Here is a 57,671-nt window from a genome sequence, read left to right on the forward strand (position 1 = left end):
TCGACATACAATCACCTCGTCATGTTTATACCTCCATCATAAAACATGACGATGAGTTAATCAAGTGCAAAATGGTGGTTTTATCAATAAAATTCAGGGAATTCGGCTAAGTGTGGCGAAAATTCATCGTCACGTTTTCGAGAATCCGGGTTGACTCTTACCGAATGGGATTTCCGCCCATTAAACACTATACCCTTTGCTGGGCGCACGCTAACCATCAGACATTGCCAATTTATTGGTAAAATACCTCTCAGTCCTGCATCCACTGCCGTCACCCCATCCATAAGGAACCAAACAGGGCAATAATCTTTCCTTGGGCTATGCTCTCCACTTCCGTTACAAAAAGCTTCATCTTTGACTCCCAAGCACCTCTGCCCCATTGCGGGACATCCTAGTCCAAACGCCTTTGCATCTATTAACAGATCTGCAGACGATCTTCCTACCTGAAGCACTTCTGCCTACCTGCCTGTTTCCATAATACCCTGTCCGATGGCTTCTTCCCTGTCATCGCTCCTTAACAATATTTAATGTATCTTTTTCCCCAGCTCGTAGGCTTCTTTGAGCTCCGGTTTCCCTTCAATATCGCCCACTGCCATATTCCCTCCGGCCAGGACATGACCAAGATTTTCCCATTGTAAATGCTCCATCAGATGGTCATAGTATAGCACTACATCCTCAAAACCACTGCCTTCCGCAGCCATCAACAGGGCAGAAGTTCTTCCATTCCCACGTAGAAGATTGCCGTCTCCTTCCTCTAATGCAAAGAGCCGGTCTACAGCCGTCCGGAGCTGCCCGCTCATATTCCAGTAATACAGCGGCGTGGCAAGCACCACAACATCACATTCCTTTATCGCCGGGTAAATCCGGCTCATATCATCCTTCTGTACACAGGGGCATTCCCTGCTGCTTTTGCCCCCAAAGCATCCCAGACATCCATGGATATCCATACTGTTAAGGAAAAACTCCGTAACTGTGTTGCCCGCGCTTTCCGCACCTTTTGTAAACTCCCTGACTAAGGCAGATGTATTTCCTGCCTTGCGTGGACTTCCGTTTAACACCACTATTTTTTTACCCATATTTCCACTCTCCCTCCTGTTAAAATTTTTCTGCCAATGCAGCCGCCTGACTGCACCCATCAGTTTTTTCGATATCTCCGGTACTCAAAACACCCGGGACAAGTACCTCCCCCACCATTTTCCATTTCAGCAGTGCAGCCGAACGCTCCACAGGAATGCGGACACCATCCATAACAGACATATCATCTTCTTCACAACAGGTTATCAGTGCACACTCTTTCCCTGCCACCTCCTTGCCGGCAACGCAGAAAGAAAACAGCCTGTCAATGACACCCTTGATCTGTGCCGGAATGGAATACCAGTAAACAGGCATTGTAAATACAACTGCATCCGCCTCCATGATTGCCGGTGCAACAGCATTAAAGTCATCATCAAAAGAACATGCCTTTCCTGTCTTAAAGCAGGTTTCACATGCATGACACCCACCCACGTTTTTCATTGCGGCATCAAACCGGGTAACCGTATGCCCTTTCTCCTCGGCTGCTTTGATAAATGCGTCTGTCATAGCAAAGCTGTTCCCATTTTTACGCGGACTTCCTGTAATAACAACAATTTTTTTACTCATAATTAACATCCTCCTCTTTTTTCCGCAGGATTGGCTTTTCCTGCTTTTGATATTATAACTATAGCAAGAATATAATATAAAACAAGTACGCACCTTTAGGTGTGTTACTTGTATTTAAGTTATATACTTACTTAAAAGAAAGTGTAAAAATGGATGAACGCTGTATATCAGAGGCGTGTTTGGGAACAATTGGATTCAGCTATACATTTTACCCAAACTGAACTTTTGGGCAGAAGTCGGAGGTTTGCCAAATTGTGTCCATCCATCCCATCGTCCCTCTATCATCAGTATCAAAGAGCTCAAAAAAAAGGGCTCACCACCCACTATGATGAAACCCCATCAAGCCCAAAATCCCTGGCTGAAAGCCCTGCTTTCAGCCTTTTCAGGCCATTTTCTTATCCTTTCGACAACTTCCGATTTTCGCTAAAACCTCTTGCCCTTTGTGCGGAATCCGCTGTAGAATGAAGTCCGACTGTTAACCGGCCGTGCAAATAAAGACAATCAGTAGTTATGAATCAAATTTTCCAAAAGGAAATTCCGCAAGGCTTTTTGCCGTGTGTATGATTTACCCGGCCTCATGCTTAACATAAGAGTAAACCGTTAAAAATAGAAACAGTGGAATTTCAATTATATATGCGCCAAGCATGACATGAGGGAGCCATATTGAAATAGTTCCGATATTCCAAAAGTCAAAATCAATGGCGGCGTACAAAACACTGGTTTGCAATCCATTGCCGCCTGCCGGAAGAATGCTGTAAATCCAACTGCCGATTTCGGCAGGCAGAAGCATATAAATGATGGTGGGCAAAATGCAAAACAAAAGGGCTGCGGAGAGAGATGCAGTTAAATTTTTAAACCTTGAAGAAAGGAACAATGTAAAACTTACGTTTGATAATATGCAAACCAATCCGAAAATAGCGATAAAACACTGTAATTGTCCGATATTCATGTTTGGCAGATTTACAATAGAATACAGCATTTGAATAGAAGTTTTGGTACATTCCCAGCCCCATAAGTTATTGGATACAGTGATATAAATGACAGCACAGAGGGTGAAGGTGATTCCGGTGATGAAAAGCATGGATATCATTTTAGTAACAGCGAATTTTATTTTTCCGCATTTGGTACAGCGCAATATATCATCGGCCCCGGTTTGATAGTCGGAAGTAAAAACAGGCGCAGCGATTATGGCGCAGAAAAGAAGAACTAAAAACGCAAGGATAATCTGATAATCCATCGCATCCGTGCTATAGCCCGGGAAAAACAAATATGGCTTTTCAACCTTCTCATACATAGTTACCGCCGCTTTTTGTGCCGCGGGATGTTTCTCCTGCTCCATTTGCATCAAAGAAACCAGGCGCTCCCTGCAGACCTCATAGTAACGATCCACTTCTTGCGGCGCGATTTCCATAATGGAAGGGGCAATTCCGGTGCTGCGGTCAGCAAAAGCTTCTCTGATTCCATGTAAAAGAGGGGCGTATGGAAATATTTCCGATTGATAGACGCCCTCCGGCAAATCATAGGAATTTTCCACGCCGTATTTTGTCAGGCAGGCCTGGTAACTTTCAACCGCCTGCCGTACTTTTTGCGGGGTAACGCTGCCGGCTATATCTGCCTGCAGCTTTTTTTCGTATGCAATGGACGCAAGTCCGGTGAGCTTAACGGTATCTCCGTTTGCATCGGTGTAACTGTTATATGAAAAAGTGATAGGCAGATAGGCCATAACAAAAGAAAGTCCCAAAGCTAAAAACAGAAGGACAAGAGTTGCCCTGGTCTTTAAGATTCGTTTTATTTCCAACTTGAATAAACGCATATAATACCTCCGATCATCATCTTTGCTTTTCTTTGGTTAATCATTTTTTCCCGAAAAAGTTTTCTTTGAAACTGTATCCGTGGGAAACAGCCACAAATACAAATCTTCTAAATGCGGTGATACAGGCAGAGAATCCTCTGTAAAAGGCCGCCCAGCCAGATAACGGATGGCTATTTGTCCGTTATCTTCATTACGGATATTTACAATTTGAAGTTTCTGTTCATATTCCGGCAGGCGGTTCATGGGGATACGGGCGGACCATACTTTGCCCTCAACCAGTTTTACCAACTCCTCCGTGGTTCCCTTTGCAAGCAGTTTTCCTTCTTTCATGACAGCATTTTGTGTTGCGATATATTCAACATCGGAAACAATATGGGTTGAAATCAAAACAATACGGTCATGGGCAAATTCGGAAAGCAGATTGCGGAAACGCACCCTTTCCCCAGGGTCAAGCCCGCTGGTAGGCTCGTCTAAAATTAAAACCTCCGGTTCATTTAGTAATGCCTGTGCAATTCCCACCCTGCGCTTCATTCCACCGGATAATTTTGTAATTTTTTTGTTTTTAACATGGGATAAGGTCATTTGCTCAAGAAGCTCGTTTATTTTCCGCTTACTGTCCTTTGGGGTAAGGCCTTTTAAAACCGCTATATATTCCAGATAATCTTTTACCGTAAATTCAGGATAAAAACCAAATTCCTGCGGAAGATACCCGAATACATCCCGAAAACTTTCTTTCAGTTCATGAATTGGAATGCCATCATATAAGATTTGTCCTGAGGTAGGTTTCATAATACCTGCAATCATTCGCATAAGGGTGGTCTTCCCGGCGCCATTGGCCCCTAAAAGCCCCCATACGCCAGGTGTGATTTGCAAAGTAATATCATTTACCGCCGTTAAATCTTTGAACTGTTTCGAAATATGCTTAATGTATAATTCCATAATGATTGTCCTTTCTTATCTGATTAAGAGATCTGCATTTCCGTATAGTGTGAGTAATAGATAATATAGTGGAACTGCTGTATGCAGAAAGCAAGCAAAAGCGCGCATAACAGAAGCCAGCCCGGGGAAAAAGACTGCCGAAACAAAAGCGCATGCTGTTTGGGAATGGCAGAAAACAGTAAAAGGGTGCATATCCCCATGCTACCAGCCAGAAAATGTTTTGGGGTAAAATGCCCAAGCATAAACAGGCAGACGCCGCATACGAAAAGAAACGGAAAGCCCAAATATAAAACTGTGCTGCCAATCCCTAAGGATGTTTTGAAGATGGCAGCTAAGAAAATACCGCTTAACATGAAAATATTTCCGAATCCGATTACAAGGAGTCTTGCAATCAACAGTTTTACAGATGAAAAACGGGATGCGGCTTCAATTTCCTGCATGTGATAACGGGCCGAACGATAAAGAAACGGTATGGCCGTCATCAAAAGCAAAACCGAAAAACAAAACAGCAGTTTTGCCATATACTGCGGATGAACCGCATTATGGAAAAAATGGGAGAATGCGTAAAGGACAGCTAATAAAATGCCCCCTTGTATGCTCCAGATTTTCCAGCCGGTAAATTTGATTTGCAGGAACAAAAAGTGTGTAAATGAAATGCGGACCCTGGATTGCTTTTGGCAGGCCTGGTTTCTGGCGAGCAAAAGCGTTTTTCCGAAATGGTTTTCGTCTGGCCGAAAGGGGGACTGGTGCAGCGCCTTTGTTAAGCGCTTTTTGAAATTTTGCTTTTTCACAGTGAAGCTCCTTGCATAATGTATTTAGGTTGTTTAAGGGATACCTATAAACCCTGATATCTGTTTCTTTACATCTTCTTCTCTATATATAATCTTTTTTGAGTTTCCTTAACGCGGAACGTAATCTTGACTGAACGGTTCGCAGCGGCATACTTGTCGCTTTTGCGATTTCGCGCAAGGTAAGATCCTGACCAAATCTTAAAAGAACAATTTCCTGTAAATCTGACGGCAAACTGCTAACAAGCTGTTTTAGCGCCATATCTGATTGAACACTCTCAAACCCCGGTTCGGAATAGGCAAAATCAATTTGCAATTCTTCTAAAGACACATCCTCATGTCCCTTTTTTCGCCACATATCCCTACAGGTATTTGCAGCCACCTGATATAAAAACGGTTTGAATTTGCCTTTGTGGGTATAGCGGTCAAAATAGCGTATGACTTTCAAAAATGTTTCCTGTGCCGCATCCTCTGCAAGAGAACGGTTTGGAGCGTGCCAAAAGCAATAACGCAGAATTTCAGGGTAGAATATTCCTATCAATTCATCAACTGCCCTTGTATCTCCCTGTCCGATTCTTTGCAACAATTCATCTTCACGTGTCAAGATTATTCCTCCTAAGGGTGTCCCCCTCATAAGTATATAACGAAGCACAGGCCTTCCAATGATTTCATATTTTGATATTTTTGGTGTTTTTAGTAGAAAATTTTTTTAGATTTTAGATGCTGCGAAGCAGCACATAGAAGTTGTGGAGAAAATTTGCAGCAGTGAAGCTGAAGGCCTCACTGCTGCCGGTTCAATTACTTTTGTGAATATACATTCTTGACAGTGTAGGTTCCCCATCGCCTTGTACCATGCAAAAAAATTCCCATCCATAGCGTTCATAAAAAGAAGTATGATCTGTTAAAAGATACAGCGTATCAATTCCTTTTTCCTTCATATCAGCGCATGCATAATACAATAAGGTACCGGCTACCCCATTGCACCGTTTATCTTTCTCCGTATAAACTGCGCATACATTAGGTGTCAGGTCTTTTCTGTCATGAAAATCATTTTCTATAACGCCTAACCCGCCAATGATTCTTTCCTGATCCATAGCCAGATACCATTGCGGAACAGGATTTCGTTTCCACAGACATTCTTCCATGCTTTCCTTATAGGCATCCAAAGGAATACCCCATTTTTCATGAAACCATTGTGCTGCTTGCTCTTTGAGCCCAGGTTTATCTGTTAACCGTATGATACTATAATCCATAAAAAATTTACCTTCCATATTATTAAAACGAACCGGGGCGCGAAAGATAACATCCTCATACCCTCTAAAGTGACTGGTCAACATTTAATTTAGCATATACATACGTATCTTTCCAAATCTTTTCAAACACCAAATCTTTTGCTTTTGATACCCAAAAAGGACAAATCATTTTAGTCTTTGAACTTCATTTGCCCCGAATCTGAACTTTTTAATAGACAGGCTCGCCGTACAGCAATACAAATGCTGCATAGCACTCCATTCACAATCATGAATAATATTGCCGCGATCTGTGTTTTCTCTTGTTGTTCTTCCGTTGGTATCATCTCAAAAGAACCCCTCTGATACCAAAACACTGCGAAGACAAAACCAAGTAAAAAAATCACAATTAATATACTGCAGATAAACCGAATTATTTTAGCTTTTCGAATCATTTAATATTTCCTTCTGCTCTTTAGTTCTTCATACAGCATCTTATAATTCTCATAGCGCACTCTGCTCACCGCTCCTTCTGCAAGGGCTCTTTTTACACCGCACATCGGTTCACTGATATGAGAGCATCCCCCAAACCTGCATTCTTCCTCATAAGCTACAAATTCCGGATAGCACTCTTTTAATTCTTCCTTTTCCATATCCATAAGATTTAATGAGGTAAAACCGGGCGTATCCATGATAAAGGTATCATCCGAAAGGGCAAACAGCTGTGCATGTCTGGTCGTGTGCTTTCCCCGCCCTATCTTTCGGCTGATTTCCCCGGTCTCCATATTGGCCTCCGGGCAAAGACTGTTGATAATGGTTGACTTTCCCACTCCACTTGGCCCTGCCACCACTGTAGTCCTGCCCTGCAGGCATTCCCTGATTTCTTCCATCCCCTCTTTTGCAGCTCCGCTTACGAACAAAACCTGGTACCCACATTCTCCGTAAGCATCCTTAAGCTCCGCAAGTTCCTTATCCCCAGCTATATCCCTTTTATTAAAGCAGATAATAGAAGGCAGTCCTTGTTTCTCCATTGTAATCAAAAAGCGGTCTAATAAATTGTAGTTGGGGTCCGGTCTTGTCATGGCAAAAATCACCAGCGCCTGATCTATATTAGCAGAAGCCGGGCGTATCAGCGCATTGTTCCTTGGTATAATACCAATGATATTCCCAACCAGCTCATTCTCATCTACCAGCTCTATTTTCACATTATCGCCAACCAAAGGCTTTATTTTTTCTTTTCTGAATATTCCCTTTGCTTTACACTCCACCAGCCCAAGAACAGTGTGCACATAATAAAAGCCTGCAATTCCCTTTACGATCTTCCCCTGTATCATTTCCAATCTACTCCTGGATAAACTGTATCGGGCGTCTCACCTCTTTATTTTCAGTACTTCCCTCCACTGTCGCTACTGACCCGTCCTCATTGGTAACGCTGGTTGCTTCAATGGTATTTACATACTGGAACAGTATATACCCCGTTTCGCATTTGATCCCCGTTATATTTTGCTGCTGAACAGGGAATGATGCTGTCTGGGTGCTAAAAAGCTGGGTTCCGTCATCAGCCATCAGCGTCACTGTAACGGTAGTACCTGCCTGATAATGAGGGTCTTCCTCCGGCGTGGGAGCTGAAATACTCTCCAAAAACATAAACATAGCCTGTGCCGGCCCTATGCTAATACTGATGTCCACCGTAGTTCCGGCATCTACATAGGTACCTACCGAATAGCTCTGGTAGCATACCAGCCCTGACAAATTCGGATCCTCGTGGTTGACCTCAGATACAACCCCAAGTGTAAGTCCATTTTCTACCAGGATAGCCATAGCCTCCTCTTCGCTTTTTGCCATCAAATCCGGCACTTGGATTTTGGCTGTTTCTTCCCCCTGGCTAATGCGGATGGTCACTGCCGTACCGCTTGGCGCCTTGGAGCCTGCTGCCGGTGACTGGGTGATGATATTTCCTGCCTTTATATACGCATCATATCCTTCCGTCTTGTTGACCACAAATCCCTTATTACTCAAAGTAGCAACGCCTTCTGCCTCTGTCATTCCTACAACATCAGGTATCTCCACACCCTCTGAGCCGGCGCTGACTGTTAAGACTACGTTGGTACCTTCTAAAACCTTGGTTCCCGGTTTCACACTTGTACGCATAACAATTCCCTGCTCGTACTCAGTGCTCTCCTCATATTCTATTTCCGGGGTCAGCCTAAGCTCTAGCAATGCCACCTTCACATCATCTACGTTCTGACCCACCACTTCTATCATTTCAACTTCTTCCTTGGGTTCCTCCTCCTGCTGCTCCGTCTTTTCTTCCCCAAGACCAAAAAGCTCAAAATCAAACAATCCCACGGCTCTCCCTACCAGGAAAAGTACAATACATCCTACAAGGATAGCCGCTATGACAGCTAGAACTGTGGTAAGTCGCTCCATTTTCGGATCGTAATCATCCTCCTCTACTTCCTCGTCCTCATCTTCTTCCTCATCTTCTTCCTCATAATACTCATATTCTGTTTCGTCTATGTCATCTTCTTCCTCGTCTTCCTCATCTTCTTCCTCAATCACGTACTTTTTCTTCAAGGATCTTTTTACATCCGCTTCTGTTCTAAGATGCATCGCTTCCTCTAAGCTGTCTCTGTGCCTGACCTGTCTTTTGATATTTTCCATTTCCCTGCCGCTGAAATGTTTGGTGGCGCCCTCCTCGTCAGGGTTTACCACCTTCACAAAATCCTCATCCGGCGTCATCAGGGAACGCTTTAAATCTGCAATCAGCTCGCCCATGGACTGGTATCTTCTATCCGGGCTTTTTTGACAGCATTTAAACACAATCTGCTCCACACTGACCGGAATTTCAGAAATATATTCACGAGGGGAAGGCATCTCCTCCTGAATATGCTTAATTGCAATGGCAACAGTTGTATCTCCATTAAAAGGCACTCTGCCGGTAAGCATCTCGAACATAGTGATACCAAGAGAATAAATATCACTTTTTTCGTCAGAATAACCGCCTCTTGCCTGCTCTGGAGATGTATAATGGACTGAGCCCATCACATTAGAGGTTATGGTATTGCTGGTGGCTGCCTTGGCAATGCCAAAGTCAGTGACCTTTACCTTTCCCTCCTTGGAAATAATAATATTCTGAGGTTTGATATCTCTGTGAATAATATGATTGTTATGGGCCGCCTCAATTCCCATACACACCTGAATGGCAATGCTGACAGCCTCCTTTACAGACAGCCTTGCCTTTTTCTCAATATATTTTTTCAGGGTAATTCCCTCTACCAGTTCCATAACAATAAAGTAGATTCCATTTTCTTCCCCTACATCATATACATTTACAATATTGGGATGCGCAAGCCCTGCTGCTGCCTGGGCCTCAACTCTGAATTTAGATACAAAATTTGCATTTTCACTGAACTCCTGCTTTAATACCTTTACGGCTACAAGCCTGTTCAGTTTATGATCCTTTGCCTTGTACACATCTGACATACCGCCTGTGCCGATTTTTTCCAGTATTTCGTATCTATCTCCGATTATCATTCCTATTTTTATCATAATTACCTCTTAAATATATTTACCTCTAATCTTATCATTCTTTAGCGAATATACGGTCTTTTAAGCTTTTCGCAGCAATTCAAGTATGTCAAACCGTTATGTTTTTACGCAAATGCATTGATTAATATCACTGCAATATTATCTTTTCCGCCATTGTTATTGGCCGCCTCTACCAGCTTCTTTGCCTTCTCCTCAAGGGAAAGCCTCTCTTTCATAATACTTTCAATTTCTTTATCCTCAAGCATATTGGTTAAACCATCAGAACACATAAGCACTATGTCCCCTGGCTTAAGCTCCTCATGAAAAAAGTCAATCTCCACCGTATCAAGCGCACCAATAGCCCTGGTGATAATGTTCTTATCCGGATGATTCCGGGCCGCTTCCCGGTCAATGGTTCCTATCCGTATCATTTCCTCTACCAGAGAATGGTCACGGGTAATCTGTCTGATTTCATCGTTTACAATATAAAGCCTGCTGTCACCCACATTCGCCACCTGCAGATAATGTCCTAAACAGGTTGCCGCAACCACTGTGGTTCCCATACCATAAAGACTTAAATCCTCCTTCGCCTTACGCCTGATCTGATCATTGGCAATACGGATAGCCTTTCCAATTATCCGTACCGGATTTTTTTCAAAGCATCCCCTGATTTCCCTTATCATGGTTTCCGCTGCGCATTTGGAGGCATAGTCTCCCGCATTGTGCCCACCCATACCATCGGCCACAATAAAAACATTAGGAAGGTTCCCTACCGGCGCCTCCGATACATACACAAAATCCTGGTTCAGTTTTCTCTTTTTTCCTATATCCGTCACAGAAAAGGATCGTAACACGGTTTTTCCTCCTACTGTAATGCCATTTGCCTTTTCCTTAATTGTCCGCAGGCACCGTCAATATCTCTTCCCATTTCCCTTCTAATAGTAACATTAATTCCATTTTTTTCAAGTTTATTTTTAAACGCAGCAATGTAAAGTGCTTCCGGCTGCGTGAAATTCCGCTCTTTTACGGGGTTTACCGGTATTAAATTCACATGACAATTTAAGTCCTTTAAAAGCCTTGCAAGAGCCTCCGCATCCTCGTCCCCGTCATTGACACCCCCTACCAGCGCATACTCAAAGGTAATCCGCCGGCCTGTTTTTTCAAAATAATAAGCGCAGACTTCTATCAATTCTGCTATCGTATATTGATTGGCAATAGGCATCAGCTGCCTTCTCTTTTCATCTGTTGCACCGTGAAGGGACAGAGCAAGCGTTATCTGAAGCCCTTCCTTAGCCAACTGCCGCATCTGCGGCACCAGCCCGCAGGTGGATACAGTCACACTCCGCTGGCTGATATGTAAACCATTTTCATCCTTTAATAGTTCCAAAAATCGCAATAGATTATCATAATTATCAAGAGGCTCCCCACATCCCATAACCACTACATGAGAGACCCTCTCCTTCGTAAGTAAAGTGATAGCATAAATCTGGTCAAGCATCTCCGATGGGGTAAGGCACCGCTCTAACCCGCCTATGGTAGAAGCGCAGAAAGCGCAGCCCATACGGCATCCCACCTGAGAAGATATGCATACGCTGTTGCCGTGTTTATACCGCATCAAAACACTTTCCACCAACTTCCCATCTCCCAGCTCAAAAAGATACTTCCTGGTGCCGTCTATGGCTGACTTTTGCACACGCACCTGCTTTAAGGCAGTAAACTCATATTTTTCCGCACATTTTGTTCTTAAGGAAATCGGGAGATTACTCATTTCTTCAAAGCCCCTTACCAGCTTCTGATGCATCCACTGGTACATTTGTTTCGCCCGGAAGGGTTTTTCCCCCATCTGCTGCATTTCTTTTTTTAATTCTTCTAAAGTCAGTGACTTAATATCCTGCACCATTCAATCCGCCTTTCCATCTTCCTTTCGGCGCAGCCTTGCCAAAAAGAATCCATCTGTCTTGTGTATGCCCGGAAAGAGCTGCAGCATGCTGCTCCTCCCCTCCTCCTTAAGCGCATCTGGAAGAAATGGAGACAAATCCTCCGGTGTAAAAGGATAATGTTCCAAAAACCATTCCACCATATGTTCATTTTCATCAGGATTCATGGTACAGGTGCTGTAAAGCAGCACTCCGCCAGGCTTCACATACTGCCAGATGGTATCAAGTATTCTTCGCTGCAGGAGGATAAGCTCCTCTAAAGCCTCCTCCCTGGCCCTGTATTTGATATCCCTCTTTTTCCCCATACTTCCAAACCCGGAGCAGGGCAAGTCGGCTAAAACCAAATCAGCCCAGCCTCTCATCTCCTGATCGAACTGCCGGGCATCTGCCACCTGGGCTTCTATATTGGCATATCCCATTCTTCCTATATTATCTCTAATCAAAGATACCTTATACTCTGACAGGTCTCTGGCAATCACTTTTCCCGTGCCATTTAGCTTCTCCGCAATATGCATGGATTTTCCCCCAGGGGCCGCACACACATCCAGCACCATTTTTTCTTCAGGCGCTCCCCCATCTTCTTCCATAGTGCCCACTGCTGCCTCCGTCACCAGCATACTGCTCACATCCTGCACTGTAAAATACCCTTCCGCGAAGCCAGGCAAATTTCTGATTCCTTCCGCGCCCGAAATTTCATAAGCGTAAGACAGGTAAGGATGCTTTTTCAAATGAACTTTGGTCTTTTGCATTGCCGAAATCCAGCCCTCTTTTTCCTTCTCCCCAAGGGATTCCTTAAGCCGGACGCTCACCGGACGCTCCTGCAAAAGCCCTTCCAAGACACGCTGCGTTTTCTCTTGTCCATAAGCGTCAATCCACTTATAGACCAACCACTCCGGCATGGAATACTGAACAGAAAGATATTTTACTGCATCCTTATCCCTCTCCGGATAAGGAATCCGTTCTTTTTCCCTTTCAATATTCCGAAGCACACCGTTTACAAAACCAGATAAGCCCTTTAGCCCCCTTTTACCGGAAAGCTTTACCGCCTCGTTAATGACCGCGCTTGCAGGTATGCTTTCCATAAAAAGGAGCTGGTATACGCTCATGCGAAGCAGATTTCTTATCAGAGGCTTCATTTTTGACACAGGCACTTTTGAAAAAGTATCTAAAATATAATCTATTTGAATCAGCCGCTCTAAGGTGCCCTCCGTTACCCTTTTTACCAAGGACTTATCCCTTGGATCGCTATAATTATATTTATCAAGCACATCCCTGATTACCAGGTGGCTGTAAGAACCCTTTTCCAGAATTTCCATCAGCATATCAAGAATCAGTTCTCTTGTATTTCCCACTATCAATATCCTTTCCTGTCTAATCCCGTCTTCGGCTGTTGCTCAGGTAGAGCAGCCGCAAAAGTTGTAACAGGGATGAAGCCGCTGCCGCCACATAGGTAAGCGCGGCGGCACTCAACACGCGCCTGCAGCTATTTACTTCATCGCTGCCTAACATACCATAGTTTCCAAGCATCTTAAGAGCCCTTCCTGAGGCATTGAATTCTACCGGCAAGGTAACGATCTGAAACAGCACTGCAAAAGCAAATACCCATACACCAATTTGTGCCAGAGAAAAGTAACCTCCTCCCGGCAGCCTGAATCCAATCCCTAAAATCATTCCCAAAATCACTAACGGGAGGCCAAGCTTAGAACCGATATTCGCTGCCGGAACAAGCATAGAACGGATTTTAAGCGGAGCATACCCTTCCTTATGCTGAAGCGCATGACCGCATTCGTGGGCTGCCACTCCAATAGCCGCCACCGACTGGGAACCGTATACTGAATCTGACAGGCGCAGCACCTTATGGGCAGGGTCATAATGGTCCGTCAAGTTCCCTGCTATGTGCTGAATCTGTACATCATGAATACCGGATAACTGCAAAATTCTCTGTGCTGCCTCCGCTCCTGTCATGCCGCTGCGGGATCGCACTTTAGAATATTTCCTGTAAGTGCTGTTTACCCGGGAGCTTGCCGCAATGCACAAAACCGCACCAATGATAACTAAAATATAAGTCGGATCATAAAACATATTTACCTCATTTCCGCGCTGCTTTCTTGCGCATAACAGAGTTTGTGGATGCAGCGCAGACGCAAACTCTTTGGTGTGAAAGGTTTCTCTTTCACTCTGCTTCCTGCTTTAGCCAAATTTTAAGCAAGCTTTAACCCAGGATCCACTTCATATCCCAAAAGAAATTCCTTCACGGTCATACGTCTTTTTCCCTCAAGCTGCAAAGCATAAATCCGCAAAAAGCCATCGCCTGTAACCACATCAAAAAAATCCTTCCCCACAAGGGCTACCTGCCCTGGCTCAGAAAATTCTTTCTGTAAAGGCGTGCCTTCCTCCTGTCCACTTACACGCTCATTTTCCTTTATCACATCTGCCTCCCAGATTTTTAAGGTTTTCCCTTTATAATGGGTGTAAGCGCTGGGCCATGGATTAAGCCCCCGTACCAACCGTTCTAGAGCTGCCGCATCCTTTTCCCAATTTATCAGTCCCATAGACTTATCCAGCTTGCTTGCATAGGAAGATAAAGCATCATCCTGTTTTTCCGGCGTAAGCTCTCCTCTCTCAATTTTAGGAAGGGCCTCTACAATCAACCTTGCTCCTGCTTCCATCAGCTTATCATGCAGAGTTTCTTCGGTCTCCTTTTCTTCTATCAAAACCTTTTCCTTCAAAAGCATGTCCCCGGTGTCTAGCCCTTTGGCCATCTGCATAATCGTAACCCCAGTGTGAGTCTCTCCATTGATAATCACCCAGGAAATAGGCGCTGCCCCACGGTAGGCGGGAAGCAGCGAAGCATGAATATTGATACATCCAAATCGGGGCATATGCAATATCTTCTCCGGCAGCAGCTGACCAAAAGCCGCAACCACAAAAATATCCGCCGGATAAAGAGAAAGCTGCCTTATGGAATCCTCCTCCCTTATTTTAACCGGCTGAAAAACCGATATACCATATTTCAAAGCACATTCTTTCACCGGACTCATCTTAACTTCCCTGCCCCTGCCCCTTTGCTTATCCGGCTGTGTAACCACCGCGCTTACCTGGTGTCCCGCCTTTATCATTGCCTCAAGAGGCCCCACCGCAAAATCCGGTGTTCCCATATATACAATCCTCATCTCAACCTCCATGATTCCGCTTTGCGGAATCTCAAATCGGTGCGGAGAATGCCCGTATTTTAGGCATTCTCCTGTGTGAGACTTAGTACTTCTCCACGAAACAGCCCCTGCTGTGAGTGGCTAGAAGTACTTCTCACACTAATCCCCATGCATATCGCAAGCCTGCTTGCGATACTGCTTAAATAGAAGATTGATAAAATCAGCCGCCAGGATGATTTTTCAATCTATTCTTCTTCTAAATCTTCCACATCCATCAAAGGGCCTTCCACCTTTTCCACATACAAGTGCCCTTCCAGATGCTCCAGCTCATGACAAATCGCTCTGGCAAGCAGCTCTGTTCCCTCTAGCTCAAAGGGCTGCAAATCTATATCATAAGCTTTTATCTTCACATAGTTGGGCCTGGTCACAATGCCAGTTTTTCCCGGAACGCTAAGGCATCCTTCATTTCCGCTCTGCTCTCCGCTGGATTCCAGAATCACAGGGTTAATCAGCATAATCGGATCTTCTCCTGTTACATCAATTGCCACAATCCGTTTTAAAACTCCTACCTGAGGCGCTGCCAGTCCCACACCCTCAGCTTCATACATAGTGTCAAACATATCGGCAATTAATTCCCTTGTCCGATCCGTTATTTCCTTTACCTCTTTACAGATTTTATTCAGAACCGGATCACCCATTTCTCTTATGTTTCTGATTGCCATTTTCCCTTCATTCCTTTCCTATGTTTTTAATCTGTCTAAACAATATATTTTACGGCTTCTAACAAACGCGCCGGCAGCACAGCTTAGCATATCTGTCTTGCAGGCACTCTCCAACGCATAAAAAGTTCGCTCAAAATCGATGTTTGCATTCTTCCCTCTTTAGCAGCTGTCTATTGGATTAAAATCAAACTGCACACTCTCCTGTTTTAGTGCCAGCGGCTGTACATACGCTTCTATTCTATCCTTTACGAATGTAAGTTGTCTATAGTCAAATGCCTTGCAATAAACCACATACCGGTAAATGTCGTTGATTTTTCCGATGGAAGCCTTGGCCGGGCCTATCGTTGGCACGTCCTCTTTGGCAAGCCTTGCAAGTTTTCCGGCCAGCGCTTCGCCTCGTTTTTCATCCAAGGCTAAGATGAGCACCGCCATCATATGAGCTGCCGGCGGATATCCCCCAAGTTTCCTGTAAAGAATCTCTTCCTCATAAAAAGCTTCATAATCCTGACTGGCAGCCCGGAGAATGCTGTAATGGTCGGGACGGTAGGTTTGTATCACCACTTCCCCCGGCTTTGTGCCCCGTCCTGCCCGCCCAGCTGCCTGGGCAAGAAGCTGGAAGGTCCTCTCACCAGAACGGTAGTTGCTGTCATTTAAAGACAAATCAGCCGCCAGCACCCCCACCAGCGTCACATTATGAAAATCATGTCCCTTAACAATCATCTGCGTACCCACCAGCACATCCGCCTCTCCACTGGAAAATGCAGTGAGAATCTTCTCATAGCTGTCTTTCGTGCGGGTTGTATCCCCATCCATCCGCAATACTCTGATACCGGGAAAGCTTTTGTAGAGCTGCTGCTCAATCTGCTGCGTTCCTGCCTTAAATCCCAGCAAATAAGGAGAACTGCAGGAAGGGCACTTATCCGGCTTTGCCATTTCATAACCGCAGTAATGGCAAACCACCTTGTTTCCCAAATGCTGGGATAAAGAAACATCGCAATGGGGACATTTCATCACATATCCGCAGGAGCGGCAGGATACAAACCCTGCATAGCCTCTCCTGTTTAAGAAAAGCATGGTCTGTTCGCCCCTGCTTTTCCTATCCTCAATCAACTCCTGTAACTTTCTGCTGAAAATAGAGCGGTTGCCGCTTCTTAATTCTTCCCGCAAATCTATAATCGAAACATGCGCCAGCTCCCCCCCTGTCAGTCTGCGGGTTAAGGTAAACAATTCATATTTTCCCTGCTTTGCCCTGTAATAGGCCTCCAAAGAAGGAGTTGCCGAGCCAAGTACCAGACTGGCATTTTTAAGACCGGCAAGATATTCGGCCGTCTCTCTTGCATGATAGCGGGGCATGGTCTCGCTTTTATAGCTACTCTCATGCTCCTCGTCCATGACAATCATTCCCAAATTAGGAAAAGGAACAAACAGTGCGGAGCGGGGGCCTATAATCACATCAATTTCTCCCTTTTTTGCCCTCTCACACTGGTCGAATTTTTCTCCTGGGGACAGACTGGAATTCATAACCGATACCCTGTCTCCAAACCGCTTATAAAACCGAAGCAGCGTTTGATACGTAAGGGCAATCTCCGGTATCAAAACAATACACTGCTTTCCCCGCCTTATCATACCATCAATTAAAGATAAATAAACCTCTGTTTTTCCACTTCCGGTAATTCCGTGAACCAAATAGGTTTTGCGTTTTCCTCCGTCAAAATCTGTAAGAACCTTATCACAAATGGCCGTCTGCTCCTTGCTTAGCCTTCTGCTGTGTTCTCTGTCTGTTTCGATTTTTACCGGATTTCTATAAAAGCTCTCGCTTTCTATTGCAAGCACCCCCTGCTCCTGCAGGCTCCTTAAGGTTGCAGGGGACACATTCAGCTTTCCGGTCACCAGCTCATAGGGCAGCACCTGTTCTTTGCATAGCTCCTCAAGTACCCTTGCTTTGGCGTTTTGGTGTTTTCTGATACACTCTCCCAGAACAGAGCGTGTTTCCTCCACCGTCAAAAGGCGGCGCAGCTTTCTTTTTTCCTTAAGCCTCATCGCCTTTTTTACAGGCAGCACCGTTTTCAGCGCTGCAATCATAGTAGAGCCATAGGTTTCCTTCATCCATGCCGCAAGCCGGATGGCATCTGTCTCCACCGATATACCCTGCATTACAATTTCCACAATCTCTTTTTGTTTTTCATCCGGAAATTCCGCCTGATCTGTTACCTCAATAACATATCCGCTTCTCAAATGGTTTCCCTTGCCAAATGGAATCTGCACGCACATTCCTGCCGCAATCTTTCCCCGCAGCTTTTCCGGTATTTTATATTGAAAGGGTCTGTCAACTTTTTCATGGGAAATATCCACAATAATATTTGCGTATCTGCCCTCTGTCATATCCGCCTTTCTTTTATCCGCGTTCTCCACGTTTCTCCTTCAGTATTTCTGCAATCAGAACTCTTTCATCCATGGGGTATTTGACCCCCTCGATTTCCTGATAATCTTCATGGCCCTTGCCTGCCAGCACAATAATATCTCCCGGCTGCCCGTGTGAAATGGCATAAGCAATGGCTTCCTTTCTGTCACAAATCTCTATATATTCACCGGTTGTCTTTTGAATCCCGATCTTAATATCTTCTATGATATCCTGCGGCTTTTCAAACCTGGGATTATCCGATGTAATAATTGTAAAGTCCGCATAGTTTCCACTGACCTCCCCCATCTCAAACCGGCGTATCTTAGAACGGTTTCCTCCGCAGCCAAAAACGCATACCAGTCTTGTAGGCTGATACTCCCTTAAAGTGCTTAAAAGACTTTTAAGGCTCATGGCATTGTGCGCATAATCAATCAGAAGCGTAAACTGATCGGACACCGGCACCATCTCAATTCTTCCTTTTACATGGGCTCCAAGCAGGGCTTTTTGAATCTGAGGTATTTCCACCTTAAAATGCCTGCATACCGCAATCGCTGTGAGTGCATTGTAAACACTAAACCGCCCTGGTGTAGGTACCTCAACCGAAAAATCACCCGGCCAGGGACTTTGGTTTTCTTTTTCCTTATCCAAATGGAATCGGTTAGCTCTCACCTGAAAGGCCACTCCCAGCTCTCCCGGCTTATTCACCAGCTTCAAATCCTGCGCATAAAGATCAATAGAAGGGTTCAGGCTTTCCTCCAATCGATTGCCACCTGCCATATGAACCGCCCATTCCTCTGCACCTGGTTCTATGGCTCCTAAGCCTATAGTTTCTAATCTGCAGGTATGCCCTTTTAACACCGCTTCCACATGCGCATCATCCCGATTTACAATTCCCAGCCTGCACTGCTGAAATAAAAGCCCCTTGCAGGCCTGATACTCTTCAAAATCCGCATGCTCATTGGGGCCAATATGGTCTGGCTCTAAATTTGTAAAAATACCTATCTCAAAGGTAAAGCCCTGGGTTCTGTGAAGTTTCAGCCCCTGAGAGGCCACTTCCATTACAACAATTTCACACCCTGCCTCCTCCATCTCCTTAAAATATTGCTGAAGCAAAAAGGATTCCGGCGTGGTATTGTTGGCCGGAATATGCTTATCTCCAATCATCGTCTCAATGGTTCCCACAAGCCCTACCCGGTAACCGGCCCGCTCTAAAATAGACTTTATTAAATAGGTAGTTGTGGTCTTTCCCTTGGTTCCCGTAATGCCGATCACCTTAAGGCGATCGGCAGGATGCCCAAAATAAGCCGCCGCAATAAAAGCCATAGCGTATCTGGTATCCTCCACCAAAATCACAGCAGTGTCACATGCATCCGGAAGATTCACCTCTTTTTGTACCACAATTGCCCCGGCGCCCTTACTGGCTGCCTCCGCGGCAAAACTATGCCCATCCACCTGATAACCGCAGATACAGATAAACATACAACCCTCTGTTATCTTCCTTGAGTCATATACAACTTCCGTTATCTTTTTATCCACACTTCCTCTTACGCATTTATAGGAAAGTTCCTCTAACAACTCCCTGCATTTCATAACCAGTTTCCGCCTCCAAACTATTTTTCCTTATATAAGAATATCATGATTGCATGGTTTTTTCAATCTACTAACTATTTTACCCTGTTTAGGTTAATATATGGCTATTTTCAGGACGTATGCTAAAAAGCGGCCATCTGTTTTCAATTTCTTTTGACGTGCTTAATTTTTTGTTTAGAGGATTTTAGACTTTTATCATAAATCGGACACATTTTAAACACATTTTACCATTATGATAAAACCTAAGATAGTTGAACAACTCACTATCTCCCCCCTCATAAGAATGCAAGGCCCCCGGCAATCCCGGGGGCCTTTGCATGTAAAGCCTATCAAGTACCGTCTCGCTTCACAAGCCAGCCAATGAACTATCAAAAGCTTTAATATCGTATTATCTTCACCTGTTCCATCAACTCCTCAGCCTTATCCATAGGAATCACCGCACTCTCTAATGTAGTGGCATTGGCCGCTGATATTCCCACACAGAATTTAAGAAGCTCCTCATTGCTCATTTCCTGCTTACAGGCCATTGCAAAAGCAGCTACCACACTGTCTCCACAGCCAACCGTATTAACAGCCTTCACCTCCGGCGCCTTTGCATACATAATTTCCCGATCGTTGATATACAGAAGGCCCTTTGCTCCCATGGAAACCATCACGTGATGAATGCCCCTTCCGCCGATTTGAAGGGCTGCACCTATGGCATCCTCTATTCTCTTGATCTTCCGTCCGGACAATATTTCAAGCTCCTTGATATTGGGCTTAACCATATAAGGGCAGGCATTGATACTTTCCTTCAAAAAAACACCGCTGCTGTCCAAAATAACTTTCTTCCCTTTATTTCTCGCCCGCAAAATCAAATCATGATAAACGGTGGCAGGAACCTGCTCCGGCGCGCTGCCTGAAAGTATCACCAAGTCGCTGTCAGCAATTCCCTGTTCGAAATCATGAAAAAATAAGCTTAATTCCTTTTCCCTTATATCCGGCCCGGGCTCTAAAAGCTCCGTTACATAACCATCCTGGGAAAGAATATTGATGTTGACTCTGGTCTCCCCATTTACATAGGTAAAAAAGCATTCAGCGCCAATTGATCTCACATAATCCTCTATGAATTTCCCTGTATAGCCCCCAAGAAATCCCAGCGCCCGTACATCATAGCCATATTGGCGGAGCACCTTCGATACATTAATCCCTTTTCCCCCTGCAATGTTTTTCACACTGTCAATTCGATTGACCTGTCCCTGAACCAATCTGGTCACAGTAAAGGTTTTATCTTCTGCCGGATTTAACGTCACAGTTGTTATCATATCCTCATCCCCTTTCTTTTTGTACATATTTGTAAAATCAGCCTTCATAACGTATCTAATAACACGCTGAATTTAAACATCCATTCACAACAACATAAATCCTGATTAAGTGATGATCGCCCTTTTTCTTCACGCTAACAGTAGTGCTGCATAACAATCTGTATGCTTTCCCTCCCGCCATAAGAATTTAAGTCCGGATAATAAGCCATACTGATTGTGATCTCCCCGGAAGGGATACCATCCGCATATAATCTTTCCACCGGCTTTCTTCCAAAACGTCCCATTAAAAACGCATCAAATTTTATCAAATCTCCAAAATAAATCATATCATAACGATTGTTATACTCATCCGCTATTTGGTATTTCCCAACATTTTTATTTTTCCCTATCTTTCTGCCAAAAAGAAGACTGATTCCTTTTCTTGCAAAAAGTGGTTTGGGATTTCCCACCCCAAAGGGCTCTAAAAGAGAAAGCTCATTTATAAAATTGCGGTCTGCACAGGCAAGGGGCATCGGGACATCAATATGTACAATTTCCTCAAAATCCTCTTCCGTCAATTTACAGCTTTCATTCAGCTTTTTTCTGAATAACTCTGCTGACTCCTCGTCCGGCAGGGAAAGCCCCGCTGCCATCTTATGTCCTCCAAACCGTGTGAAAAGCTCTTTGCAGGCGCTCATTTCCTCATACATATGATAAGCCTCTATGGAACGACCACTCCCCTTGATGCCTTCTTCTCCTTTTGTCAATACAAACGTGGGCTTTCCATACTTTTCTCTGATTCTTCCTGCAATAATGCCGGCAAGACTTTCATGACACTCCGGCAGATAAACCACCAGAATTTTATCCTGTATGTCCTCCCTTTCCACCAGCTCTATTGCCTTCTGTACCCCGTCTTCCGTCATCTGCTTGCGGCTCTCGTTCAAATTCTTTAAATCGCCTGCTATCGTTACCGCCTCTTTCCAGTCATCTGCCTCAAATAAAGAAAGGGCCCGCTTTGCCGTATCCAACCTTCCTGTTGCATTGATACAGGGACCAATGATAAAGCCGGCATGATAAGGGCTTAACGCTTTATCCTCTAATCCATTCACCATAAGAAGCGCCTTGAGTCCAATATTACTGGTGTTATTCATTCGGGCAAGTCCCTTCTTTACAATAATTCTGTTTTCATCTCTAAGCTCCATCACATCACAGACGGTTGCCAGGGCGCTAAAGACCAATATTTCATCTAAAATATTCCTGTATCTTCCTTCCTCCATCTGCGTTGGTTTGTTCCGTTCAAATAACACCTGTATCAGCTTAAAAGCCACCACTGCACCGCAAATCTGTTGAAAAGGATAGGCGCATCCCGGCTGCTTAGGGTCTACCACCGCATCAGCCTCCGGCAAAATATACCTGCGTTGTCCCTCTTTTTCTTCAAAGGGCACCTCATGATGGTCCGTTATCACCACCGTCATTCCCATCTTCTTTGCCATTTGTATCTGGGAGAACGCCGCTATGCCATTGTCACAGGTGATAATCGTATCAATGCCATCAGCCGCCGCTGCCTCAATCAGACTTTCATTCAGCCCATATCCATCCTTAATTCGGTGGGGAATGTCCGTATCGACCTTTCCGCCAAGCGCCCTGATGCCTGTCAGTAATATATGCGTGGAGCAAATACCGTCCACATCATAGTCCCCTATAATCCGTATAGGCTTTTCTTCCTGTATCTTACTTAAAATAATCTCCGCCGCCCGGGACATATCCTTCAGAAGAAGCGGATCATACAAATTTTCTATGTCACCGTGTAAATATCTGTGAATTTCTTCATCTCCTACGATATCCCTGTTTCGAAGGATTCTTGCCAATATAGGTGTAATCTGATATTTTTCTGCTATTTGATTAAAATCCGCCCGTTTAGCGGCCACCATCCATTTTGCCATCTTGATACCCCTTGCCTATCGCAAACATAGCTTTCGATATTGCCACCTGTAAAACTTTGAAAAAAACGTTCCAAAAAGCACTTTGCTTTCAGGAACGCTTTTATTCATTATATCAGATTTTATCTTTTTAGAAAACACTGAAATTATTAAGCCGCCTTTTTCTGTGGGAAAAATTTCCGCAATACCAGCCACAACGCACCTGTAATACATACGGACGAATACGTGCCACACAAGATACCTGCCATAAGAGGCAGCGCAAATTCCTTAACAGAAGATACCCCAAATATATATAATGCGGCTACCATAACAAAGGTAGTCAAGGAAGTAAAAATACTTCTGGAAAGCGTCTGGGTGATACTCTGATTTACCATGTCATCCAAAGAATCCTTCCGTCCCATATTTTGCATATTCTCACGGATACGGTCAAAGATAACGATAGTCGCATTGACAGAATATCCTACAATCGTCAGCATACATGCGATAAATGTATTGCCCACAGATACTTTAACAATCGCATAGAAGGCAAGCACCACCAATACGTCATGAATCAACGCGATCACAGAGCTTGCGCCAAAGCGAATGTCCTTAAACCGGAACCAGATGTAAACCAGCATACATAAAGTAGCAATTACAACCGCCTTAACTGCGTCTGTTTTCATCTCACCGCTGATAGTGGAGCTGATGGTTTCCGTGGTAATTTTATCTGCATCCACAGCAAAATTTTCCACCATTACATTTTCAAAGGTATCTCTTTCCTCCGTGCTCAAAGTACGTGTCTTAAAGATTACCTCATTGGTGCCCTCCACCTTCTGGGTCTGTACGTTGCCATCTCCGGTAATATTTTCAATCAACGGCACTATATTTGCATCAATATCCCCTAACGGCATATCCTCGTTAAACACCACATTTGTGGATGTTCCTCCTACGAACTCAAGGCTGTAGTTCAAGGCGCCGCCGATTTGGGATTGATTGATTCCCATAAATACAAAGCCTGCCAAAATAGCCAAAATAGAGACGCCAAAGAAAATTTTCTTTCTGGAAGTAAAGTCAACCGCCTTTCGTTCCTTCGCGCTGCCATACCATTTCACATCCTGCAGTCCTACCGCATAAAAAGATTTCAGCAGCATTTTCGTGATTACCATAGCTGTAAACATGGAAAGCACGATACCAAGCGCCAGTGTTGCCGCAAAGCCCTTAATGGTACCTGAGCCCAAAACGCCCAGCACAAACGCTGCAATCAAGGTGGTAATGTTCCCGTCAAAAATAGCAGATGCTGCTTTTTTAAATCCTGTATCAATGGCTGATTTAACGGTTTTGCCCTTTGCAATTTCTTCTCTGATTCTTGCAAAGATAATTACGTTTGCATCCACCGCCATACCAATCGAGAGGATAATACCTGCAATACCTGGCAGGGTCAATGTAATTTCGAAGGCATCCAAAAGAATAACGATCAGCTCCACATAAAGTCCAAGAGCCAGGCTGGCCGCCAAGCCTGATAAATGATAGACAGCAATCATAAAGATGACGATAATCGCAAATCCAACCGCTGCCGCCTTAATACTGGTAGAGATAGCCTCCTCGCCAAGCTGAGCGCCCACTATCTTAGAATGGAGCTCCTCTAGCTCAAGCTTAAGGCCGCCAATACGGATTGTGGAGGCAAGCTGCTCTGCTTCCTCATAAGTAAAGCTTCCGGAAATCTGCGCGGAGCCATCTGTAATTGCCGCATTAACGCTGGGTGCGCTTACAATTTCCCCATCATAATAAATTGCTATGGATTCTCTATTCTGATAGGCTTTCGTAGTAGCTTCCGCAAATTTAGCGGTACCTTCCTCCGTCATGGTTAAGTCAACCACTTCCTCACTGTTCTGCATCTGGTTGGTGATATTTCTTGCCTGGGCAGTTTTTACATCCGTACCCACCAGCACAATAGAACCCTCTGCTTCAAGCTCCTCAATGGATTTATACAAAGTGTACACCGGTTCCCCGGCATCATCCATTCCCATCAGTGCATAGTTTAGGTTCCCCTCCGGGTCATGCTCTGCTATAAAATATAAGGAACCGGGCTTTCCAAGATCCTCCAAAATGGCATTGGCATCTGATACACCCGGGATTTCGATATTAATTCTGTCCGTCCCTTCCTTATATACCACTGCCTCCGTGCTATAGCCCTCCACACGCTTTTGCAGTTTGTAAATGGTATCAGCCATGTCCTCATCGCTGGGCGCTTCATCTCCCACCGCCTGATAGGTGATGCTTACACCGCCCTCCAAGTCAAGGCCTAAATTGATACTGGCCGCGGATCCTGAACCATCCGCTCCGATTCCCACTGCTGCAGTGTAGCCAAATCCGGCAAGCAGCAATACGAACACCAGTAAAATGATAATTGCTTTATTCTTCTTCATTTTATCCTCATTTCTGCGCTGCTTTTTTGCGCATAACAAAGTTTGTGGATGCAGCGCAGACACAAACTCATTAGATTGAAAGATTTATCCTTCAATCTTTACATCCCCTTGCATACAATAGGCAGAGCCTATTGTCATATATCGCAAGCTCTGCTTGCGATACTGCCACCGATAAAGAGTTTGGAAGTTTACTTTCAAACTTATTCTCCCTCTAAATCAGCCAAAGCTGCTTTTATCATAATTGCGCACTCAATACGCTTTCTCTGCAGCTCGCAGCCCAATTCGTAGACATCACTAATCTGTCCATGGAAATTGTAGGAATTGGCCGCACATCCGCCGCTGCAATAAAATCTGGCAAAACAGCTTCTGCACTTCTCTTTCGCGTAGACATTACAGGATTTAAAGCTATCTCTTATATCCGTTCTGGTGATACCCTCGTCCACATTTCCCATAAGAAATTCTTCCTGTCCCACAAATTGATGACAGGGATATAAATTCCCCCAGGGTGTTACCGCCAGGTACTCTGTTCCCGATCCACAGCCGGAAAGTCTTTTGGCAACACAGGGCCCGCCCTCCAAGTCTATCATAAAATGGAAGAAATTAACACCCTTTCCTTCTTTTCTTCTATTTAAAAGTTCCACCGCCAGACGGTCATACTCCTCCAAAAGCGCCGGAAGATCTTCCTGCCTAAGCGCATAATCATCCGTAGGCTGCGCCACAACAGGCTCCACGGAAATCTGTTCAAAGCCTAAATCTGCCAGATGTGCCACATCCTTTGCAAAATCCGGATTATTCCGTGTAAAAGTGCCCCGCACATAATAATTCATCTGGTTTCTGCTTTCCGCCACCTTCCGGAACTTAGGAACAATCGTATCATAGCTTCCCTGGCCTCCTCTGTATGGCCGCATCAAGTCATTGATTTCCTTTCTGCCGTCAATACTAAGGACAATATTTGCCATTTCACGATTGGCAAATTCTATTATTTCATCATTCAGCAAAACGCCATTGGTCGTCAAAGTAAAGCGAAACTTCTTATGATAGGGCTTCTCAAGGCTCCTGCCATATGCTACCAGCTCCTTTACCACCGGCCAGTTTAAAAGAGGCTCCCCGCCAAAGAAATCCACCTCTAGGTTTATACGATTTCCGGAATTCTTCACCAGAAAATCCAGTGCCTTTTTTCCGGTCTCCAGGCTCATAAGCGCCCGGCGTCCATGATACTCCCCTTCCTCTGCAAAGCAATACTTACATGCCAGGTTACAATCATGAGCAATATGCAGGCATAGAGCCTTTACCACGGTTTCTCTCTTTTTAAAATCTACGATATAATTTTCATAAATATCAGGCGCATAAAGCATGCCTGCTTCCTTCAGCTCCATAACCTGTGAAAGCGCATCTAAAATATCCTCACCGGTATATCGATCTTTCAGGCGCTCTAAAACCTTATCTTTTGTTTCTTCTTCTCCACAGTTATTATTTTGCAGTTCTTCCACAAGGGGAACCACATCATATACCACATCATCCACGACATGTACAGACCCACTGTTCACATCCATCACAATGTTATAGCCGTTATTTTTATACTGATGTATCACTCTAACCTCCATGCTGCCGCCAGTTCGCAATTTTTCATTTTTTAGACGCACAATAAGCAGCGACATAAAGCCGCTGCTTATATTCGCTATCCTATTTTTCTGCTCCCTGGACCATTCATCTAAAATCGCTGCTTATTTTACCTTTTCGCAGCTCTGATTTCCTACTGTACAGGAAGTCTTGCACGCTGACTGGCAGGAAGTCTGGCACTCGCCGCAGCCGCCCTTTTTCATGGACTCTTTCAGGTCTCTGGTTGCTAATGTCTTAATACGTTTCATATCTTAATCCTCCATGTCTTAAACGCCCGGCAGGTTTGTACCACAGGCACAAATTCACTGGCGTTCCATATTGATACAGTATAGCATAGTTACTTTTCATCTTCAACAATATTTTCTTCCGCTTCTTCGTCCTGCACTAAAGCGGTATCTTCACTCTCTATCTTTTCAGGCAAAATCATCAAAACCTGCACCACTCTGTTCTGGCTGACTCCCTTCACCTGAAGGGTAATGCCCTCTTTCGTGACAATGGTTTCTTCATCCTCCGGCAGACGATCCAAATTTTCTATAATAAGTCCACCAATGGAATCATAATCCTCCGATGCAAGCAATGTGCCAAGCTCATCGTTGATATCGTTTAGCTTCATACCGCCTGCCACCAGATAAGTCCGTTCGTCTGTCTTACGAATCAGTTCTTCCTCGTCCTCATCATATTCATCCCGGATCTCACCTACAATTTCCTCCAGCAAATCTTCTAATGTTATCATACCCACCGCAGCGCCATACTCGTTTAGAACAAAGGATATGTTAATTCGCTTTTCACGCATTTCCATCATAAGATCCGCTGTTTTCTTAAACTCATAAGTGTAATAAGCCTCGCGCATAATATCGCTTATTTTAAACTGCTCCCTGTTATCCACCAGTATAAAATCCTTGATATTAATCAGACCGATAATATTATCCTTATCCTCCTGATAAACCGGGATTCTGGTATACATATATTGTTTAAAAAGCGCAAGAACTTCCTCATAGGTGGCTTCCTCGTCCACTGCCGTCATGTCAATACGGGGAATCATAATATCCTTAGCGACAGCATCGCTAAAGTCAAACACATTATATATCATTTCCCTTTCTTCCGACTCAATAACGCCGTCCTCATGACTGACTTCAACATAAGTACGCAGCTCTGTCTCTGTCATGGCGGTTTTTTTGCTGGTATCAATATGTAGCAGCACCATCAGCCCGCCTGCCAGCTTATCCACTAAAAAAATCAGTGGCGTCATCACCTTCATAAGCGCTGCTATGATAGAGGCATAAAAAAGCGCAATCTTTTCCGAATAAATCATTGCTAAATTTTTCGGAATAATTTCCCCGAAAATCAAAATGATGATGGTCAGAGCTCCTGTTGCAATCCCGACTGCAAGATGAATCTTAAGGGCCAGTGTAGTCGCAAGTGCGGAAGCAGATATATTTACAATGTTATTTCCTATTAAAATAGCGCTCAACATCTTGCTGTACTTATCCAATACATTAAGCGTTGTCTGCGCACGCTTACTCCCTTCATCCGCCATAGACTTAAGCCGCACCCTGTTCACTGTGGTAAGCGCTGTCTCCGCAGATGAAAAAAAGCTGGAAAGTCCCACCAAAATCAATAAAGCAAACAATTGTATGACACCATCGGTATCCAAATTAAAACCACTCTCCTTATAAAATATATTTTTCAACAGCTTAAATTTTTTAGCATTCTAGGCTGTTTCATTTTCCGCCTCGCAAATTATATTTGAAAAAATTTCCTCCGGACGGCTTATGCAAATATTACAATATAGGGGTATTCTCTGTCAAGTTCAGACATATGATTGTAGTATAAAGAAATTATAAACTCTTTGTAAAAAGAATGGGGGAAGACATGTTAAAGAAACTCAACTTAAGCGCAAGAATTACTTTCATATTAAAATGCCTGCTAATATCCTATCTACTGACTACCGGACTGCTCCTTTTGCTTGCCCTGATGCTGTACAAATTTGAGCTGTCCGAAAAAATTGTGTCTATCTGTATCATCGGAATCTACATACTGGTCACCTTTCTTGCCGGATTTCTTGCCGGAAAACGTGAAGGCAGCCGGAAATTTCTGTGGGGGCTACTCATGGGTGCCCTTTACTTCGCCATATTAGCAGTAGTTTCCATTGTGACCAATCAAGGCATTGGGGAGATCTCAAGAAATTTTATTACTGTACTGATGCTGTGCTGCGGCAGTGGTATGCTTGGAGGTATGATAAGTTGATTCGAGCTGGCCTTCGTACAGCCAGCTCTAAATCCCCTTTTACACATCACCCACGCACAGCTCGTGTACCACTTTCAGTATGTCCTGCACGCGTCCCATCTGATTTGGGCTGAAACATTCAAGCACATCTACCATTTTCTCTGGTATTTTGTTGCTCTCGTTCCCGGTCAAGATATAATCACTACTCACATTCAAAGCCTTGGAAATTTTATATAAAATTTCCACTGTAAAGCCTTTCTTCCCCACCTCAATTTCATATAGAAATTTTGCAGATATATCAACTTTCTCTGCCAGTGCATCTCTTGTGTAACAATTGGCTTCACGTAGACTACGTATTCTGAATCCTATGTCTTTATATGACATTTTTACCTCCATCCTGAAAGTCTTCAAACTTTCCAGTCCTGTTCCTGTTAACCTGTTTCAGGCACGCATGCTTTACCATAAAAAATTTTAGCATATTTTGTCGGAAAAGCGAATTAATTTTGCTGAACTGCATGTTATCGTTACTCAATTTAGATTATTTGACAATTTGTGACAAATATCGACAAATTAATACAAGTTTTATATCATTTAATCAAAAAGAAGCATAAATTTCAAAAAATAATATAAAATTTTTTTGTGGTAGAGAAAGGACAAAAATATGAAAAGGAAAACAATATGAACGAATTTTTAAAAGAACAGTATCAATTTAGTGATTACCAAATTGCACAACTGGCATTTACGTTTAAATCAATAGGCTCTGAGCTGAGTAAACTGTTGATAATGGGAATTATTTTTCACAATGATTTGGGAAGATATGTTTTCGCAGTGGCGGTGATGATGCTTTTGAGAACGGCTACAGGAGGGCTGCATTGTAAGAAGTATATTACTTGTTTTCTGGTTACGTTTTCTTATATGTTTTTAGCATTAATGGTGCTGCCCCTTTTCGAAATAAACAAGGTGTTTCAATTAATCTTTCTATTTATATGTATGCTTGGCAACTATTATATTGGGCCGGTAACTTCTAAGGTGCATCGCCCATTAAATGAAAAATGCACCAAGCGGGTTAAGGTGCAGGCATTTGTAATTATTTTCTTTTATTTAACTCTCACGTATATAGTACCTGAGAATCCTTATGTTACTGTTGGGTTTTGGGTTATTATATTAAATACTTTGCAGCTTGTTACTGCAAAAATACTAAAGAAGAAAGGAGAATTTCATTATGAAGGGGAAACTTGTGAAAATTTCTAAGCCTTTATTGACGGCTTGTATGGCATTAGGTATATTAGTTGGCTACGATATTGCAAGCATGATTTTTTTTGGAGAATATGAATATCCAACAGAGCAATAATTAATTGCTCTCAAAATGTAATTGGTAGTGTTTTTAATTTTGTGTCTTTACCCTTCCACCTTATTCCAGAGGCCGGGTGTGGGCAGAGCCCACAAGCCCTTATAAATGCTAGGTTTCCGGCTAATTATAGTTGGTAAAAATCTGCTAAGGAAAAAATCCAAAGACACATAATTATTTACACCCTCATGTAATTTATTTGTTATATTTCTTTTACGATTCTTTATGTAATAAAACATCATCCTATAACTATATTCTAGTCATAGGATGATGTTTTATCTTTTACCACTTTAAATGATAACCAGTTGGCATCATCTATTTTAACGTTCTCGCAATAAATATTTAAAGTATATTCATCGCAAATTTTCTTAACATTATGTAGTCCTAAACCTCTGTCTTTTCCTTTACTACTGAATCCTTTCACAAAGAACTTATCAATCTCATTATAATCTATATAAGGACTTTCATTTCTAACTTCAATTTCAAGCTTTGCATCTTCCGTCAAAGAAACGTAAAGTTTATTTACCCCATCTGTCTTCTCTATTGCTTCCACCGCATTATTTATTAAATCACCTAAAATTTCCACAACTTTATAAACAGGGATTTCTATATTTGACTCTATGATTTTAATACGGTAGTCTATGTCAATGCCTAATTTGTCTATTTCCATAAATTTACCATATAAAAATCCAGCAACAATAGGATTAGAAGCCTTTAAAAGCTTATTAAACTGGTTCTCTTTTGATATTATTTTACAATATGTATCCTGAGCTTTAACTAACTCATCATATGTATCATAAATATAATGTTGACTATAAATGGTATTAATATGATTATCAAATTCATGCTGTCTTAACCTAATGTTTTCAATCAATCCTTGAAAAGAATCTGCATATAATTTATGCATTTTCAATTCGGTTTCAACTTCTTTAGTTTTTATCTTGTATTTCCCCACTTGATCCGCTAATATCAAAGTACAAACTATACTTATGAACAACAACATTGCTTGATCAATAAAAAAAACATTCGCTTCTTTATATCTAAAAAGCAAAAAAGCTATCAATACTATACATATAATCAATATAACATTTTCTATTTTCTCTTTACTATGTAAAAAATTCATAATTCTGCTAATTTTACATTTTGGCAGTAAAAATGTTACTAACACAAATGCAAAGCAATTGATAAATAATAATCGATAATTTTCAAACCAATTTAAACCTAATATATGTAAAAATGGTATCGAAACTACCATTTGAATGCTGCCAACAATTATAATACAAAGTACCATATTTATTAATATACATGCAATTTTAAATTCAAATCTTATTCCACAATATATAAACATAATAGGATACATAATTAGAGTATACTGTTGAGGTAATTCATAATAATTTACCATCGTTAAAATTATCATATATGTAGCCAAAAAGCTTACGGTAGAAATATCTAGTCTAAATTTTTCGCCATACAAAGCATGTACACAAAAAACTATCGTCAACACTTCCAACAACAAACAAATATTCGTAATCATAACCCATACTCCGCTAATATTTTCTTCTTATAAGTAATCCCGATTTCAACCTGTTCTTCCACACCTTTCAGCGTTATAAATCTATTCGCAATGTCCACATTTAAAACATAATCTTTATTGACAATTGCATATCTGCTGCACTGTATCAGACAGTCCGCATCAACCTCATCCAGGAGCTGTTTGCAGGTTTTATAAGAAATGGACAATGTACCGCCTTCTACCATATGTATATCAACTGCGCGGTTTCGGCTTTCTATATAAATAATGTTCTTTACTTTAACCGGATATAAGATTCCGTCTTTTCGAAAGCAGAATACTTTGCCCTCCTCCTTGCAGGTAGAAAAAAATAAAGCCTTCTCCACAAGCTGCTTAACGTTCTCTGGAGAGAAAGGCTTTTCTACATAACCCAAACAATGCAAGTCGGTGTAAGCATACTTGGTCGTATCTTCCAGGGATGTGATAAACACGACAGGGGTAAACATGTATTTCGGAATCGTCCTGACTCTTTCAACCAGTCTGATTCCTGATGTATCTCCTGACCGTGTTGTATCCAATATGATATCTACCAGGAAAACATCAATTGTCTTCTCCATGAGAATTTTATAGGCTGTCTTTACATCCGATGCCGTATAAACCGTTATCCCTGTGTTTATCTCCAACACCAGCTTCTTAAGCATTTCTATTTGTATCTTGTTATCTTCAATAATTAATACTGTCTTTTTCATAAGTACTGCTTTACATTCTGATAAACCATAATACCTGTTCTGTAAGTGATAGTATTTTACTCTGGATAGGTACTGTTATCTGAGTCCAAAGATCATCTATTATGATATTTTCCACATGATCATTATGTAAAATCAGGCTGGGCTTACACCCTGTAACCTCATATATCCGGAACAATAGTTCCACATCAGGACATGCCTCATTCTTTTCCAGCTTACGATATTTTTTGATATTTACACCAAGCTTTTCTGCCATGATCGCCTGCGCCACGTCCAACATTTGTCTAACCTCGTACAGTACCGAACAAGGGCTTTCACTATTTGCGCGCATTTGCAATATTTCCATCTCACATTTGCACTCAGAACTCAGGTTCGGACAGCATATGCCGATACCCTGCTTTAAAAGCCATGCAACTGCGCTTAGAACTTCCCTTTTATTTGTTTCTTCAACCTGCTGCAATATGGTATTTAGTTCTGAAGCACCTCTATCAAAATTTTTACCTGTAACCAGGTAGTCTACATCCCAGCCCATGCCCTCAAGAAGTTCCAATGTCTTGTAGGGCATAATTGTTTTTCCAAGCTCTATTTTGCTAAACTGGCTTTGTGTGATGCCAAGCGCGTTACTCAGCTCATCCTGTGTCATATTCAAACATAGTCTATACTGGTTAAGCCGCCGCAAAAAATCATCATAACGTTTACGCATGAAATCGTTCCCTCACGAATCAATTATGTACTGCTATGATAGATTTTACGGGATTAAACTATTCCCACCTTAGACCTATATTTGACTATTACGCATTATGTAATAATATTCAATACCGTATATGGAATCATTTTATATCGCAAATAATTTTCCTTCGCTATTTTTCTGCTGTTTTGTAAAAAATTTCTCTCTGTTAAATAGCATTATGTATAATTACAAACCTCGTATTATACAATTTCTATATTTTACATTCATTATTTTTAAAATATGGTAACAGTATTACAAAATATGATTCCCAATTATAGTATTCTTATTATGATGAAACATGAAGTTAAATATATAAATTTAAGAGTAATTGCTTCTATGTTGATCTCTGTCCCAAACCCTTCCTATTGCTCTCTGCGGGCCGGATCAGGAAATAAAACAGGAAAACAATCATTCATCAATCATTTTCCTGTCTCATAGTTAGCAATATAAATTTCAATATTTATGTGTAAATTAGTTTTATTTATGTGCCAGCCACTTACATTCTGTCAGCTCCATACACGAAAACCTTGCTTCAAAGGAAGATTCCTCTGGCGAACAGGCGTATATTCCAAACCTGATTTTCTCCGCGCCCTCCCATATATGGCAGATTCTCATTTGTTTAAATTGAATACCATCCTGTGAGCACTCTATACAGTAGTCTGATTCTCTCCTGCTCAATCGATACCACATTGTTTTGATGGACGCATCAATATCCGTTGTAGCCCAGTCTGAATATCCGTGATTTGTTGCAACGCTTCCTAATCTCTGGTATGTATCATTTTCATATTCAATGGAAGCCTTCAGCCAGTTTTCGCTGTCAAGATACATTACAACCCCGCATTGGTCAAATCTGCGTTTACTGTCAAATTCTGTTTTTACAACAAAAGAAAAATATTTTTCCTCTGTCCACATTTGCAGGACAGGAGCGTTATCATTTTGAAAACCGTAATAAGTTCTCTGCCACAGATCAGTACCTGGCTCTGTCTGAATTGTTATTTTATCCTCGCTGACAGAAAATGTTTTTGGCTCCCTTGTCCATGTTAAATCTGTTGTGTTAAAGTTCATTTTCATACCTCCCGCATACTGCAAGCTATGCTTGCAGCTCCTTTCTATTACAATATATTTATGGTTGATATGCCTAACAGCCAGTTAGGCTATTATCCATCTTGTTGCTTTTAAGATTGTTTATTCATAAATACATTTTTGAAATCTTCCTCCGTAATTGCTCTGAGCACTTTGCATGGATTCCCCACCGCAATCACATGGTCTGGAATATCCTTTGTTACCACGCTTCCTGCTCCAATCACTACATGATTTCCAATTGTCACACCGGGTAAAACCTGCACACCTGCCCCAATCCAAACATTGTCACCTACCCTTATCGGATAAGCGTATTCCAGTCCTTTGTTTCGGCGTTCTGCATCAATTGGGTGTCCCGCTGTGTGGAAACCGCAGTCAGGTGTAATAAAAACATTGTCACCAAATGTAACCTTTGCGCCATCCAAAATCATCAGATTGTGGTTGGCGTAAAAGTTCTCCCCAAGCTCAATGTTATATCCATAATCGCACCAAAAAGGAGCTTGTATTGTAAATTCCCCTTTTGTTTTTCCAAACAGCTTTTTAAGTATTTTTTTCTTATCTCGAAGCTCCGAAGGCTTAGTATTGTTATATTCGAAACAAATATCCTTACAGATTTGCCTTTCCTGTATCAAAGCTTCATCATAATTTGCATCATAGAGCATGCCTGCCGCACATTTTTCTTTTTCCGTCATAATCGTCAAATCTCCTTTCTGTCCACTGCTAACTGATACATTCCTTCAACATAAAATTCGTCAAAGCTGTCCACTGCTTTAAACTTCGGCATATATTCCGGTGGAATACTCTCTCCGCATTTTTTTTTGATACATTCCAGCATGCCCGGGCTAATCAGGGAACCTGTCAGGACGATTAGACCGGGATTTAGTAACACAATAATTGCACTCAGCGACTGTGCGATAAAGGGCATGCAGCGTTCAGGTTCCAGCATTGTTAATAGCTCTTTACGGCTTATATTGTATGGAAGAAATCCTGTCATACCGGCAAAGCAATTTGCGCCTTTTATAATCGTACCTTTATGAATCGTGACTGTCCCCGGAAGGATATGCTCTGGGAAATATGCCAGCGTAATCACTGCATCCTGATCGTCATGTTTCATATAATACCCATATGCTTTATGATGCATATCATTTTCAATCAAAACATTGATGTGAAACCTGTCTTCCAATTTTTCTTTAAGAGGCGTATTTTCCAGTTCCGGGATATCACAATGCCTTATAATCCCGTTTTCCGCTATGCTGGGGGTTCCGACAACAATACGGGTAATATTGGGAATCTGCCCAACACTTTTGGCAATTACTTTTTCAATTTCTTCATAATCTACATATTCAGGCATCTGCTTTTCGCGGAAAATAATACGCCCCACAGCGGAAAACACCAGCGTCTCAATAAAACGCCTTCCTTGCTCCATGTAAAAATGAACTGCCAGGTAGGATTCATGATCCTCCCTAATCCGGTAAAGAATGGAGCTTCTTCCCACTTCACCTGGAAGTTTGTCCCCTCCGAGGATAATTCCCTGCCTCTGCATATCGTTCAGCAGCGTATTACATGTGGCCACACTAAGCCCGGTCCCAATGGCTACCTGCTGCTTTGTGTATGTCCCTCCACCCAGCATAAGACGATAGATTGTTTTTTTGTTTTCTTTGCGTATGTCAGCTGAATTATTCATAGTTATACTCCCTGCATACCGCAAGCTATGCTTGCGATACTGCCACCAATAAAGAGTTTGGAGGTTTACTTCCAAGCTGCTTTTATTACAATAACCTGGCTCACGAAGCGTGACAGTGTTTATCCTCATTATTATAACCATTATAATAATCATTGTCAAATACAAAATCAGGGATTAATTGGCACTGTCTTTTTCCCAACATCTCCTTTATGATGCAAAAATGATGCAACACAGGTTTATAATAAATGTGTCTTATATACAGCAAAGGAAAAGGGGACAGACTATGGACAAACGATTAAAGTTCGGTATAAAAGCCATCATTTTTATTATAATGCTGCTTAGCATCCCACTAAGCAGTCACGCTTATATGGGTCAAAATAAAGATTACATTTTGACAGACGAAAAACCTGAGAATCTTGAAGAAACGCACTATCTTGAATTTGTCAGTAAAGAGACATACTCTGTTAAGGCCGGTGATACTCTCTGGGATATCTCTGAGTCTTATTGGGGCGATGGCACATATTATCAGAAGATCCTGGATGATAATGCGGATGTGGTCAGTATGCCGGAGCATCTCATGCCAGGCTCACAGCTCCAACTGGAGAAGACTCTGTACACAAAGGCTGGAATCGAAGATCATATTTCGCAGAATCAATTCAGGTATGACGTCATTGTAGGCAAAGATGCCTTTAAGCTTGAGGATTCCTATGGCAACAGAAATTTTAATTCTCCTTATTGGATCTATGCAAGTGTACCTTATGAAAATGACCTGAAGGAAGCAGACCCTTACGTACACTGGGAAGAATTTAAGGATGAGGTTCGCAGATGCAGCAAGAAAATCTGCGGGGAATTGGTGTCTGACCTTTCTTTTGAGAGATATCAGGTGACCGGCATAGGCAGTCTATGCGGCTATCATTTTACTTTTGATGCCGGAGACAAGGAATATATCATCATGGCTTATTTTTGTTATAACACGACCACCCAAAGCGAAGCCTTTGCCCTGTGTGAGAAGCAGCGCTGTACAAAAAGTATGCTTGGGTTAATCAGAGGAAAAACCTTCTATGCGGCAGTGCGCTTTTTAGACCCGGGGGTATATTACGTGAAAGCGCAGGATTATGTGGGCTCAGAGGATTGGAAATACCCACAGCTTCGGAATCCCTTCGTGAACGCCATGCAAAGGCTCTATTCGGGACCGCTATTGCAGGCAGAGGATTACCCGAATGATGATGTGATTAAGTGGAAGGCGCCGGAGCTTGAAAAACTGGTGCGGGAAGAACTGTCTAACCTGTGGCAGCTTACAGAGGAGGAAAAGCAGGCTTTCATGGAAAGAGATATGACAGCCGGTGATCTTGCGGGAATTGAGGAAATGGATCTTTCTTATTATTCCGTTGACAATGGCACCGAAGAAGAATACATGCGTGTGCAGCTAAACGGAAGTGCGAACAATGGGACGGATATAACCCTGTATCCGCCGGTAAAGGAACGGCTTCTTAACACCCTGGAGGATTTAAAGCACTTCCGTGAGCTGAAAAGTCTAAATGTCATACTGCGTACTCCCTGTATCACAAATTTATCCTGTATTGAAAACTTAACCGATTTAAGGGTTTTAAACCTGGATATCCAATCTGCCGATACACAGGTAGAGAATGTAGATTTTTTAGGAAAGCTTACAAAACTTCGTTCGCTGCGCATGGGCGGCTGGTATTGGAAGAAGCAATATAACGAATATTTTGAAGGAATCACAGATTTGTCCATACTCCGCAACTGTCCCCATCTGGCTTATCTGACACTAAAGACAGGCAATGTGGAAAGCTATGACTTTTTGGCGGATTTGCCTGAGATACACTATTTGTTTCTGTCCAGGATATGGGGCGAGAAAAATTTAGTGCCTGATGAGTCATTGCTTCCCAATGCCCGATTTATTGAAATATATGGAGAACAAGTACGTTTTGAAAATGGAGAGGGATATGATCCGCCTTATAACCTGCGTTAATCCATTTTGTGAGTTTTTACTGCTCTGTGTTTCTTGATGTCCACGTTATTTGGACATCTCTAAATTCTCTGTCTCAGACTCCACTGCCTCTCCGGCCAGTCGCATCAGTGCGGACTCCGATATTTTTCGTGAAGTGTCCGTACTGAGCCCCAAAAACGTCTGGTCATACCGTGAAAAAGTGATATTGACGATTTCTCCGTTCTTGCCAATGACATCCATCGTAATCGCTGGATCGTTTCCGGAATAGCCCTGGCAATTGTACTCAACCCTCTCTACCGGGCTATCCATCATCTTACACTCCTCCGTTTTCTTTTGGGCAAGCTCCGCATAGAGATGATAGTCTTTTTCCAGGGCCGAATCATAGCCAAGGGGGACGCTTACATCTAACTGTCTGCCATAGCAAATATCGAAAAGCTCTCCTGTCACAGCGTCTATCAAATAGTTCCATCTTGTGCTCTCAGGTGTTTGCTCCTTCTCAAACAGAACATCCCCTACCCAAAAAGCGCGGGGGAACGTTTCAGTTCCCGGAGAATAACTCATGTATACATAAGCGCCTTCCAAATCCAGTCCGTAAATATCTCGTAAATATTGGGCTCCTATTTCAGCTGCTTCTTCCATCGTCAAATCCGTATCCGTGGGCGTTCCGGTATTCAAACTATCCATACTTACGAAATAGTTTACTTCTTTTCCGCCTCCTTCCTCTTTTGTTTCGGACTTTGGCAATGATGTTTCAGGGATGTCCGAAACCTGATAGCTGGTCGGTACTTTCTCCACTTTTCCATTGTTCGCCGCCAGAGTTACCTCTCCCGCTGCATTAAAAAGGATAGTGCCTGCGCCAATTATGGCAAATGTTGCTGCTGCTAATTTTAAAATGTTCTTTTGTTTCATAGTGAAACTCCTTTCTGCTATTTGTTTTGACAGATACACTATAAAACCTTTCCGTATCAAAAAAGTATCCGAGTTATTACGGACTTGTAAAAAATTTATTTACCTAAAAATTTCTCTTTATACAGGAAAAGACAGCTTCACCCTTGTCCCTGCTCCCGGTTTGGAGATAAATGACATATCCGCATGATGAATCCGTATGATTTTCTCGCAGATAGCAAGTCCAAGCCCTGCTCCGCCTGCGGCGCGGCTGCGGGCCTTATCAATGCGATAAAAAGCCTCTGTGATATGGGATACCTGCTGCGCCTCCATACCAATCCCATGATCCTCCACTTCCACTACAATATTAGATTTCTCCGAATAAGCCAAAATACGGATTTCTTCTTCCTGCCCGCTTGCTTTTATTGCATTATCAATCAGATTATTTGTCAGTATCAGAAGCTGTTCCATGTTTCCCCTGACAATGTAATCGTCAGATAAATCATAAGTCAGCTTTACCCTCTTTTCCGCCGCCCTTAAATGCATGATCTTTTCTGACTGTATAAAAAGTTCTTTCAAAGAGCAGTCCCCGTCTTTCATTTCATCCCTGCCAAGTAATGCCATATTAAGAAGTTGATAAGCCATATTCTGGAGCCTTCCGCACTCTGACATGATAAACTGCGTACATTCATAACGTTCTTCTTCTGAACAAAGCGCCTTTTGAATATATTCCGCATATCCGTAAATTGCCGTCAGCGGAATTCGTAATTCATGGGAAAAATTGTCAATAAACTGCTGCTTTTGCTCCGCGGCATCCTCAAGCTGGCGAATCTGCGTTTCCACCTGCCCGGCCATAAGGTTAAAATTATGCGCTACACTGGAAATTTCATCCTTTCCATGTACCGGAATCCTGCTGCCATAATTTCCGTTTGCAATCTTGGCAGATGTACTGGAAATCTGCCTTAACGGACGAAATATAATATTCAAAAACTGAAACAGAAAAAACGACATCACAAGCATTGTCCCAGCGCCGGTAAGAAAAAGAATATTTTTCGTATGACGCCATGACCCAACGATATCGCTCAGATCCCCCATATACATCAGTCCGTAATCCTGCCACGGAGCCGGAAAACTGCCATAAACGCAAAGCACAGGGCGGTTCCCATTTTCCATATATACAAGCCTTTCCTGGTTGTATCCTGTATCCGGCAAACGTATCGTATTTTCTTCCGCCGCAAATGCAGGACTTTCGTAAATCCATTCCCCCAAAAAAGCCACCCCAAGTCCGTTTCCCTTTCCTTGCAGATACCGGGAATACAAACGCATCAGATTATCTATATTTTCTTCCACATTATTTCCCCTCTGTTCTAGCGCCTGCATATCTCCAATCAAAGAGGAAGCGATAACATAGTGCTCCGCCAGACATTTATCACGGAAAACAGAAAGTTTATCCTTAAGGATAATAATTGAAACCATCAGAATCATAGAATTGAGAAATACCATAAAGAGAACCAACGCAACAAAAAAAATCTTTTTTTTCATTCATGAACCTCCAAACGATATCCGAGCTTATATACTGTTCTGATATGCTTTTCCAAATGCAGTTTATGGCGCAGCCTTTGTATATGGACATCCACGGTACGGGTGCCTCCGTCAAAATCATATCCCCACACCATATCTAAAAGCCTTTCTCTGGAAAGGGCAATGTTACGGTTTCTGATTAATACCTCTAGCAGCTCATATTCTTTGGGCGTACATTCCACAGCTATTCCATTTAGGAAAACCTGGTGTCTGTTAAAATCACATTTCAAGTCACCCATTCTGAATTCTGTCTCAACTTTTTTTGTCCGCCGCAGTACTGCTTCCACCCTTGCCGCCAGTTCCAGCATCTGAAAAGGTTTTGTCAGATAATCATCCGCTCCCATAGCCAGTCCTTTCAGCTTATCCGTCAATTCACTTTTTGCTGTCAGAAAAATGGTCGGAGTCCCCAAGGCTCTTTCAAACACCTGATAACCGTCTAGTCCGGGCAGCATAATATCCAGTACAACCAAATCAAAACCTCCCTTTTCCAGCAAAGCAGCCGCAGATAGTCCATCAAAAGCCTGCGTGCAATGATGCCCTGTAAGGCTTAGATTTCTGCGTATCAATTCATTGATGGAAAGCTCGTCCTCCACAATCAGTATTTCAGCCAATTTTTATCCACTCCCTTTTCAAACTTTCATATTATAAAAAGTATACATCAGAAATGTTTCAAAATTGTAAAATTAATTTAATGTCTCTTTGATTTATTATACTACTTTTGGGTAATGCAGCAACCATTCTCCTTTTTCTTTCAGATTTACTTATAAAAATTTGCCCTTTTTTCCTTTTAAGATCAAGACTGTTCTGGCCTTCAATTTCGCTTTTTTTAGGTTCTGCCCAGGAACACTTTCAATTTGTCCTTCGGAAACCAACTGTAAATATTCTCTTTGTGATAAATGTAGTTTTTCTCTCACAGCAGAAGATATCCTGATGGGCAGGGAATACTGATTTTTTATTTCTACCTCTGTATCTTCACTGAATGAAAAGCGCTCTCCTAAAATTGAGTATTTTGGCAAACCTGCTTCCACACCATGGTTCTGTAAAAAACTGCTGTCCATGGCATATTGCTTCACTAGCTCCTTATCATTTTTACAAAATCCATCTAGCAAGGCTTGGGGAATGGCCTGTGGAACAACCCGGGAATAAACGTCTGCATTCCATGTGGTGTTGCAGCTTGAACATTTATAGATCAGCCAAACATCCAAACTTTTCCGCTGGGCATTTATCCTGAATTGCTCTGAGCAAACAAATACATTCTTTTTACCGCATTTCTTACAGTATTTTAATACTGGCAGCAAAGAAAGGCTTTGTATCTCCCAAGCTACTTTTTTCATCTTAATCCCCCATTCTTGCCAATGTCCTCAAATTTGGGTGAAAGCACAAATTTGTTGTGTGAAAAATTTATTTTTCACACGAACCTCCATGTGGCTGCTTCGCAGGCCGGCTAATAGATTCAAAAATCTGTAGAAAAATTGTAGCATTCCCTTTAGATTGCTCCCAACCTAATACTCTTTTCATAAGCAAATATAAGATAGCTGTCCATAAAGATAACAAGCACTGTCACGCTTCGCGAGAGAGCTTATTATAACAAAATGGACTGATATTTTATCATCCATATCAGCCCATTTTATTATTTATATTCTTTTTTTAACTGTCCGATAATTCTCTGAATACTTTTTAAGGATAAAAAATATTTGTCAGCCAGAAAATCCATGCTTTTCCCGGCCAGATAGTCATCATAAATACATTTGTTTCTATCCCGTAATTCCTGACGGGTGGAGGTTGCCGCACCCCAGCTTTTTTTGTGTTCCGAAACTCTGGGAATGTAAATAAATTCTCCATCGACATATTCCTGAACCTTCACAAGCAGTTCTTCCGGCAGAACATGTGTTGCTTTCTTATAGCCCATTTTGCACTCCTATGATAAACTTACTTTAAGGAACTGCAAGGCCTGCCACAACACTTATTCACATTTTAGTAATAAAGTTGCGATAGCCCTGCTTACGCAACCATAACGATAGGATTAAGCATAAATTCACCAGTCTCCTTTCTTTCAGCTTTATGGAATCTCTCTGCCCTAAGAAACTGTTAAAATTAACTTTACATTCTTTAACAGTTCCTAAAATATTAGCATAACATACACAATGATGAAACCTCATATTCCTTTATGAATTAAAAATGAGGACAAAAAGTATCAGTCCTACACATATCAATAAGCAAGCGCAGCTTCCAAATCAGCAATTAAATCCTCTGTGCCCTCCAGCCCGCAATGAATACGGATAATGTTCTGGCTTCCCCGAAGCTTTTTGCATTCTTCTTCTCCTGTTCTCGCATGGGGAAGGAATACAAGGCTTTCAAATCCTCCCCAAGATACACCAATTTTAAAGATATTCAGCCTCTCGGCCACCTTCGCTGCATCCTCTGTGCTTCCATCTATTTCAAAGCTTAATAATCCTGTATTTCCCTGTTGCTGGCGCTTCATCAGCTCATACTGGGGATGAGAAGGAAGTCCCGGATAATTTACCTTTCTCACCCTGGGGTGCTTGTCTAAAAACTCCGCCACTGCCATAGCGGTTTTTTGATGCTGCGCAATGCGGACTTCCATGGTGCGCAGTCCCCTTATCATCAGCCAGGCCTCCATAGGGCCCACAATTCCTCCAAAAAGCTCCCGGTTTTCCAAAAGCTTATGAAACAGTTCTTTATCCTTTACCGCCAACATTCCCCCAATGAGATCGCTGTGGCCCCCAATATACTTAGACGTGGTGTGCATGACAATGTCTGCGCCCAAATCCAGAGGCTGCTGGTAAATAGGAGTACAGTATGTATTATCAATGTATACCTTAGCCCCTGCCTTCTTGGCCAGTTCAGACACACCTCGGATATCCTGAAGGGAAAAGACCAGAGAAGACGGACTCTCCAGGATAATCAGATCGGTACGCTCAGTCATACTTTCCTCAAATTCCTCCAAACGGTCTCCCTCCACATATGTAACTGTTATGTTCATATGTTCCTTCGCATATCCATTCAGGAAGCTTTTTAGCGGCCCATAAGCGTTATGAATGCAAATCACATGGCTTCCTGTCTTGCAGACCGTAAGTACTGCTGCAGTAGCTGCCGCCATTCCGGAAGCATAAGCTAATGCGCCTACGCCGTGCTCTAATGCCCCTATTTTATCTTCCAGAATACGGACGGTAGGATTTTGCACCCTCCCGTAACAATATTTATGCTTGTCTCTCCGGTCAAAATCATAATAGTCGTCCAAGGTCTCAAATACATTCAGCGAATTCATAAAAACAGGCGGTACAATGGCATTGTAATAATGTTCATACTCCTCCCCATAGTGCGCTGCAATCAGCTTGCTGCTCTTTAAATATTGGTTCTGATCTGACATAGCCTTTTCTCCTTCAAGGTAAAATTATTTGCTGGATTTTGTAGCAATGTACCATTTGAGGTCATTCTTTGATTCTTATGATAACACCCTGATTGAAAAAAGCAACCCTAAAGCCATCCCTATCTTACATAAATGCCAGTAAGACACATATCCTCATTATATGTCAACCGATAAGTGGCACTTACGTTTTCATACGTAACAACAATCTCTCCTACTGCATAATGCCTGCTTCCTTGCACCAATTCCACCATATATACTGCGCCAAACTGTTTACGTTCTCCCCAATCATCGGACAGCAGTTTTTTTGCATCATTCATTGTTTCTGCATTTAATATGGATTCCATCTGCGGGATGGCGCCTTCCTGTAAAGCAGCATAATCTTCTGCATCCAATAGCGCTACTGTTTCTTTCATAGCAGCTTCTACCTGCTCCTTACTAAAATATTTGCTCTGCTCAATATCAAAACTTTTCGGCAGCATCCAAAATACAAATACTATCAGTAAAACCAATATCACAACGATAGGAATTACGATTTTCAGTACTTGATTCCTAACATATCGCTTCTGCTCCTCCAGCGGAATATTTTCGTTAAATCCCTCTGCAATTTCCTTTACCGTTCCCATCTGAGAAATAATATCTTCCAGCCGTTCCCCCTGCTTCAACCGCAGATGAATATCCATCAATAACTGCTTCTTAATCTCTTTTTTCTTTTCGCCATTACATTTTATTTTTCTTGCAATAGCCTTTACGTACCTCTCTGCATTCATTGCTTAATCCTCCATTATCTTCGATATCCCATCAGAAATCCGTTTCCAGACAGCTTCTATTTCATCTAGTGTTTTTTGCCCGGCTCGGGTAATTTCGTAATATTTTCTTGGCACCTGCTTCCCCTCGGCCTCGCTCCACCTGCTTACCACCAGCTTATCATCTTCCAGGCGATAGAGGACCGGATATAAAGTACCATCCTTTAATAAAAATGTTTCTTCGCTCTTTTCTTTCATCTCTTGAATAATTTGATATCCATATTTAGGTTCCGATTTCAGCAGTCTTAAGACGAGCATATCCAAGACGCCTTTCTTCATTTGTCGTTCATATTTATCATTCATACTTTACCTCATATACTTTGTATTACAAGGTATATTATAAAGCAAAAGTTTGATAAAGTCAACCGCTTAGCATATGCAGGGAAAACCCTTCCCTTACACTGGGAGATGATACCACCAAGATTTTTTTGAATACAAAGGACAATCTGCACGATGTTGATCCGTACAAACACCAAAGGCATGGTTCTCCCACAGCAAATTTCTACAGCCTCTAATAAAGAGAGGATTCTCATAAAGAATCCTCTCCATATTTGCATTGAACCCTCCATATTGCCGCTTTGCGGCAACTTAAATCCGAAGGAAGAATCCTTGTTTTCTAAGGCATCCTTCCAGATGCGCTGCTTTCGTTGTTCTTAAGCAGCGTTTTTTGGCCCTTAGAACTTATCTTCACGTTATTTTCTATTCCTTTTTCTTTGCTCCGCAGGATTTGCGTTTTCTTCCTGCTGCGCTTTTTTCTGTGGCTGCGCTTTCATTTTTAAGGCGTTTCTTTTATTTACGCTTTCTCTAAGCAGCGCATAGCAGGTCGACATCAGCGGAATAAACATCAGCATTCCACTAACCCCAAACAGGCTGCCACCTATACTGACAGCCATCAGCACCCAGATTGAAGGAAGTCCTACGGAATTTCCCACCACCTTAGGATAAATCAGGTTTCCTTCTATTTGCTGCAGCACCAGAAACATCACTACAAACCAAAGAGCCTGTAAGGGATTGTTCATCAGAATCAGGAAGGCCCCCACCGCACACCCAATAAAAGCTCCCACAATGGGAATCAATGCCGTAATTGCAATCAATACTCCGACCACAAGCGCATAGGGCATACCGGCAATAGACATACAAACAACAAACATGGATCCTAAAATCACCGCCTCAAGGCATTGTCCTGTAATAAAACTACTAAAGTTTTTGTACAAAAGGCTGCAAATTTCTAATACCTTATCCCCTATACTCATCGGCAAATAGGCTGAAATGATTCTTTTTCCCTGATTTGAAAGCCGCTCCTTCTGGGAAAGAATGTATAAGGCAAAGACAAAGGCAATCACGCCGTTTACTACGCCGGAAATAATGCTGCCTGCTACGGTAAATGTAGAATTTATCATATTTCCTGCGCCATTTTTCAAAAAGGAAATGATACTTGCCACGATACTATCCCAATTCATTTCCATTGATTCCAATTGCTTTATCCAGTCCATAAGAATTGGCTCGTTCTTCGCCAGCTCCTCGAACTGATCCAACATGCTATCCATAAAAGCAGGAATTTTCTTTCCAATTTCCGAGACAGTCAGTGCCATCTGTGGCAGCACCATTCCAAAAACAATCGCAAAGACAAGCACAATCATCACAATGGAAAGCACCATGCTCAAAGGCCTTTTCAGCTTCTTTGCCGCCTTCCCCTTCCAGCCTTTTAGAAGCTTTTCCTCTATTGCTTTCATCAGAATATTTAAAATGAAAGCAACCACTCCGCCATAAAGAAATGGTTTCAAAATATCCACTAAAAAAGCTGCGCCTGAAAATATCTTTTCACTGTAAATGATCCCCAGCACTAAAAGAGCTGCTAATAGCATCAAGTTTCTAATCTGCCTTATTTTCTCCTTATTAAAGCCCATTCTGTGTACCTCCGTAAATGCAACTGTTCTTATTACTATTCCTTGATAGAATATTAGACTCTTTTTATCATTTATTCAACCCTAAATCATTAACCAATACATTCATTTTTATTTCAATGTTACTATGAATGGCCTAAGCTGTTACTTATTGCCACCACTCTTTTTCTTGTGATATACTATAAAGGCAATTTCCCGAATTCATCAACCTAATCCTATAAGCTTATAGGCATATAAACCGTATATGATTTCGTTCATTTCCAAAAAATAAATAATCAGAAAGGCTGTTAATATGCTAAATCCGGACAAATATAATCAAATTTTAGATGCGCTTCAAAGTCTTTTAAAAGACAAAGATATCCGCAAAATCTCTGTCAGCGAAATCGCCCAGACAGCAGGCATAGGTAAGGGAAGTATTTATTATTATTTCCCCTCCAAAGAAGCGATTTTAGAAGCCTTAATAGAACGGAATTATGAAACCACATTAAGCACGGCCAAAGCTTTAGCCAAGCAGCGGGAGGTTTCCCCCTTCACGCGGATGGCTATGCTCTTTCAGGCTTGCCGAAATTCTTCCGGGGCATTTTTAAATCAGGATACAACGGTTGCCGGAATCAGCACAAAAGACATGCTTCTTTTACACCATAAATATTTAAACTATTTAATCACGGAGCTTAAGCCTGAGCTGGCACTGATCATTCAGCAGGGAATTGAAACTGGTGATATCCATTTTGACCATCCCGCCGCTTTGGCAGAAATTGTATTGATTGTTCTTGCAATAAAGCTGGACAACTCGCTGATTCCCTCCTCATCGGAAGAAATTGAAAATACTATTCTGGGGCTGATTTCCTTGTTGGAAAAAGGAACCGAAAACCCTGCTGGGTCTTTAAATTTTCTTATGGCCATATAACGTCAACAACCCCGCTGCAAGCAGCGTAGCATCAAATTTGCAAGGCTGCAAGGCAACGGGGTTTGGTTCACAAATTCTTAAATATCAACTAAAGAACTGTTAAAGTTAATTCTTAACAGTTCCTTAAACTCTCATCAAGAGAATGTATGTACTCCATAACCTGTCTTTCCAAATCTTCTTTCGTCCCATCATTCACAATATAATGATCCGCAATTGCAATGGGCCCGCCCTTTTCAAGATTTTCAATTTCTGCTATATCACGCCCTGTGGCTTCGTCCACACTGAGCGGGCGCACCGGTCTGTTTTCAAGTCTGTCATACCGGTCTTTTCGATCCGAAATAATACACAATATCGTCAGCACATCCCCTAAATTTTCCCGCAGGTATTTATACTCAGACCAGGAATAGAGCCCATCCACAACTACATTCCCTTTCGAGAGCAGCTCTTTTATCCTGGGAAGCAGCTTCACCGCATATGCAGCCTGTCCATACTTTTCCCTTAATTCTTCCCGGACCATCCTTTCATTGTCTGGCGTAATCTCCATTCCTCTTTCCTCTAAGGTGTCAAGTGTAACGCCTCCGAAATATACTTTTTCCCAATTGTCAGCAACAAACAAATCTGTGGCTACGGATTTACCGGAGCCACACATTCCTACCACAGCAACAACTCTGTTCATTTATTCTACCTCTCTTATTGACACATCATAACAGTTTGGAGAATCCAAACTGCTACACATCTTCCTTCGGTTTCTTAAGTCTGATGGAATCCATATCCTGGACCAACTCTGTAGCCCGCTCCACGTCAGCCTCATTAATTCGAACCGTAAACATACTTTTTTCTTTTCTCTTTTCTCCTCCAAAAAGCCTGGAGAAGAAGGAACGTTCCTGCCATTCTATAAAATAAGATATTCTGTTTTCCAAAAAAACCTTCTCCAGCTTTTCCTTGCTGTCCATGCTATATCCTCTGCAAAAGGACACCTCCCTGTTAAACGTGATTGAATCGAAAGAAAGTGATGTCATACTGGTTCTCCACTCTTCTCAGCCCGAACTTAAATGTATGTGTAATTAAATATCATATACAAACAAACTCAGACGTGAAATTTTTACATACTCAATTATGTTAACTAAATGTATTATAATTCATTCTCCTCAATTTTTTCAACAAAAAAATGAAATTTCTTTACTTACAATTTTTTTCCGAAAGAAATTGCCAAACGCCTGTTACAACTTATTATACAATCTTCCAAAAAAGAGTTGACAAAATATGCCCTCAATGATATTATAAAATGCGTGGTTTACAAATAATCATTTCGGGGTGTGGCTCAGGTGGTAGAGCGCTACTTTAGGGAAGTAGAGGCCGCAAGTTCAAGTCTTGTCACTCCGATTACTTAAAAGCCTTTTAAAATGCGGTATTTGAGGTATTCAAGCATTTTAGGGCTTTTTTGTTACAATACGCTGGATACAGCGTTTGTTATACCCCTATTTCTTTGCTGTGAGCTGTTTCTTTTAACAATTCGTTTTGGACTGCTCCTACTTACAATACCGCCACAGAGAGTCCTGTTTATTGGTATCATGCAGTCGTTTATTAGACAAGTTCCCTTTTACACAGACAGGCTGGCCAAGCGGCCAGCCTGTCTAAAACTTATTCTTTATAGTGCCTCCAACAGGCTAAGCAGATAATGCCATACTCTTTCTGTAGATGAAATACAAAGTCCTTCCTCTGCCGTATGGATATTTCTCATATCCGGTCCTATGGACACACAGTCTAATCCCGGTATTTTATGTGCCAGCAGGCCGCATTCCACGCCCGCATGAATTGCTTTCACCACAGGCTCCTCATGATACATTTCTCTATATATCTCCACCATTTTATCGCGAAGAGGGGATTCCTTCTTATACGCCCATCCGGGATAATCACCGGTCACTTCCATCTCAGCGCCTGCCAGGTACGCCATACTTTTCAGTTTCCCAATCAAAGCCTTTTTAGAGCTTTCCAAAGAGCTGCGCACGGATATCCCTACATGGATGCAGCCTTCCTCTGTACTGAGAAGTCCCGGGTTTAAGGATGTTTCCACCAGCCCTTCCATAGCACTGCTCATAGCCTGAACGCCGTAAGGAATGCTGTTTAAAAGGCAGATTGCCTTTTGGCTGTCCTGTTCTCCTATTACCATATCCTCCGCCAGTTTAGCGGAAACCACTTCCAGCTTCACATCCTTATCCTTGTCAGAAAGCTCACTTTTAAATTCCCTTCCTAACTTCTCGCAAGTATGGCGCAGCAGTGCAACACATCCCTGCTCTGAAAATTCTCCCTGCATGATTTTATATCTGTTATCCCCATTTTCATATCCGGTAATCAGAATACGCGCTTTGGCGTAAGCGGGAATTGCGTTATCCGCAACGCCTCCCTCAAGATCTTTTATACAGATATCCAGTCTTTCAGAAAGCTTAAAAAGTGTTCTGCCAAGCAAACATATGGCATTACCGCGTTCTTTCTTGATTTCCTCTCCGGAATGCCCGCCTTTTAAACCGCTCACACAAATTTCACATAAAATGCCTTTTCGTTTTTGGGTTTCATGGTCAAGATTTATATTGACCCTTGCGCCGCCTGCACAGCCTGAGAGAAAGATTCCTTCTTCCTCCGAATCTAAATTAATCAACCGTTTTGCTTTAAGAGGGGCCACGTCAAGCGCTCTCGCACCATCCATCCCCACTTCTTCGTCCACTGTAAAGACCAGCTCGATCCTGGGGTGCTTATACTTATTGCTGTCTAAAAGTGCCAGACCATAAGCCACTGCGATTCCATCATCACCGCCAAGGCTGGTGCCGTCAGCCATCAGCCAGTCGCCTTCCACGAAAAGCTTTAGTCCTTCCTTTGTCATATCAATCGGACAGTCCGGCTTTTTTACCGCCACCATGTCCATATGTCCCTGCAGCATAACAGGAGCATGGTCTTCATAGCCGGGAGTAGCATCCTTAATAATAATGACGTTACCTATCCCATCCTGATAATGTTCCAAATCCCGCTGTCTGGCAAACCGTGCCAGATAACTGCTGATCCCATCGGTATTTCCCGATCCATGCGGCATTGAACATATTTCCTCAAAGAAATAAAACACATCCCCGGGTTCCAAATTACTTCGTGCTCTCATACTGTCCCTCCCTTAAGAAAAAAGACCTTATCATACGAATAAGGTCTCCGGTTCTTTTGTAACGATATGCAAGCTTTTCAAAAAATGTGACTGCGTTTAATTTATCTAAGGTCAGCCCGCAATGAATCCATATAACATTTATTCATTGACTAAGCAAGCTTGCTCTTTGCAACTTCTGCCAGTGCCTTAAAGCTCTCTGCATCATTTACTGCCATCTCAGCAAGCATTTTTCTGTTGATCTCCACCTCTGCAAGCTTAAGCCCATACATAAACTTACTGTATGATAAACCGTTTAATCTGGCAGCCGCATTGATACGCGCAATCCAAAGTCTTCTAAACTGACGCTTTCTCTCCTTACGTCCGGCATAGGAAGTAGCTAACGCTCTCATTACGGACTGCTTTGCCACTCTATACTGCTTGCTCCTTGCTCCTCTGTAGCCCTTCGCAAGCTTTAATACTCTATTGTGTTTTCTTCTGGCATTCATACCGCCTTTAATTCTTGCCATATCTAATCCTCCTTAAACTGATAAATGTCTCTGAAATCTAAATCAAATAAACCTCATATTTGCCTATCTCTTTTATAAATAAGGCATAACCTTCTTCATGTTCTTAACATTTGTCTGATCGGTGATAGCAGGTTTCCTTAAATTCCTTTTCCTCTTGGCCGTCTTCTTGGTTAAAATATGGCTTTTATAAGCTTTACTTCTCTTTAATTTACCTGTTCCTGTAGCTTTAAAACGCTTTGCAGCTGCTCTTTTTGTTTTCATTTTAGGCATAACTGATTCCTCCTGTATATTAATATTTGATTTCTGCCGACAGGCATGTCCCTGTCATCTATTTTAACTGGCAGGCTAACGCTTTTCAGTTAAAAACATTGTCATACTTCTGCCTTCCACCTTGGGAGCCTTTTCTACCACGCATATATCGGAAAGCGCCTGCGCAAAATCATCCAGAATATGCTTGCTGTTTGCCATATGCGCCATTTCACGCCCACGGAATCTGAGTGTGATTTTCACCCGGTCGCCCTTGGAAAGAAACTTTCTTGCCGCATTAATTTTCGTATTGAGATCGTTGGTGTCAATGTTTGGCGATAAACGGATTTCCTTGATTTCAATCGTTCTCTGCTTTTTCTTTGCTTCCTTTTCCTTACGGGTCTGTTCATATTTGTATTTCCCGTAATCCACGAGCTTACATACAGGCGGCTTCGCCGTAGGTGCAATCTTCACAAGATCAACGCCTGCCTCCTCCGCCATCTGCAATGCTTCTCTTGAAGACATGATGCCTAACTGCTCTCCGTTTTCTCCGACAACACGTACTTCCTTATCCCTGATTTGTTCGTTAATGAATAATTCGCTAATGGCTGTGTCCTCCCTACATAAAACAAAATACGACTTTTGGCCCAATGGCCAGCCTGCGGTCTTTGTCACTTTCTTATTTCACTCAACAGTGAATCCTGATCCTTAGATCTGCCTTTCCGTTTATAAATCAAACGTACCACACATCTTGAGCCGCTGATTCATTCTAACAATAGAATCTATGCTCTGCGAGGATTTTATTGTCATGCATAAAAAATGGATAGCATAACTATCCACTATGTTCCAAACCATATCTTTGCATACAAAATACAATGCATAAGATTCGAAAATTATGGACACCTGTAAGCCTAATTGCCACAGGGTGAGAGTGGATACTCTGCTTTCATGTATCTGCGATTTCTGCACGCTTTATTACTTTAGCATTTACAAAATCAAATGTCAATACTTTTTCATATTTATTTTACCGAACCGAACCATTCGTTGAATGGTTACTTTTCACGGGTCAGGAATGCGCATTTACTGCGCATTCCGTGAGAACGTAATTCAGGTGTGAGGGGCGATTTTTGCGAAGCGAAACTTCGAATATCGCCCCGAATATTACTACGAGCGGCTCCCAGGCCGTGAATAGTAACGTTGAATGATTGCCATGGCTCAATGCCTGGGATGAGCTCTTGCATACACTTCCCGTATCCTATTCTGGTTCATATTTGCATAAATTTGCGTTGTTGAAATATCAGAATGACCAAGCATTTCCTGTACACTTCTTAAGTCCGCTCCATTTTCCACCAGATGTGCCGCAAAACAGTGGCGCAGCGTATGAGGTGTGATATCCGCTGTAATTCCTGCTTTTTTCGCATAATATTTAAGCAATTTCCAAAAACCCTGTCTGCTCATAGGTTGTCCTGAGCAGTTTACAAACAAATATTCCGATTCTCCACCTGAAATCATGTCCATCCGGGTTTTCTCCAGATATCGCATAAGGGCATTTTTTGCCTCACTTCCAAAAGGAATTACCCTCTCTTTTTCTCCATCTCTGCAAAGAATATAGCCCACCTGTAAATTAACATCATTTACCATCAAATTTGTCAGTTCGCTCACCCTGATCCCTGTCGCATATAATAGTTCCAGCATAGCTTTGTCCCTGATTTCCTTAGGGCTGTCGCCTACAGGCTGTTCTAACAGCTTTATCACATCCTGGGCAGAAAGGATTTCCGGCATTTTTTTCTCAATTTTCGGCGCATGAAGTTCCTCTGCCGCATCCGTATTTACTATCCCCTCTCTATACATATAATGGTAAAATGCCTTTAAGGAGGCAATATTTCTCGATATGGTAGCCGCCGAAAATTTATTTTTTTCCAGATATAATATATAAGAATTGAGATTTGTGGATGTAATCTTCCTCACATCCTTAATTCCCTGTTCCTCTAAATATCTCTTTACCTTCACTAAATCCCTGCGGTAAGAGAGCACCGTATTTTCGGATGTTTTCTTAACATTATGTAAATAAATAATAAAACTGTTGATTTCTGTTTCCATTCTGAAAATGCTTCCCCTCTTATGCCTTTGTAATTGTGGTGCTTAGATTTATTATAATCAGAAAATGAGGTGAAAGCAAATGCATTTTTTCCTTGATTTATGCGGATTATTTGCATTTTTTTCTTTTTTATGCATTGAAATACAATATATGCAAAAACCAAATTCTGTTAATACTATATATGGTAAGAAAATTTTTTAAAAAATTTTTACCAAATCTGAAAGAAGGATAGGGTTTACATAACTTTCCAAAATACACCCGATAAAGATTACTATCACAATCCACAAAAGCCCAACCGCTTGTTTTAAATATTGCTGGCGGATATTTTTATGGTAAGGGGCTGTATATTTTCCAAGGAAATGTCCCTTACTACAATTTTCATAGCACCATCCAAGGAGCATAACCTCCGCTGGTATCAGTAACAGCTGATGGGGAAACAGGCTTCCCAGCAAAAGCAGCAGCCCTTTTATGCCGTAGCGGATTACCGCTGCCGTAATCGTCATACCGGTAAGAATCCCTTGCCAGATGATACAGGCGTAGATTGAGATTACCCCAAGTCCGGTACTCGACAACAAAAGAAGTAATGCCCCCTCTCCCATCCTGTGCTCCAGCACATAACGGAAAAACCGGCCGCTGTCAATCTCCATATACCTTAATCTGCCTACCGATGTCTGGCTGAAAATACCTCCTTCAGAAAGAAGTGTTTCGTTGCCCATGTTCATTATCAGGACGCCAAAAAGAAAGCTTCCCAAAAACAGATAAAACCAAAACGAATATGTACTGTTTCTCTCGGATTTGTTCATAATCATCATGTCGGTTCCCCTTCTTTCTTTAAACGCTTATAATTGTTCGGCCCAAAGCTGGCCTGCTGTGAATATTTTCGCTTCTTCTTTCCAAAGCGTGTTTGAATCATCCTTTCTGTTATAATGAAGGAAATGATTTTCCAAGCACGCTCTAATATATGAAAAACAGACAGCGCATATGCACTGCCTGTTCAAAAGAATTTAATCTTATTTATCCTTACAATATTTATCCTTATAAGCAAAAACCGCCGCAATCGTCTTTGCGTCCTGAATCTCTCCTGCGTAAATCATCTCTGTCAGTTCTTCCACGGTGTAGGCGATGGTTTGAACATACTCATCTTCATCCAGATGCTGCTCTCCGGCGCTAAGGCCGGTTGCAAGATAAATGTCTATTTTCTCATTGCTGTAAGCTACTGTTGTACAAAGCGTAAGCAAAAGCTCTATATGCTGGGCTGTGTAGCCTGTTTCCTCCTTAAGCTCTCTTATGGCTGCATCCTTTGTGGGTTCATTCTCACCGTTAAGGCCCCCTGCCGGTATTTCCAGCGTATCTCTGTCAATCGCGTTGCGGTACTGCTTTACCATAATGAGGCGTCCTTCGTGATCTACAGGAATCACTGCCGCCGCACCCTTATGTTTAATAAAGTCCCATTTAGCCACATTGCCGTTTGGAATCTGTATGGTGTCCTGGTAATAGTCTATAATAGCGCCATGTGCTACCAGATTCCTTTCCAATCTTTTAAATTCTTCCATACCTGCTCCTGTCCTTATTGCATTTCCCATTCTTTCCATTTTCTTATCTGAAATTTTGCAATAATTTTTCCACACTGACTAACTTCACACACAGCACAAACAAATCCGTAGCCATGCGCAGTTCTTCTTCCGAAGGGAAGGTAGGCGCGATACGGATATTGCTGTCCTTAGGATCCTTTTTATAGGGATAAGTAGCTCCCGCCCCTGTCAGCACCACGCCTGCTTCTTTACATTTCTCCACAATTTCCTTTGCGCAGCCTTCCATGGCATCAAAAGAAATGAAATAGCCGCCAATGGGTTTCGTCCATGCACCAATCTCTAATCCACCAAGCTCTTTTGCAAGGACATTTTCGATCGCTTCAAATTTAGGACGTATAATATCCGCATGTTTCATCATATGCGCTTTCATTCCGTCAATATTTTTAAAATATTTCACATGGCGCAGCTGGTTCAGCTTATCGTAGCCGATTGTCTGTATGGTCATAGCCGCTTTGATCTGTTCTATATTAGCGGCGGATGCCACAACTCCCGCGATACCTGCCCCCGGGAAAGTTACCTTGGAGGTGGAGCAGAACTCATAAACCATATCCGGATTTCCTGCCTTTTCACACTCGCTTAAAATTTCTAAAAGGTCACCGCTTTTATCTTCATATAAATCATGGATTGCATATGCGTTATCCCAGAAAATCCTGAAATCCTTTGCGGCAGGCTTTAATGCTGCAAATCTCTTTACCGTCTCATCTGAGTAAGTATATCCCTGAGGGTTAGAATATTTAGGCACGCACCAGATTCCTTTTACGGCCGGGTCTTCATTTACATACTTTTCCACCAAATCCATATCCGGCCCATCCTCTGACATTGGAATATTGATCATCTCAATTCCAAACTGTTCGGTAATTGCAAAATGTCTGTCATATCCTGGTACAGGGCACAAAAATTTCACTTTATCCAATTTGCACCAGGGCGTATTTCCAAGTACCCCAAGCACCATGGAACGGGCAACCGTATCATACATTACGCTAAGACTGGAATTACCAAATACAATCACATTCTCAGGCGAAACGTTCAGCATATCCGAAAGAAGCCTTTTCGCCTCCGGAATGCCATCCAAAAGTCCATAATTTCTACAATCCACCCCTGTCTCAGTGGTCACATCAGCATCAGATATAACCATGCCAAGGAAGTCCTTCTCCATATCCAGCTGGGCAGGTGAAGGTTTCCCTCTGGACATATCCAGCGTTAAGCCCTTTTCCTTTGCCTCCTCATACTGTCTGTTTAAATCTTCCCACAGTGCAAGCAATTCCTCTTTGCCAAGTTCCTTATATGCCTTCATAGCGCATATCCCTCCTGATCCTGTCTCAACATCTCTTAATAGTATGATTGGATAATTGTATACAATCCAATGCACATGTCATTGTACTATACATTTTACAGGCGCACAAGAAGTTTTTTTGTATTTATGTATTTTTTTTCATACATGAATGATTTACTATCCACTGCCCCAGATAGCTGCAAATAATCCCTGTCACCACTCCTGCCAGCACATCGCTGGGGTAATGCACACCCACATACAGTCGGGAAAAAGAGATAAAAATAGCAAGCGCCAAAAACCAAACCCCATATTTTTTCGGCAGGTTACGATACAGGACCCGGGCGGATGCAAAGGAACTTGCCGCATGGCCTGATGGGAAAGAAAATTCCGAAGGTTTTTTGATCAGCGGTATGAGCCCTTCCACCACATAATATGGCCTGGTCCTTGCCACAAGATTTTTCAGCAAAATATTATTAACCAGCAAAGAACCCAGAAGCGCAAAGGCGCTCATCATCCCCACTTTCCTTGTTTTTTCCGGGATAAGCAGGAGGATGGTTGCGATGATCCAAAAGATACCTGCATTTCCTAAAGTAGTAATCACCTTAAAGAAGGGATCTAAAATAGGATTTCTCAAAAATTCCTGTATCCAAATCAAAATGTTACCGTCAAGATTCAGCAAAGTTTCCATAATCACCTCCATATAAATTTCGTTATCTTTTTATAACTTATGCCCTACAAACTTCCAAGAGACATCATCTCCCAAACACTGCCGCACTTAGCAGTCCGGCTATTTAAGTGAAAATCCCCAAATCTTTATCTCTTTTTCATCCCCTGCAAGATTGATTCCAGGTCAAGTCCGTATCGGTTAGCTATATCCTTGGCATAGCTTAACCCATCCGGCGTTGTCCTTGAAACCTTATAGCTTCTTGTGCCGTCCTCCTTATTTTCCATAAGGGCCACCAGATTGTCAATTTTGCCCTTGTTCTGCGGATGGGAATTATATTCTGCTACCTTCTGGGGCAGGTCATGGATATGTGTCACATAAATGCC

Annotated in this window: 57 protein-coding genes and 1 tRNA gene (1 of these 58 running past the window's edge); 6 read left to right on the forward strand and 52 right to left on the reverse strand. The window is 42.3% G+C overall.

Going from position 1 to position 57,671, the window contains the following annotated elements:
* Positions 1–83: 83 nt before the first annotated feature.
* The 24 genes from D5281_RS14320 to D5281_RS14435 all read right to left on the reverse strand — a co-directional run bounded on the left by D5281_RS14320 (position 84) and on the right by D5281_RS14435 (position 28,645).
* Entirely contained in the window at positions 84–380 is a 297-nt protein-coding gene (locus D5281_RS14320; protein WP_160560815.1) for a hypothetical protein, read from the reverse strand.
* A gap of 144 nt (positions 381–524) precedes the next feature.
* Entirely contained in the window at positions 525–1,076 is a 552-nt protein-coding gene (locus D5281_RS14325) for a flavodoxin family protein (protein WP_160560816.1), read from the reverse strand.
* Positions 1,077–1,095: 19 nt separating this feature from the next.
* Complete coding sequence (locus D5281_RS14330) at positions 1,096–1,641, reverse strand: flavodoxin family protein (RefSeq protein WP_160560817.1); 546 nt, start codon at positions 1,639–1,641, stop codon at positions 1,096–1,098.
* 565 nt (positions 1,642–2,206) lie between these two features.
* Complete coding sequence (locus D5281_RS14335; protein ID WP_160560818.1) at positions 2,207–3,454, reverse strand: ABC transporter permease; 1,248 nt, start codon at positions 3,452–3,454, stop codon at positions 2,207–2,209.
* Between the two features lie 36 nt (positions 3,455–3,490).
* Positions 3,491–4,393, reverse strand: a complete 903-nt coding sequence (locus tag D5281_RS14340; protein WP_160560819.1) for an ABC transporter ATP-binding protein — start codon at positions 4,391–4,393, stop codon at positions 3,491–3,493.
* A 23-nt stretch (positions 4,394–4,416) separates the two neighbouring features.
* Positions 4,417–5,184: a hypothetical protein gene (locus D5281_RS14345; protein WP_160560820.1), complete on the reverse strand. Its 768-nt coding sequence runs from the start codon at positions 5,182–5,184 to the stop codon at positions 4,417–4,419.
* 82 nt (positions 5,185–5,266) lie between these two features.
* On the reverse strand, positions 5,267–5,785 hold the full coding sequence (locus D5281_RS14350; RefSeq protein WP_160560821.1) for an RNA polymerase sigma factor: 519 nt from the start codon (positions 5,783–5,785) through the stop codon (positions 5,267–5,269).
* 190 nt (positions 5,786–5,975) lie between these two features.
* On the reverse strand, positions 5,976–6,434 hold the full coding sequence (locus D5281_RS14355) for a GNAT family N-acetyltransferase (protein ID WP_160560822.1): 459 nt from the start codon (positions 6,432–6,434) through the stop codon (positions 5,976–5,978).
* Between the two features lie 431 nt (positions 6,435–6,865).
* Positions 6,866–7,741: a ribosome small subunit-dependent GTPase A gene (gene rsgA, locus D5281_RS14360; protein ID WP_334296617.1), complete on the reverse strand. Its 876-nt coding sequence runs from the start codon at positions 7,739–7,741 to the stop codon at positions 6,866–6,868.
* A gap of 10 nt (positions 7,742–7,751) precedes the next feature.
* Positions 7,752–9,962, reverse strand: a complete 2,211-nt coding sequence (pknB, locus tag D5281_RS14365) for a Stk1 family PASTA domain-containing Ser/Thr kinase (protein WP_160560824.1) — start codon at positions 9,960–9,962, stop codon at positions 7,752–7,754.
* Positions 9,963–10,066: 104 nt separating this feature from the next.
* The gene (locus tag D5281_RS14370; RefSeq protein WP_330585038.1) at positions 10,067–10,795 is read right to left on the reverse strand and encodes a Stp1/IreP family PP2C-type Ser/Thr phosphatase; all 729 of its coding nucleotides are present in this window, start codon (positions 10,793–10,795) and stop codon (positions 10,067–10,069) included.
* An 11-nt stretch (positions 10,796–10,806) separates the two neighbouring features.
* Complete coding sequence (gene rlmN, locus D5281_RS14375; RefSeq protein ID WP_160560825.1) at positions 10,807–11,841, reverse strand: 23S rRNA (adenine(2503)-C(2))-methyltransferase RlmN; 1,035 nt, start codon at positions 11,839–11,841, stop codon at positions 10,807–10,809.
* Complete coding sequence (gene rsmB, locus D5281_RS14380; protein WP_330585039.1) at positions 11,842–13,230, reverse strand: 16S rRNA (cytosine(967)-C(5))-methyltransferase RsmB; 1,389 nt, start codon at positions 13,228–13,230, stop codon at positions 11,842–11,844. It lies immediately after the preceding gene.
* A 19-nt stretch (positions 13,231–13,249) separates the two neighbouring features.
* Positions 13,250–13,960 (reverse strand): zinc metallopeptidase, encoded by a 711-nt coding sequence (locus D5281_RS14385; RefSeq protein ID WP_160560827.1) that lies wholly within the window; start codon positions 13,958–13,960, stop codon positions 13,250–13,252.
* A 119-nt stretch (positions 13,961–14,079) separates the two neighbouring features.
* Entirely contained in the window at positions 14,080–15,051 is a 972-nt protein-coding gene (gene fmt / locus D5281_RS14390) for a methionyl-tRNA formyltransferase (RefSeq protein WP_160560828.1), read from the reverse strand.
* A 224-nt stretch (positions 15,052–15,275) separates the two neighbouring features.
* Complete coding sequence (gene def, locus D5281_RS14395) at positions 15,276–15,752, reverse strand: peptide deformylase (protein WP_160560829.1); 477 nt, start codon at positions 15,750–15,752, stop codon at positions 15,276–15,278.
* A 159-nt stretch (positions 15,753–15,911) separates the two neighbouring features.
* Positions 15,912–18,134 carry a replication restart helicase PriA gene (gene priA / locus D5281_RS14400; RefSeq protein ID WP_160560870.1) on the reverse strand — a complete coding sequence of 741 codons (2,223 nt, stop codon included), beginning with the start codon at positions 18,132–18,134 and terminating at the stop codon, positions 15,912–15,914.
* 13 nt (positions 18,135–18,147) lie between these two features.
* Positions 18,148–19,743, reverse strand: a complete 1,596-nt coding sequence (locus tag D5281_RS14405) for a Mur ligase family protein (protein WP_160560830.1) — start codon at positions 19,741–19,743, stop codon at positions 18,148–18,150.
* A gap of 377 nt (positions 19,744–20,120) precedes the next feature.
* Positions 20,121–21,074, reverse strand: coding sequence for a 1-phosphofructokinase (pfkB, locus tag D5281_RS14410; RefSeq protein WP_277935374.1), 954 nt, complete (start codon positions 21,072–21,074; stop codon positions 20,121–20,123).
* 107 nt (positions 21,075–21,181) lie between these two features.
* On the reverse strand, positions 21,182–22,969 hold the full coding sequence (gene recJ, locus D5281_RS14415) for a single-stranded-DNA-specific exonuclease RecJ (protein ID WP_160560831.1): 1,788 nt from the start codon (positions 22,967–22,969) through the stop codon (positions 21,182–21,184).
* Between the two features lie 146 nt (positions 22,970–23,115).
* Positions 23,116–25,371 carry a protein translocase subunit SecD gene (gene secD / locus D5281_RS14420; RefSeq protein WP_160560832.1) on the reverse strand — a complete coding sequence of 752 codons (2,256 nt, stop codon included), beginning with the start codon at positions 25,369–25,371 and terminating at the stop codon, positions 23,116–23,118.
* A gap of 200 nt (positions 25,372–25,571) precedes the next feature.
* On the reverse strand, positions 25,572–26,963 hold the full coding sequence (gene scfB, locus D5281_RS14425; protein ID WP_330585041.1) for a thioether cross-link-forming SCIFF peptide maturase: 1,392 nt from the start codon (positions 26,961–26,963) through the stop codon (positions 25,572–25,574).
* A gap of 132 nt (positions 26,964–27,095) precedes the next feature.
* On the reverse strand, positions 27,096–27,239 hold the full coding sequence (scfA, locus tag D5281_RS14430; protein WP_022351575.1) for a six-cysteine ranthipeptide SCIFF: 144 nt from the start codon (positions 27,237–27,239) through the stop codon (positions 27,096–27,098).
* Positions 27,240–27,328: 89 nt separating this feature from the next.
* Positions 27,329–28,645, reverse strand: a complete 1,317-nt coding sequence (locus tag D5281_RS14435) for an HlyC/CorC family transporter (protein WP_160560833.1) — start codon at positions 28,643–28,645, stop codon at positions 27,329–27,331.
* A 218-nt stretch (positions 28,646–28,863) separates the two neighbouring features.
* On the opposite strand from D5281_RS14435, the gene D5281_RS14440 reads away from it, so the two are divergent.
* The gene (locus D5281_RS14440; RefSeq protein ID WP_160560834.1) at positions 28,864–29,238 is read left to right on the forward strand and encodes a TIGR04086 family membrane protein; all 375 of its coding nucleotides are present in this window, start codon (positions 28,864–28,866) and stop codon (positions 29,236–29,238) included.
* Positions 29,239–29,277: 39 nt separating this feature from the next.
* Here D5281_RS14440 and D5281_RS14445 read toward each other — a convergent pair whose 3' ends face one another.
* Positions 29,278–29,601, reverse strand: coding sequence for a helix-turn-helix domain-containing protein (locus D5281_RS14445; protein WP_160560835.1), 324 nt, complete (start codon positions 29,599–29,601; stop codon positions 29,278–29,280).
* A 294-nt stretch (positions 29,602–29,895) separates the two neighbouring features.
* On the opposite strand from D5281_RS14445, the gene D5281_RS14450 reads away from it, so the two are divergent.
* Together D5281_RS14450 and D5281_RS25755 are read left to right on the forward strand one after the other, a co-directional pair.
* Entirely contained in the window at positions 29,896–30,468 is a 573-nt protein-coding gene (locus D5281_RS14450; RefSeq protein WP_160560836.1) for an accessory gene regulator B family protein, read from the forward strand.
* Complete coding sequence (locus tag D5281_RS25755) at positions 30,440–30,568, forward strand: hypothetical protein (protein ID WP_277935375.1); 129 nt, start codon at positions 30,440–30,442, stop codon at positions 30,566–30,568. The genes D5281_RS14450 and D5281_RS25755 overlap by 29 nt, the downstream gene beginning before the upstream one ends.
* Before the next feature lie 253 nt (positions 30,569–30,821).
* Here the strand turns inward: D5281_RS25755 and D5281_RS14455 are convergent, their stop codons facing one another.
* The 6 genes from D5281_RS14455 to D5281_RS14480 form a co-directional block, all read right to left on the reverse strand.
* Positions 30,822–32,099, reverse strand: a complete 1,278-nt coding sequence (locus tag D5281_RS14455; protein ID WP_160560837.1) for a sensor histidine kinase — start codon at positions 32,097–32,099, stop codon at positions 30,822–30,824.
* Positions 32,096–32,824: a LytR/AlgR family response regulator transcription factor gene (locus tag D5281_RS14460; RefSeq protein WP_160560838.1), complete on the reverse strand. Its 729-nt coding sequence runs from the start codon at positions 32,822–32,824 to the stop codon at positions 32,096–32,098. Before D5281_RS14460 ends, D5281_RS14455 begins: the two co-directional genes overlap by 4 nt.
* Before the next feature lie 10 nt (positions 32,825–32,834).
* The gene (locus D5281_RS14465) at positions 32,835–33,524 is read right to left on the reverse strand and encodes a helix-turn-helix domain-containing protein (protein WP_160560839.1); all 690 of its coding nucleotides are present in this window, start codon (positions 33,522–33,524) and stop codon (positions 32,835–32,837) included.
* Between the two features lie 504 nt (positions 33,525–34,028).
* Entirely contained in the window at positions 34,029–34,616 is a 588-nt protein-coding gene (locus D5281_RS14470) for a DUF1349 domain-containing protein (protein ID WP_160560840.1), read from the reverse strand.
* Between the two features lie 110 nt (positions 34,617–34,726).
* Positions 34,727–35,323 carry a sugar O-acetyltransferase gene (locus tag D5281_RS14475; RefSeq protein ID WP_160560841.1) on the reverse strand — a complete coding sequence of 199 codons (597 nt, stop codon included), beginning with the start codon at positions 35,321–35,323 and terminating at the stop codon, positions 34,727–34,729.
* 5 nt (positions 35,324–35,328) lie between these two features.
* Complete coding sequence (locus D5281_RS14480) at positions 35,329–36,315, reverse strand: ROK family protein (protein WP_160560842.1); 987 nt, start codon at positions 36,313–36,315, stop codon at positions 35,329–35,331.
* Between the two features lie 283 nt (positions 36,316–36,598).
* On the opposite strand from D5281_RS14480, the gene D5281_RS14485 reads away from it, so the two are divergent.
* Complete coding sequence (locus tag D5281_RS14485; RefSeq protein ID WP_160560843.1) at positions 36,599–38,308, forward strand: LysM peptidoglycan-binding domain-containing protein; 1,710 nt, start codon at positions 36,599–36,601, stop codon at positions 38,306–38,308.
* A 45-nt stretch (positions 38,309–38,353) separates the two neighbouring features.
* Here D5281_RS14485 and D5281_RS14490 read toward each other — a convergent pair whose 3' ends face one another.
* From D5281_RS14490 to D5281_RS14530, 9 genes are all read right to left on the reverse strand, one after another.
* Entirely contained in the window at positions 38,354–39,196 is an 843-nt protein-coding gene (locus D5281_RS14490; protein ID WP_160560844.1) for a hypothetical protein, read from the reverse strand.
* 117 nt (positions 39,197–39,313) lie between these two features.
* The gene (locus D5281_RS14495; RefSeq protein ID WP_160560845.1) at positions 39,314–40,714 is read right to left on the reverse strand and encodes a HAMP domain-containing sensor histidine kinase; all 1,401 of its coding nucleotides are present in this window, start codon (positions 40,712–40,714) and stop codon (positions 39,314–39,316) included.
* On the reverse strand, positions 40,711–41,364 hold the full coding sequence (locus tag D5281_RS14500) for a response regulator transcription factor (RefSeq protein WP_160560846.1): 654 nt from the start codon (positions 41,362–41,364) through the stop codon (positions 40,711–40,713). The genes D5281_RS14495 and D5281_RS14500 overlap by 4 nt, the downstream gene beginning before the upstream one ends.
* Before the next feature lie 150 nt (positions 41,365–41,514).
* Positions 41,515–42,087: a DUF1062 domain-containing protein gene (locus tag D5281_RS14505; protein ID WP_160560847.1), complete on the reverse strand. Its 573-nt coding sequence runs from the start codon at positions 42,085–42,087 to the stop codon at positions 41,515–41,517.
* Positions 42,088–42,383: 296 nt separating this feature from the next.
* Positions 42,384–42,662, reverse strand: coding sequence for a CD3324 family protein (locus tag D5281_RS14510; RefSeq protein WP_160560848.1), 279 nt, complete (start codon positions 42,660–42,662; stop codon positions 42,384–42,386).
* A 300-nt stretch (positions 42,663–42,962) separates the two neighbouring features.
* Positions 42,963–44,144, reverse strand: a complete 1,182-nt coding sequence (locus D5281_RS14515; RefSeq protein WP_160560849.1) for a trans-sulfuration enzyme family protein — start codon at positions 44,142–44,144, stop codon at positions 42,963–42,965.
* 119 nt (positions 44,145–44,263) lie between these two features.
* The gene (locus tag D5281_RS14520; protein WP_160560850.1) at positions 44,264–44,911 is read right to left on the reverse strand and encodes a DUF3887 domain-containing protein; all 648 of its coding nucleotides are present in this window, start codon (positions 44,909–44,911) and stop codon (positions 44,264–44,266) included.
* Between the two features lie 3 nt (positions 44,912–44,914).
* Complete coding sequence (locus D5281_RS14525) at positions 44,915–45,250, reverse strand: PadR family transcriptional regulator (protein ID WP_160560851.1); 336 nt, start codon at positions 45,248–45,250, stop codon at positions 44,915–44,917.
* 389 nt (positions 45,251–45,639) lie between these two features.
* A complete protein-coding gene (locus D5281_RS14530) occupies positions 45,640–46,854 on the reverse strand; it encodes an AI-2E family transporter (protein ID WP_160560852.1) in 1,215 nt (404 codons plus the stop codon).
* A gap of 289 nt (positions 46,855–47,143) precedes the next feature.
* Between D5281_RS14530 and D5281_RS14535 the strand changes: the two genes are divergently transcribed.
* On the forward strand, positions 47,144–47,758 hold the full coding sequence (locus D5281_RS14535; RefSeq protein ID WP_160560853.1) for a TetR/AcrR family transcriptional regulator: 615 nt from the start codon (positions 47,144–47,146) through the stop codon (positions 47,756–47,758).
* Between the two features lie 112 nt (positions 47,759–47,870).
* On the opposite strand, the gene D5281_RS14540 is transcribed toward D5281_RS14535, so the two are convergent.
* Both D5281_RS14540 and D5281_RS14545 read right to left on the reverse strand, forming a co-directional pair.
* On the reverse strand, positions 47,871–48,434 hold the full coding sequence (locus D5281_RS14540) for an AAA family ATPase (RefSeq protein WP_160560854.1): 564 nt from the start codon (positions 48,432–48,434) through the stop codon (positions 47,871–47,873).
* Positions 48,435–48,486: 52 nt separating this feature from the next.
* Positions 48,487–48,777 carry a hypothetical protein gene (locus tag D5281_RS14545; RefSeq protein ID WP_160560855.1) on the reverse strand — a complete coding sequence of 97 codons (291 nt, stop codon included), beginning with the start codon at positions 48,775–48,777 and terminating at the stop codon, positions 48,487–48,489.
* 291 nt (positions 48,778–49,068) lie between these two features.
* Here D5281_RS14545 and D5281_RS14550 point away from each other — a divergent pair.
* A tRNA-Pro gene (locus D5281_RS14550) sits at positions 49,069–49,141 on the forward strand.
* A gap of 265 nt (positions 49,142–49,406) precedes the next feature.
* Here D5281_RS14550 and D5281_RS14555 read toward each other — a convergent pair.
* From D5281_RS14555 to D5281_RS14600, 10 genes are all read right to left on the reverse strand, one after another.
* A complete protein-coding gene (locus D5281_RS14555) occupies positions 49,407–50,906 on the reverse strand; it encodes an aminoacyl-histidine dipeptidase (RefSeq protein WP_160560856.1) in 1,500 nt (499 codons plus the stop codon).
* A 149-nt stretch (positions 50,907–51,055) separates the two neighbouring features.
* Positions 51,056–51,412 (reverse strand): 50S ribosomal protein L20, encoded by a 357-nt coding sequence (rplT, locus tag D5281_RS14560; RefSeq protein WP_160560857.1) that lies wholly within the window; start codon positions 51,410–51,412, stop codon positions 51,056–51,058.
* A 72-nt stretch (positions 51,413–51,484) separates the two neighbouring features.
* Positions 51,485–51,682, reverse strand: a complete 198-nt coding sequence (rpmI, locus tag D5281_RS14565) for a 50S ribosomal protein L35 (protein ID WP_160560858.1) — start codon at positions 51,680–51,682, stop codon at positions 51,485–51,487.
* A 75-nt stretch (positions 51,683–51,757) separates the two neighbouring features.
* Positions 51,758–52,309, reverse strand: a complete 552-nt coding sequence (infC, locus tag D5281_RS14570) for a translation initiation factor IF-3 (protein ID WP_160560859.1) — start codon at positions 52,307–52,309, stop codon at positions 51,758–51,760.
* Positions 52,310–52,873: 564 nt separating this feature from the next.
* The gene (gene xerD / locus D5281_RS14575) at positions 52,874–53,758 is read right to left on the reverse strand and encodes a site-specific tyrosine recombinase XerD (protein WP_160560860.1); all 885 of its coding nucleotides are present in this window, start codon (positions 53,756–53,758) and stop codon (positions 52,874–52,876) included.
* A gap of 195 nt (positions 53,759–53,953) precedes the next feature.
* Complete coding sequence (locus D5281_RS14580) at positions 53,954–54,568, reverse strand: stage II sporulation protein M (protein WP_160560861.1); 615 nt, start codon at positions 54,566–54,568, stop codon at positions 53,954–53,956.
* Between the two features lie 198 nt (positions 54,569–54,766).
* Positions 54,767–55,309, reverse strand: a complete 543-nt coding sequence (locus D5281_RS14585) for an NUDIX hydrolase (protein WP_160560862.1) — start codon at positions 55,307–55,309, stop codon at positions 54,767–54,769.
* A gap of 43 nt (positions 55,310–55,352) precedes the next feature.
* Positions 55,353–56,642 carry a PLP-dependent aminotransferase family protein gene (locus D5281_RS14590; protein ID WP_160560863.1) on the reverse strand — a complete coding sequence of 430 codons (1,290 nt, stop codon included), beginning with the start codon at positions 56,640–56,642 and terminating at the stop codon, positions 55,353–55,355.
* A 124-nt stretch (positions 56,643–56,766) separates the two neighbouring features.
* Positions 56,767–57,309 (reverse strand): phosphatase PAP2 family protein, encoded by a 543-nt coding sequence (locus D5281_RS14595; RefSeq protein ID WP_160560864.1) that lies wholly within the window; start codon positions 57,307–57,309, stop codon positions 56,767–56,769.
* Positions 57,310–57,434: 125 nt separating this feature from the next.
* Positions 57,435–57,671, reverse strand: the final stretch of a protein-coding gene (locus D5281_RS14600) for a MutS-related protein (RefSeq protein WP_160560865.1). Its footprint extends 1,416 nt past the window's final position; only the last 237 of its 1,653 coding nucleotides appear in the window; the start codon falls outside the window, past its right edge; its stop codon occupies positions 57,435–57,437.

The sequence above is a fragment of the Parablautia muri genome (genome assembly GCF_009917485.1).
GTDB lineage: Bacteria > Bacillota > Clostridia > Lachnospirales > Lachnospiraceae > Suilimivivens > Suilimivivens muri.

Bases quoted from the DNA above. Each gene is read 5' to 3' on its own strand.
- D5281_RS14555 (WP_160560856.1), bottom strand. From the start codon at position 50,906: ATGAGAGCACGAAGTAATTTGGAACCCGGGGATGTGTTTTATTTCTTT.
- D5281_RS14540 (WP_160560854.1), bottom strand. From the start codon at position 48,434: ATGAACAGAGTTGTTGCTGTGGTAGGAATGTGTGGCTCCGGTAAATCC.
- D5281_RS14585 (WP_160560862.1), bottom strand. From the start codon at position 55,309: ATGGAAGAATTTAAAAGATTGGAAAGGAATCTGGTAGCACATGGCGCT.
- D5281_RS14470 (WP_160560840.1), bottom strand. From the start codon at position 34,616: ATGAACTTTAACACAACAGATTTAACATGGACAAGGGAGCCAAAAACA.
- D5281_RS14515 (WP_160560849.1), bottom strand. From the start codon at position 44,144: ATGTCAGATCAGAACCAATATTTAAAGAGCAGCAAGCTGATTGCAGCG.
- D5281_RS14485 (WP_160560843.1), top strand. From the start codon at position 36,599: ATGGACAAACGATTAAAGTTCGGTATAAAAGCCATCATTTTTATTATA.
- rplT (WP_160560857.1), bottom strand. From the start codon at position 51,412: ATGGCAAGAATTAAAGGCGGTATGAATGCCAGAAGAAAACACAATAGA.
- D5281_RS14455 (WP_160560837.1), bottom strand. From the start codon at position 32,099: ATGATTACGAATATTTGTTTGTTGTTGGAAGTGTTGACGATAGTTTTT.
- D5281_RS14510 (WP_160560848.1), bottom strand. From the start codon at position 42,662: ATGGGCTATAAGAAAGCAACACATGTTCTGCCGGAAGAACTGCTTGTG.
- D5281_RS14355 (WP_160560822.1), bottom strand. From the start codon at position 6,434: ATGGATTATAGTATCATACGGTTAACAGATAAACCTGGGCTCAAAGAG.
- scfA (WP_022351575.1), bottom strand. From the start codon at position 27,239: ATGAAACGTATTAAGACATTAGCAACCAGAGACCTGAAAGAGTCCATG.
- priA (WP_160560870.1), bottom strand. From the start codon at position 18,134: ATGACAGAGGGCAGATACGCAAATATTATTGTGGATATTTCCCATGAA.
- D5281_RS14480 (WP_160560842.1), bottom strand. From the start codon at position 36,315: ATGAATAATTCAGCTGACATACGCAAAGAAAACAAAAAAACAATCTAT.
- D5281_RS14505 (WP_160560847.1), bottom strand. From the start codon at position 42,087: ATGAAAAAAGTAGCTTGGGAGATACAAAGCCTTTCTTTGCTGCCAGTA.
- D5281_RS14330 (WP_160560817.1), bottom strand. From the start codon at position 1,641: ATGAGTAAAAAAATTGTTGTTATTACAGGAAGTCCGCGTAAAAATGGG.
- D5281_RS14535 (WP_160560853.1), top strand. From the start codon at position 47,144: ATGCTAAATCCGGACAAATATAATCAAATTTTAGATGCGCTTCAAAGT.
- fmt (WP_160560828.1), bottom strand. From the start codon at position 15,051: ATGAGGATTGTATATATGGGAACACCGGATTTTGCGGTGGGGCCTCTT.
- secD (WP_160560832.1), bottom strand. From the start codon at position 25,371: ATGAAGAAGAATAAAGCAATTATCATTTTACTGGTGTTCGTATTGCTG.
- D5281_RS14590 (WP_160560863.1), bottom strand. From the start codon at position 56,642: ATGAAGGCATATAAGGAACTTGGCAAAGAGGAATTGCTTGCACTGTGG.
- pfkB (WP_277935374.1), bottom strand. From the start codon at position 21,074: ATGTACAAAAAGAAAGGGGATGAGGATATGATAACAACTGTGACGTTA.
- D5281_RS14320 (WP_160560815.1), bottom strand. From the start codon at position 380: ATGGGGCAGAGGTGCTTGGGAGTCAAAGATGAAGCTTTTTGTAACGGA.
- D5281_RS14520 (WP_160560850.1), bottom strand. From the start codon at position 44,911: ATGAATGCAGAGAGGTACGTAAAGGCTATTGCAAGAAAAATAAAATGT.
- D5281_RS25755 (WP_277935375.1), top strand. From the start codon at position 30,440: ATGAAGGGGAAACTTGTGAAAATTTCTAAGCCTTTATTGACGGCTTGT.
- D5281_RS14545 (WP_160560855.1), bottom strand. From the start codon at position 48,777: ATGACATCACTTTCTTTCGATTCAATCACGTTTAACAGGGAGGTGTCC.
- D5281_RS14385 (WP_160560827.1), bottom strand. From the start codon at position 13,960: ATGTTTTATGATCCGACTTATATTTTAGTTATCATTGGTGCGGTTTTG.
- D5281_RS14465 (WP_160560839.1), bottom strand. From the start codon at position 33,524: ATGCGTAAACGTTATGATGATTTTTTGCGGCGGCTTAACCAGTATAGA.
- def (WP_160560829.1), bottom strand. From the start codon at position 15,752: ATGGCAATCAGAAACATAAGAGAAATGGGTGATCCGGTTCTGAATAAA.
- D5281_RS14475 (WP_160560841.1), bottom strand. From the start codon at position 35,323: ATGACGGAAAAAGAAAAATGTGCGGCAGGCATGCTCTATGATGCAAAT.
- D5281_RS14490 (WP_160560844.1), bottom strand. From the start codon at position 39,196: ATGAAACAAAAGAACATTTTAAAATTAGCAGCAGCAACATTTGCCATA.
- D5281_RS14335 (WP_160560818.1), bottom strand. From the start codon at position 3,454: ATGCGTTTATTCAAGTTGGAAATAAAACGAATCTTAAAGACCAGGGCA.
- D5281_RS14440 (WP_160560834.1), top strand. From the start codon at position 28,864: ATGTTAAAGAAACTCAACTTAAGCGCAAGAATTACTTTCATATTAAAA.
- rlmN (WP_160560825.1), bottom strand. From the start codon at position 11,841: ATGGTGCAGGATATTAAGTCACTGACTTTAGAAGAATTAAAAAAAGAA.
- D5281_RS14450 (WP_160560836.1), top strand. From the start codon at position 29,896: ATGAACGAATTTTTAAAAGAACAGTATCAATTTAGTGATTACCAAATT.
- D5281_RS14595 (WP_160560864.1), bottom strand. From the start codon at position 57,309: ATGGAAACTTTGCTGAATCTTGACGGTAACATTTTGATTTGGATACAG.
- D5281_RS14340 (WP_160560819.1), bottom strand. From the start codon at position 4,393: ATGGAATTATACATTAAGCATATTTCGAAACAGTTCAAAGATTTAACG.
- xerD (WP_160560860.1), bottom strand. From the start codon at position 53,758: ATGGAAACAGAAATCAACAGTTTTATTATTTATTTACATAATGTTAAG.
- pknB (WP_160560824.1), bottom strand. From the start codon at position 9,962: ATGATAAAAATAGGAATGATAATCGGAGATAGATACGAAATACTGGAA.
- D5281_RS14405 (WP_160560830.1), bottom strand. From the start codon at position 19,743: ATGAAATGCAGGGAGTTGTTAGAGGAACTTTCCTATAAATGCGTAAGA.
- D5281_RS14495 (WP_160560845.1), bottom strand. From the start codon at position 40,714: ATGAAAAAAAAGATTTTTTTTGTTGCGTTGGTTCTCTTTATGGTATTT.
- recJ (WP_160560831.1), bottom strand. From the start codon at position 22,969: ATGGCAAAATGGATGGTGGCCGCTAAACGGGCGGATTTTAATCAAATA.
- D5281_RS14530 (WP_160560852.1), bottom strand. From the start codon at position 46,854: ATGGGCTTTAATAAGGAGAAAATAAGGCAGATTAGAAACTTGATGCTA.
- D5281_RS14525 (WP_160560851.1), bottom strand. From the start codon at position 45,250: ATGAATGATAAATATGAACGACAAATGAAGAAAGGCGTCTTGGATATG.
- D5281_RS14580 (WP_160560861.1), bottom strand. From the start codon at position 54,568: ATGATGATTATGAACAAATCCGAGAGAAACAGTACATATTCGTTTTGG.
- D5281_RS14460 (WP_160560838.1), bottom strand. From the start codon at position 32,824: ATGAAAAAGACAGTATTAATTATTGAAGATAACAAGATACAAATAGAA.
- D5281_RS14445 (WP_160560835.1), bottom strand. From the start codon at position 29,601: ATGTCATATAAAGACATAGGATTCAGAATACGTAGTCTACGTGAAGCC.
- rpmI (WP_160560858.1), bottom strand. From the start codon at position 51,682: ATGCCTAAAATGAAAACAAAAAGAGCAGCTGCAAAGCGTTTTAAAGCT.
- D5281_RS14325 (WP_160560816.1), bottom strand. From the start codon at position 1,076: ATGGGTAAAAAAATAGTGGTGTTAAACGGAAGTCCACGCAAGGCAGGA.